Genomic DNA, 55719 nt, shown 5'->3' with positions numbered 1-55719 from the left:
CTAAACCGAAAAACCAAAGCCCGACTCCGCCAGGAATCGGGCTTTTTTTATGCCACATTATGCCCAGGACCATGATCCAGCAAGAGTATGACCGGTACACCACCCAGGACCAGCTGGTTTGGAAAGTATTGTTCGACCGGCAAACGGCGCTGCTGCACAAGCGGGCGGCTTCGGCGTTTGGCCGGGGCCTGACCGCCGCCGGCTTTACCCGCCAGGGCATTCCTCACTTCGACCAGACCAGTGAGCGGCTGTTCCGGGCCACGGGCTGGCAGCTGGTGCCGGTGGCAGGCTTGCTGGATGCGCCCACGTTCTTTGGCCTGCTGGCTGCCCGCCGGTTTCCGGCTACCACCTGGATCCGGTCCATGGCCCAGTTCGACTTTATCGAGCAGCCTGACCTGTTCCACGGCGTGTTTGGCCACGTACCCTTGCTCATGGACCAGGCCTTTGCCGATTTCCTGCATTTCCTGGGGCACGTAGCCGGCCTGCACCTGCACGATGCGGCGGCGCTTGAGCAGCTCGTACGCCTCTACGGATTCACGGTGCAGTTCGGACTGGTGCAGGAGCAAGGCCAGACCCGCCTGTACGGGGCCGGTCTGCTGTCCTCATCGGGGGAGATTCACCACTGCGTGGCCGACGAAACCACCCGTCGCCCGTTCGACCTGGCCTCGGCCCTGCACACGCCCTACAGCGAGGAGCATCTGCAGGATCAGTACTTCGTGCTCAGCAGCTGGGAGCAGCTCACCGAGAGCGTAGCCGACCTGGCCGCTTTGCTGGCTTCGGGCTGGCAGCTAAACCCTACGCGGTAAAATCAAGTAAAGCCCAGCAGTTGCTCTTTTTCTCCACGATGATTCATCAGGTTTCCTATTACGCCGGCTACGCTTATTACGCTCTCCCAAGGAGCGGAGCGGCCTGTTCGTGTTAGGGAATCAAAACCAACCCTACCGCAAAACGCCTGCCTCCGCACCCGGGGGCAGGCGTTTTTTATTTAATCTGCTTCACTCACTTACCCTTTTTCAGATGCATTCCTCCCTTTCGCCTGCCCAGCTCAGTCCATCCGAAACCTTGCTGCAGCACTACGACCAGTACACCGCCGCCGACCAGCACGTCTGGCAGCTGCTGTTTGACCGCCAGATGGAGTTGCTGCCCGGCCGCGCGGCCGACATCTTCCTGACCGGCCTGCAGCGCATCGGCTTTACCCGCGACGCGATTCCCGACTTCCGGGAAGTGAATCCCCGCCTGAAGGCCCTCACGGGCTGGGAGCTGGTGGTCGTGCCCGGCATCGTCGACGACGCCGTCTTTTTTGGTTTGCTGGCCGACCGTAAGTTCCCGGCCACGACCTGGCTGCGGACCCTGGCCCAGCTCGACTACCTGGAGGAGCCCGACATGTTCCATGACGTGTTCGGCCACGTGCCCTTCCTGGCCGATCCGCACTTCGCTGATTTCCTGAGCCACCTCGGTACCGTAGCCCTGCAAAACATCCGGACCCGGCCCGAAACCCTGGAGCTGTTTACCCGCCTGTACTGGTTTACCGCCGAGTTTGGCCTGCTCCGCCAGCCCGATGGGCTGCGCATCTACGGGGCTGGCCTGCTTTCCTCCCACGGCGAGGTGCGCTTCAGCCTCAGCGACGAGCCCACCAAAGAGCCATTCAGCCTGGATGCCGTGCTGGCCACCCCGTTTGAAAAAGACAAGTTCCAGACCCACTACTTCGTGCTAGACGACCTGAGCCAGCTCGGCCAAGTGGTGGATGAAGTAGTGCAGCAGCTGGGCTGAGGTGTCTCTGATACCTGGTTTTCCGCCGTTGGCCATATCGCCAGGAAGTGACACGGTTGACCCAAAAAAGGCTCCGTCGCAAGCACGATGGGGCCTTTTTTGGGCTATTGTTGTAAGCGCAATACAACGGACCTTTCTTCAGCTTGAAGCTTTTGCGCAGGTAGGCCAGCGCCCCGGCGTGGGCCGCCCTGGCATATTCCTGGCTGAATTCCGCTTTCGACGGGTTGGCAAAGGCGTGGTCAGCGTCGTAGCTCTTGATGGTGACTTTCTTTTTGGTGGCGGCTATATCCTTCTGGAACTAAGTGATTACCGCCGGACTAAGCCATTTGTCTTGGCTGGCAAAAATATCTGGCACGTCAGTTTTTAGCGCCTTTAGCTTGCTGACGTCCTTTTCCGGCATACCGTAGTAGATCACGCAGCCTGCGGCCCGGCCAGCAGCGCCGTCTGCAGACTCCAGCCCCCGCCGAAGCGCGAGCCAACGGAAGCTACCATGGCGTTTTTGCCGGCGTACTGCAAGGCGCCCCTGATGATGGCCTCGGCCTGCATGTACTTGCCGGCTTTCTCTGGGTGGTAGCTACCTGACTGTCGTAGAGCTAGAGGGCAATGACATTGACGCCTGGCATTTCGGCTGCAAACGTGGCGGTTTCCCGCTTGATGTAGTCGTTCAAACCCCACCACTCGTGAATCACGAACAGGTACTTGTCGCTCTTCGTGGCGCTTCTGATTTCAAAGCCCCGGCCGGTTTTGCCGTCGGTGGTTTTGAACTCAATGGTCTGGCCTTCGCCGGCGTAGGTGAAGGGCAGCGGCGCGTCGTGGCCCCCGGAAAAGTCTTTGTCGGTCGCCAGCATGGCAAAGGCCTCGGTGGCGTTGCCGGGGCGGGAGCAGCTTGGGGTGCTGGTTGTCGCCGTTTAGACGGAAGCAGATCCCACACCCAAGAGCCTGGCAACCAGAGTCAGAAGTTCTTTCATGTACAGCTGTAGACATAAAAGTTACAACCCCAACCTCAGCTCATCTTGTATAGCAACACGGATGGACAGAGGATGGGGAGCCAGAACTGGCAGAGGGCCGAAAGGGTTGCGACCGGCCGCTTATTTACCGGCGGTCCGGACCACGGCTTTGAGCTCCGTCAGCAATGCGTAAAGGCCGACGTAAGTCCGGTTCAGGTAAATAAAATGCTCGGAGCCCCGGGGCTCCCGCTGCTGGCGTAGCTCGGGTTGTTGCAGCAGGTCGTCGCCAAGGGCATACAGGGCCGCCATATAGCCGGGGTCGCCGAAGTCGAAGACCGGCTGGCGGAAAGGGCGGCCCACCAGCTCCAGCGAAGCCTGCATCGTGCTGACGTAGAACTGTTGCCGGGCCGCCGAGTCGTCCGCGCGCAGCACGCCGGCTTTGGTAAGCAGCTCGGTCAGACGGGCCGGGTCAGTCAGCGTTTCCGGAGCCAGCAGGGCGGTGAACAGGTGGTGTACGTCGGCCGGAATTTCCTTGACGCAGCCAAAGTCCAGCACGCCCACGGTGCCGCCCGCTTCGACGCGAAGCAGGAAGTTGCCGGGGTGAGGGTCGGCGTGAACTTTGAGCAGGGTGTTCATCTGAAAGTCGTAGAAGTCCCACAGGGCCTGCCCAACCTGATTGCGGACTTCCTGAGTTGGATTGGTTTGCAGAAACTCCTTGAGGTGCTGTCCGCTCAGCCAGTCCATCGTCAGTACCCGGGCAGAAGACAGCTCGGGGTAGTAGCGGGCAAACTCCAGGTGGGGTAGGTGGGCACACTGTTCCCCGATTTCGGTGCCGCGCCGCAGCTCCAGGGCGTAGTTGGTTTCTTCGAGCAGGCGGGTTTCCACTTCTTCCAGATAGGGCCGAACCTGGGCCTCGTCCAGCCCCATCACGCGCAGGGCAATGGGCTTGACGAGGCGGATGTCGGAGCGGATGCTGTCGGCCACGCCGGGGTACTGAACCTTCACCGCCAAGGGCCGGTCATCCTTGCGGGCGAAATGCACCTGCCCGATGCTGGCCGCCTGCCGGGCCTGCAGATCGAACTCGTCGAACACCTCAAACGGCGAGCGGCCGAATGCGTCGCGCAGCACCTTCACTACCAGCGGCCCCGACAGGGGCGGGGTCTGGTACTGGGCCTGGGCAAACTGGTTGGCATAGGCGGCGGGCAGGATGTTCTTCTCCATCGCCAGCATCTGCGCCACTTTCAGCACCGAGCCCTTCATCTGGCTCAGGGCCCCGTACAGCTCGGCCGCATTGGCCTGGTGCAGGTCCTCGGTGGAGCTTTCGGCCCCCACCGAGCGGCGGGCGTAGTGCTTCACGTAGTTGGCACCCACCTTCAGCCCGGTTTTGGCGAAGCGGGCGGCCCGGGCCACTTTGGAGGTCGGCAAAGAGCTAAGCGAGCCGGCGGTATCGTCGGCCAGGTCCGGGGTCTGGTTTTCGGGTACGTCAGGCATTAGCGGCGGCGCAGCAGAAAGCGGGCAAAGTCGAAGGCCGAGTCCAGGGTGTTGCGGCCCACCAGGTCGAAGCTCAGCGTCACGGCTTTCTCAATGGCGGCGTCGGTGCGCTCGAAGTTGAGGGTGTCGTCTTTGGCGAAGAAGCCTAGCACAAACATGGCCTGCTGCCAGAACGCGCGCGGGTACTGCCCTTCCAGTACGGGGCGGGAAGCCACTTCCTCGGTCCGGCGGCCTTCGCGGAGCAGCTCGGCCACAAACGCCTCGAAGCCCAGGCGGAAGTCGTCGAGCACCCGGGGCGTGAGGCCGGGCAGGGCCGGCAGGTAGGTACGCAGCGACCAGAGCGCGTAGCTGCGGTTTTGCTTCAGGATTTCGAGCAGGGTGAAGTAAAACGCCAGCAGCTTTTCCCGGGCCCCGTAGCTTTCCCAGACCGGCTCCCGGGCCGCGCTCCGGCGGGCGTCCGCCCCAAAGTCAGCCCAGATTTCCCGGTCGATGGCAGCAAAGCCGGCGTAGTGCCGGTAGAACTCAGCCTCAGGGATTCCCAGCTTGCTGGTGAGCTTGAAAACCGAGGCCGGTGCTGCGTTTTTGCGCAGCACGTGGTCGAGGTATGCCTGTTTGATCTGCTCTTTTTCCATCGTGTAAGTATAACCGCCCAGCCGGTATCAGGTTCCGGTAATGGGCTTTATAGTTTGGGCTGAAAGTGAAGCGGTAAAAGGAAGTTTAAAAGAACGTCATGCTGAGCCGGAGGCGAAGCATCTCGCGTGCTGACGTATGATTACTGACTCAATGAAGCACGCGGGATTCCTCGACTTCGCTCGGAATGCCCGTTTTGTCAGCTAACCTTACTCTACCGCCCGATAAGCAGCCCGCAGGGTGGCAGTAGCCCGCTCCCGGGCAAACTTGTGGTCAACGATGGGCTTGGGATACTCGCAGGTGCCGTATTCCGGAATCCACTGCCAGACGTAGGCGAAGCTGGGGTCATACTGCTCCTGCTGGCTTTGGGGGCTGTACACCCGAAACCAGGGCGCGGCGACGGCGCCGGTGCCCGCCATCCACTGCCAGTTGCCCACGTTCTGGGCCATGTCGTAGTCGAGTAGCGTGTCGGCAAAGTACCGGTCGCCCCAGCGCCAGTCGATGAGCAGGTGCTTGACCAGAAAACCTGCCGCCGCAATCCGGGCCCGGTTGGGCAGGTAGCCGGTCTGATTGAGCTCCCGCATGCCGGCATCCACGAGCGGGTAGCCGGTACGGCCCTCGCACCAGGCCCGGAACTCCGCCTCGTTGTTGCGGTAGGACACCCGGCGCAGGCGGGGGTCGTAGCTTTCGGTGGCCGTGAACGGGTAATGCCAGAGCAGGGCCATAAAGTAGTCCCGCCAGATCAGCTCGCCCAGCAGCTTAGAATTCAGCGCCCGGGCCTGGCGCATCAGCTCCCGCACGCTCAGCGTCCCGAACCGCAGATGCACCGAGCGGCGGGTGCTGCTGTTTTCCAGGCCGGGCAGGTTGCGGGTGGTGTGGTAGTTGCGCACCAGCTCATCGGCGGGCAGCTCGGCTGCGGGCACAAACTGCTCAAAGGGCGTAAAGCCCATCTGCTCGAGCGTAGGCCGGGGCGGGGCGGGTTCCAGGCGGGCCAGGTTTTCTGCCCGGAAAAGCTCCCCGGAAGGATAGGGCGCCAGGTGCTCGTCGCGCAGAGCCGCCAGCCAGGCCTTGCTATAGGCCCCGAACACCTTGGGAATCGTGCCCGACTTACTTAGGATTTCACTTTTGGCGAAGATAACCTGGTCTTTGAAGGACCGCAGCTCCGCGCCCCGGGCCTGGAGCAGCCTCGCCACCTGCGAATCCCGCTCGGTGGCATATGGTTCGTAGTCTTCGTTGGTATAAACCGCGGCCACGTCGTAATCCGACAGCAGCTGCTCAAATACCTCCAGGGGCCGCCCGTAGTAGGCCAGAAAAGTGCCGCTGGCCTGCTTAGCGGCCTGGGCCAGCCGTTCCACCTGCTGGTAGATAAACGTTACCCGCGCGTCGCGGCGGGAGGGCAACTGGTCCAGGATTTCCCGGTCGTAGATAAACAAGGGCAGCACCGGAAAGCCGCTTTGCAGGGCCGCCGTCAGCCCGGCGTTGTCGTGTACGCGCAGGTCGCGCCGGTGCCAGAACAAGACGATTTTCATGTTAGGGTCTTGGATGATTGGGGTCTTGTATTTCAGGAGTTGGGAATTGGGGGTTGTGGCATCGATTCAAGTGCCTGTTGTGGGCAATGTCATCCTGAGGCGCCAGCCGAAGGACCTTATAAGGTTTGGACGAGTCGCGTCAGAACGATTGATGGAACAACGCTCGTTCTGGGGTCCTAAAGTCCTTCGGCTGGCGCCTCAGGATGACGATTCAATAACAGCCAAGCTCCTGAGACCCCAAGACCCTAAAACCTCAACCTCCAAGACCCCAACAACTATTTCAGATTCGACAGGCCCCCGTCTACCGGCATTACCTGTCCGGTGATAAAGCTGCTGTGGTCGGAAAGCAGAAACGTAGCCATGTACGCCAGGTCCCGGGGCTGGCCCACGCGCTGCAACGGATGGCGCTTGGCCCCGGCTTCGGCTTTTTCGGGCGTGTTGAGCAAGGGTGCGGCCAGGGGCGTATCGGTCAGGGAAGGGGCAATGGCATTGATGCGGATGCCCGCGCCGGCGTACTCGGCGGCCAGGGCCCGGGTCAGGCCTTCCACGGCGGCTTTGGCGGTGGCAATGCTGGTGTGAAAGCTCATGCCCGTCGTGGCGGCTACCGTGCTGAACAACACCACCGACGCGTCCTCGGCCTTTTTCAGCCGCTTCATGCTCGCCTGCAGCACCTGCACCGCGCCCAGCACGTTCAGCTCGAAGTCGGCGCGGAAGTCGTCCAGCGGAATTCGCTCGAAGGGCCTCAGCTTGATGCTGCCCGGGCAGTACACCACGCCGTGCAGGATTTCCGGGAGAGGATTGAGCGCGTCGGCGGCCAGGGGCTGGGTGGCGTCAAGGAGCAGGTGGGTGGTGTTCAGCGCGGCCAGTTCGGGCGAGAGGTGGCGCGAAGCCGTGAACAGGTTGGCGCCCAGCTTGCTCAGCAGCTCAGCCGTAGCCAGGCCAATGCCGGACGAAGCGCCGACGAGAAATATATTTTTTTGCGCAAAGTCCATCCGGTGGGAATTGTCGAGGTGTGAGAAGACAACTCCCGGGCCGGGGCAAGGTTTATATATTGTAACCTAAATGCGCGTAACGGAGAATAAGGTGGGCGCGAATTATAGCGTTTAGCAAAAATTCGCTGCTGTGGTTCTGCTCGTTTGCCGCCCCTTTTTCCTAGCTTTCCGACCTCAAACTCCCATCCAACGCCTACCCGCTTTCCCTTCGCTATGAACATTCGCAAGTTGCTGGTCGCCAACCGCGGCGAAATTGCCATCCGGGTGCTCCGGGCCGCCACCGAGCTGGGCATTCCCACCGTGGCCATCTACACCTACGAGGACCGCTACTCGCTGCACCGCTACAAAGCCGACGAAGCCTATCAGATCGGCCGCGACGACGACCCGCTCAAGCCCTACCTCGATATCGAGGCCATCCTGCGGGTAGCCCGGGAAAACGGGGCCGACGCCATTCACCCCGGCTACGGCTTTCTGTCGGAAAACGCGACCCTGGCCCGCCGCTGCGCCGAGGAAGGCATTGTGTTCGTAGGGCCCCGGCCCGAGGTAATGGAAGCCCTGGGCGACAAAGTGGCCGCCAAGAAGGTGGCCGTGCAGTGCCAGGTGCCGATCATCGAGAGCAGCATCGAGGACCTGAACGACTTCGAGACGGCCCAACGGGAAGCCAACCGCATCGGCTACCCCGTGATGCTCAAGGCGGCTTCCGGTGGCGGCGGACGGGGCATGCGCGTTATCCGCGACGACGAGCAGCTGGAGCGGGGCTTCTTTGAAGCCCGCAACGAGGCCCTCAAGGCCTTTGGCGACGATACCGTGTTCCTGGAGAAGTTCGTGGAGAACCCCAAGCACATCGAGGTGCAGCTCGTGGCCGACACCTACGGCAACATCGTGCACCTCTACGAGCGGGACTGCTCGGTGCAGCGCCGCTACCAGAAAGTGGTGGAAGTGGCCCCGTCGCTTAACCTGCCCGACCACATGCGCCACCTCTTATATGAGTACGCGCTGCGTCTGGGCCGGGCCGTGAACTACAACAACGTGGGCACGGTGGAATTTCTGGTCAACCCCGAGCTGGACCGGATCTACTTTATCGAGGTGAATCCCCGCATCCAGGTGGAGCACACCGTGACGGAGATGATAACAGGCATTGACCTGATCAAAACCCAAATTCACATTGCCTCCGGCGCCCGCCTCACCGACCCGGAAATTGGGCTGGAAGTGGGCGGCCGACCCATGAAGACCGGCTACGCCATTCAGTGCCGCATTACAACCGAAGACCCCGAAAACGACTTCAAGCCCGACTACGGCACCATCGTGGCCTACCGCTCGGCCGGGGGCTTCGGCATCCGCCTCGACCAGGGCTCGGTCTACCAGGGCGCCAAGATTTCCCCCTTCTTCGACTCGCTGCTCGTGAAAGTGTCGGCCCACGCGCCCACGCTGGAAGGAGCCGCCTCCAAGATGGCCCGCACACTCGACGAGTTCCGGATTCGCGGAGTGCGCACCAACATTCAGTTTCTGCAGAACATCATTGCCCACCCCGAGTTCGTGGGCGGCAAAGCCAACGTCGACTTCATCAAGGACCACGCAGAGCTGTTCAAGTTCAAGGCCCGGCAGGACCGGGGTACTAAGATTCTGGGCTTCGTGGGCGACATTATCGTCAACGGCAACCCCGATGTGAAGGGCCTGCTTGATCCGAAGAAAGAGCTGCGCAAACCCATCCTGCCGGTTCTCGACCCGGCTATGCCCTACCAGCCCGGCACCAAGGACAAGCTCACCGAGCTGGGCCCCGAAGGCTTTGCCAAGTGGCTGCGCGAGGACCCGCTGATTCACTACACCGACACCACGTTCCGCGACGCGCACCAGAGCCTGCTGGCCACCCGCATGCGTACGTTCGATATGCTGAAGGTGGCCGAGCGCTACGCCAAGATGCATCCGCAGACCTTCTCGATGGAAGTGTGGGGCGGCGCCACGTTTGACGTGGCCCTGCGCTTTCTGCACGAAGACCCCTGGGAGCGACTGGCCAAGATCCGGGAGGCCGTGCCCAACATCCTGCTCCAGATGCTGATCCGGGGTGCCAACGGCGTGGGCTACAAAGCCTATCCGGATAACCTCACCGAGCGGTTTGTGCAGCAGGCCTGGGAAACCGGCGTCGACATCTTCCGCATCTTTGACTCCCTGAACTGGATGCCGGGCATGGAGTCCTGCATCAACTTCGTGCGCAAAAAAACCAAGGGCCTGGCCGAAGCTAGCATCTGCTACACCGGCGACATCCTGGACCCGAAGCGCAATCAGAAATACTCGCTCGACTACTACCTGCGCCTGGCCAAGCAGGTTGAGGACGCCGGGGCCCACATCCTCTGCATCAAGGACATGGCCGGTCTGCTCAAGCCCTACGCCGCCACCGAGCTGATTACGGCTTTGCGCGAGACGGTCAAAATCCCGATTCATCTGCACACCCACGACACCTCGTCGCTGCAGCCCGCTACTTATCTCAAGGCTGTGGAAGCCGGCGTCAACGTCATTGACGTGGCCATGGGCTCGTTGTCGGGCCTGACCTCCCAGCCTAACTTCAACTCCACGGTGGAAATGTTCCGTGGCACGCCCCGGCACCGCGAGTTCGACCAGGAAAGCCTCAACGACTTCTCCAACTACTGGGAAACCATCCGGGAGTACTACTACCCGTTCGAGTCAGGCCTCAAGGCCGGCACGTCGGAGGTGTTTCAGCACGAGATTCCCGGCGGGCAGTACTCCAACCTGCGGCCCCAGGCCGCGGCACTGGGCCTCGGGGAGAAGTTCGAGCAGGTCAAGAAGACGTTTGCTGAAGTAAACGAGCTGTTTGGCGACATCGTGAAGGTGACACCCTCTTCCAAGGTAGTCGGCGACATGGCCCTGTTCATGGTGTCGAATAACCTGACCACGGAGGACGTGCTGGAAAAAGGGCAGACCCTGAGCTTTCCGGAATCGGTGCAGAGTTTGTTCCGCGGCGACATCGGTCAGCCCGAGGGCGGGTGGCCGGAAAAGCTGCAGAAGCTGATTCTCAAGGATGAGAAGCCCTTCACCGACCGGCCCAACGAGCACCTCAAGCCCATCGACTTTAAAAAGGAGTGGAAGCAGTTTGAAGCGAAGTTCGGCGCGGGTGTCAAGTTTACCGACCTGCTCAGCTACCTGCTCTACCCCAAGGTGTTTGAGCAGTACTGGGCCCACTTCCAGCAGTACGGCGACGTGTCGCTGGTGCCTACCCGCGTGTTCTTCTACGGCCTCAAGCCGGGCGAGGAAACCATCATCGACATTGCCCGGGGCAAGTCGGTAATCGTCAAGCTCCGCTCGGTGGGCGAGGCTAACGCCGACGGCTGCCGCACGGTATTCTTCTCTTTCAACGGCCAGACCCGCAACCTGGAAGTGCGCGACCGGTCGGTGGAAGTAAAGACCGTGCGCAATCAGAAAGTCGATAAAGCCAACCCCCGCCAGATTGGCGCCCCGCTCCAGGGCATGCTCTCGAAGGTACTGGTCAAGAACGGACAGCCGGTGAAGCGCAACTCCCCGCTGTTCATCATCGAGGCCATGAAGATGGAAACGACCATTACCGCCCCCGACGACACCACAGTGCAGGGCGTACAGCTCACCGAAGGCTCCCTGGTCAACGCCGACGACCTGGTGCTCACGCTGAGTTAGGTTCAGCAACGTAACGAATAGGCTCCGCCAGTGGCGCCCCGCGGGGGTGTCCGCTGGCGGAGTTGCTTTTAGCGGAAGACCGGAAATAAATTTAGGTACAGCCTGTCCACAATTTGCTCTTTACCAGGAATATTTAGTATCATTGAATTGCTGTGCATCCCAATCCGGGTTAAAACTGTCTGCCCGGCTCTGCACTACACTGGTCTACTTACTCCTGTCAGGCCCTGACTGCTTCCGTTATGATACGCTTTGCTCCCTGGTTTTCGACTTTTCTTCTCGCTGCCGTCCTCACAGGCGCGGCCCCCTGCCTGGCTCAGAAGGCTCCGGTAACTTTGCGCGAGGAACAGACGACAGTCGATGCCTTGCGGGCCGCCACTGCCACCAATAACGACACCTACCTTACCTTCAACCATCAGTACAAAGGCGTGAAGGGCAGTCCCTATCTGCTGCCGGGTTGGCAAAAAGCAGATCTGCGCCTGCAAAACAACCAGCTTATTCCGAACGTGCCGGTTAAGTATGATGTGCTGGGCAATAATCTGCTGGCCATCCGCAAGCCCAACGACTCCATTATTGTGGGGTTCGGGCAGGTCAAAGAGTTCACCTTGCGCAACGTAGCCCTTGGGCCCCAGGGCCAGCCGGCAGACCATCTGTTCCGGCGCTGCGCCTTTCTGCACGAAGGGAAAGTGGTGGACAATTACTTTGAAGTGCTGGCTGAGGGCCGCGGTTTGCTGCTGCTGAAGCGCATCCGGAAAGAGGTTCGCCGCTTTAATCGGGACGCCGCCACCGTTGGCTACAGCTCCCAATCGGGCTTCGATGAAATTGACGACAAAACGGAGTACTACCTGTTTGCTGAGTCGGCGGGAAAAGCCGAACTGGTGAAACTGAGTCGGCGCGGCCTGGACAAGTCTTTTCAGGCTATTAGTACGGCTGGGCAACCTACCGCTTTATCTGGCCCGGCCGTCCGCACTGAACAGGAACTGGTTGTTGCGTTCCAGCTGCTGGCCGCTCAGTAAGCCTGTTTATCTGGTTTGCTTGCGCTGCCGCCCAAATGCATCAAATGCAGGATAATCACCGTTATGGGGCTGCTAGTAGCTCCTCTGGGTAAGTGGATATTTCAGCGGCTCTAATAAGAAATGCGGAAGCTTGGCAGTCAGCTACATCTGTAGCTGGCTAAGATTCGTATCTTAGTTCATGAAAAAAATCATTTTCATCTGCCTTTCGGTCTATTTGAGCAGTAGCGCAATAGCCCAGAAAAAGAATGCCAAGCCCGCCGTGCCGCAGGTTTCGGCTGCTACGGTAGAGCGCGTGGCCCGGACGCTGGCAGCCGACGACATGCAGGGCCGGGCTTCCACGCAGGCCGGTGGTCAGAAGGCGGCGCAGTTTCTGGCCGCTGAGTTTCAGCAACTGGGTCTGCAGCCCCTACCGGGGCAGGGCAGCTTCGAGCAGGTATTTCCCCTGTATCAGTCCACGCCGGCCGCGCTGTATGTTACCATCAACGGCCGGACGATACCGAAAGGGGAGGCCCTGCTGGTTTCCAGCCAGCCCCACCTGAACTGGACCAGCGAAGACGACCCCAGGCCGCGGGTTGTTGTCATTGAGGCCGGCGCGAACTACGACCGTGAAATCCGGTCCCTGCTGCGCCCCTCGGAAAACACGATGGTGCTTGTCGACCCGGCCCACGCGGCGGCTTTCAAGCGTACGGCAGCCTACCTGGCAAAAGGTGGTCCCTGGCGGGCCGAGAAAGTGCAGCCTTTCTCAACGGTGCTGGTGCAGATGGCCGGGCCTATGGCCAATGCAAAATTCCGGGTTGCAGCCAATGCCGCGACCAAAGCCACCGAAATTCGCAACGTGGTGGGTGTGCTGCCGGGCAAGGACCCGACCCGCGCGGCCGAGCAGGTTATCTTCTCGGCCCACTACGACCATATCGGAATACTACCGCCCGTAGCCGGTGACTCCATTGCCAACGGGGCCGACGATGATGCCAGTGGAACGGCCGCCGTAGTTGCCCTGGCCGAGTACTTCGGCAAGCGTAAGGACAACCAGCGGACCCTCATTTTCGTGGCCTTTACGGCCGAGGAAATGGGTGGCTTCGGCTCCCGCCACTTCGCCACCCAGATCAACCCGGCCCAGGTAGTAGCCATGTTCAATATTGAGATGATCGGCAAGATGTCGAAGTTCGGACCCAACACGGCGTTTATCACCGGGTACGAAAAGTCGGACTTCGGCAAGATCCTGCAGGCCGGCGTCCAGGGGTCGCCCTTCCGCTTCGAGCCCGACCCGTATCCGGCCCAGAACCTGTTTCTGCGCTCCGACAACGCCACGCTGGCCCGCTACGGGGTACCGGCTCACTCCATCAGCACCGACCAGATTCCCACGGATAAGCTTTATCACTCCGTGAAAGATGAAATCAGCAGCCTGGATTTTCCCAACATGACGGCCGTAGTCGCGGGCGTTGCCCGGGGAGCCGCCGGTATTGTGGCCGGCACCCAAACGCCCAGCCGGCTGGTGCTTGAAGCTGCCGTAACCCCGCGGCCCTAGCACAGCGCTTTGGTAATCCATAATAAAAGAAGGCACCTGAATAGCTTCAGGTGCCTTCTTTTATTGCATACAGGATACTCGGGTTGCGCTACTACGCTTTATTACTTGTTACCCCCTAACCGGAGGCTCAGGCCGGCACCGGCAGTAAAGCCCGTGCCGTTCTTGCCCATTCCCTGTCCGGCAGTCACGTCGAAGCGGATGCCGGGAATCGGGCGCCAGTAAAGGCCGGTCGTTACGCCCGGCCGGGCTCCCTGGTCGCGCTGAAAGGTGGAGTAGGCCTCGGCAAAGAAACCAGTGTTTGCGCTGATGGGGCCGTTCAGAGCTACCGTAGTAAGGTAGGTACCTACTTTGGTGTCGGCTGCCTTAAAGCCCCGCTGCCGGAAGCCCAGGTTTGCTTCCAGACCGTACCGCTCCCCGATCTGCTGAGAAATCAGCACCCGGGCGGCGGGCTCCAGTACTTTGTTTACGAAGGACGAGTCGCCGTTGCGCAGCGTCATCTCGGCCAGCATCACCACCTGCGACTTGGCGTCCTGATTGGTGGAGGCCAGAAACTTGGCACCAACGGTCAGGGGAGCCAGGCCCGAAGGCTGCTGCCGGGTGTTGCCGCCGGTTTCGGGAGCGAGAGCGGGTAGGCGCTGCAGGTAGTTCTGCGTGGCGCGAAGCTCAATGTGGTTGAAAAAGCCAACCCGCAGAGTAGCGGAAGAAAGGGTGCGCCGTGCGCCACCTTCCACCAACGCATCAACGCGGTTGACACCGGCATCGAGCTGGACCTGGCCGGGCCGCAGCATGTTGGTTGTGATGGTCATGCCGGGACGATCGGGCCGGATGTTGCGCACGAAAGGCGCATTTTGATTGTCGGCCGCGTCTTGGGCCAAGGTGCGGGTCGTGGCGCAGGTCAGCGTCGCGAGTGCCAGCAGAATGGTCTTTTGCATATCCCTCAGACAGCAGGGACGCAAATATAGTTCGACCGTTATAAGACAAACCTGTTTTTTACGGGCAAAACTGCGGCAGGTTGCGCTAAGGGGAAAGTTTTTTTAATCCTTGCTGAAAGTCACCAGCATCGGCCGGCGTCGGGTAGGTACAGCCGCCGACTGGCTGGCCACTGTCTTTTCAAGCTGATGCAGGTGGTCGGCCTGCTGGTTGCTGACGGCGACGAGGCGGGAGTAGGCCGCCGTGAGCTGCTGAAGCTGGTCGCGGAGCTGTGCTACTTCCGTAGCGCTAACGGTAGGAGCCGCTGGGGTTTCAGCAGTAGGGGCTACTGCTTCAGCAGCGCTGGCCAGCACCGGGGACTGCGCCTTGACGGTTTGTTGACCAATAACGAGCAGGGCGAAAAGAGCGGAGAAGCGTAGGAAAGAATTCATTGTATCGTAGAAATTTATTGTGATTGAATATGACAAAATTAGGCAAAGCGAACAGACCCGTCAATCACACGATGATGTGACCAAAGATATTTCGTTCGGATTTCGTGTGTAAAAGGCGCTTGACTGGTATTTATATAATTAACAATCATTGGCTTACCTGTTAAAAAATCTTGATAATATCCGCTACGGGATCCGGGCCGATTACCTCTGTCCTTCGCTTAACCAGGCTGACGACCGATCCTTTACTACTTGCAGAAGTCCAGGTAATCCGGCCTAAGCAACAAGCAGTTTCATCTGTATCCTGATCGTGCACCCGTTGGTCCGAATAATTCGATCGGACTTGGTCATTGCCGGTACAGAAGTGGCGGTGAGGCCTAGGCTCAGCCGATAAAATACCGTGCACGAAAACTATTCCCGGAGCAGGACAGTAAAGCAGGCTGAATTGCCTGAGCGCAGTAGAAAAAGGCAGCAACCTGTACTTTTGCCGCACCCGCTCCCGAGTTCCGCTACTACCTATCTGCGTACCGAGTTTTCCTTTGATGCTTGCCACTCCCCAACAACGTCAAGCTGTTACGTTAATTCTGGCCGAACAGGCGGCCGTGCTGGCCAATGCGGCTGCCAAGCTGTACGTGCAGTTTTTGCCCTTCGGGGACGAAGCCCGTCCGGCGAAAGTATATGCCCTGGAGCAGGAGCTGCGCAGCCACGTACAGCCTTTGGCCGACTCGGTTCTTATGGATAGCGTTTCGCTGGTGCAGGCTCACTTTCAGCATGCCCGCTACCTCGCCCCGGGGCCTTCGAACGGTCGCGACGTCGAGCTGCAGGCCCAGCTGTCGGCCCTACGGCAGATTCTGCGGCGTCACCTGCCCATCAGCGACTATTCCCTGACCGACCACTACCTGCGGCAGGTGATGCAGGCCCTGGGTGAGCCCCTGCCCAGGACCTCCGATGCTGAGCCAACCAAGCCTCCTGGCCTTAGTGCGCTGGCTGCCGAGTACCTCAATCTGCTGCTGGCCGGGCAGCGCGCTGCAGCGCTAAAGCTGATGCGTCGCGCTGCCAAAGACGGCACCGCTGTACACGAGCTCTACCTCAGCGTGTTTCAGCCGGTACAGCGCGAAGTAGGCCGGCTCTGGCACCAGGGCAAAATCAGTGTAGCCCAGGAACACTACTGCACCGCGGCCACCGAACTGGCCATGGCCCAGTTGCATCCGTATCTGATGAAGGTGCCCCGCAACGGGCGCCGGCTGGTCGCAACCACGCTGGCGGGCGACCTGCACGGCATGCCCGTGCGTATCGTCAGCGACTTTCTGGAAGCAGAAGGGTGGGAGTCTTACTTCCTGGGGGCCAGCACGCCGGCCGAGAGCGTATGGTCGGCCACGGTAGCGTATAACGCCGACCTTATCATCGTGGGAGCCTCCATGAGCCACCACGTGGCCGCCGTGCGGGAGCTTATTAGTGCCCGCCAGGAAGATCCCGCACGGGCTGACGTGAAGATCGTAGTAGGTGGGGCGCCCTTCAATGCGGACCCCCAGCTCTGGCAGGCCGTGGGCGCCGACGGCTGGGCTCCAGATGCCTGGCAGGCTATTGAGCAGGTGAATAGATTATTTGCCGCACCTCACTCGTCCTCAAAATCAAGGCCCAGCAGTTGATTCAGCGCCTGCTGAACTTCGGCTCCGGCATGGCGCTGCCCGGCCCGGCGGCACACAACTAGTCCGGTACGGTAAACCTTTTCGGCTTCTTCCGGCTTTTGTAGCTGCTCGAGCAGCTTGCCCGCGTGGTAGTAGGTGCCCACGTAGTCGGGGTGCTCGGTAAGCAGCTTTTGGTAAAACTCCAGGGCCCGCTGCGGCTCGGTGGGCCGGTATTCCATCGCCAACGCGTAGATTGTGAACGGGTCATTCGGGTCTTCGGCGTAGAAGCTCAGCAGTTGCTGCAGGCGGCTGGGGGCGGTTTCCATTAGAGGGAGTTTTCTGTATCTTCGCCCGAAATTAGGGGCTTTCCCACACTTTTTGTCCATCCAAGCCGCCATCGATGAAGTTTCTCGTTTGCATCAGCAACGTGCCCGACACGACTACCAAAATCACCTTCACGCCCGATAACAAGGAGTTCAACAAGGCCGGAGTCCAGTTCGTTATCAACCCCTGGGATGAGTACGCCCTCACGCGTGCCATCGAGCTGAAAGAACAGCAGGGCAGCGGCACCGTCACGGTGCTAAACGTGGGCGAGGCTGACACCGAGCCCAACATCCGCAAAGCCCTGGCCATCGGCGCCGACGACGCCATCCGCGTCAACGCCAAGCCTACTGATGCTTACTTCGTGGCCCAGCAGATTGCGGCCGTCGCCAAGGAAGGCGGCTACGAGGTAATCCTGATGGGTAAGGAAAGCATCGACTACAACGGCTTCCAGGTGCACGGCATGGTGGGCGAGCTGCTCGGCATTCCGACCGTGGCCCCGGCCATGAAGCTCGACATGAGCGGTAGCACTGCTACGCTTGAGCGCGAAATCGAAGGCGGTAAGGAAATCGTGGAGGTTTCGGCCCCGTTCGTGGCCTCGTGCCAGCAGCCGATGTGCGAGCCCCGCATCCCGAACATGCGCGGCATCATGACGGCCCGCACCAAGCCGCTGAAGGTGGTGGAGCCCATGGGCGAAGGTGCCCGCACCGAGGTAGCCGAGTACGCGCTGCCCCCCAAGAAGCAAGGCGTGAAGCTGATTCCCGCCGAGTCGGCCGGGGACCTGATCCGCCTGCTCCGCAACGAAGCCAAAGTCATCTAATTATCAATTACTAATTAAAGAAAGCATGTCTGTTCTCGTAGTTGTTGAATGTGATAATGGCGAAGTAAAGAAGTCTTCGCTTGAAGTAGCTTCGTACGGAAGCCAGGTAGCCCAGCTGCTGGGTACCACCGCTACCGCCGTTGCGGTGGGGGAGGCCTCGGAAGCCAGCCTGGCCAGCCTGGGCGAGCAGGGTATCAGCAAAGTGCTCTACGATGCCGAGCCCCGCCTGAAGGACTTCGTCAATAGCGCCTACACCAAGCTTATTGCCGCGGCCGCCGAAAAGGAAGGCGCGCAGCTGCTGGTGCTGGCCAACTCCAACATCGGTGCGGCCGTCGGCTCCCGCCTGTCGGTGCGCCTGAAGGCCAGCCTGGCTACCAACGTGGTGGAGCTGCCCAAAATCAATGGCGGCAGCTTTACGGTAAAGCGCGGCGCCTTCTCGGGCAAGGCCTTTGCCGACGTAGTCCTGACCGGCGACCGGAAAATCATTGCCGTCAAGAAAAACAGCATTGAAGCCCTCCACAACGCCGGGCAGACCGCTCAGGTAGAGAGCTTCTCCGCCGGCTTGTCCGACGCTGACTTCACCGACGCGCCCAAGCAGGTTATCATGCAGGACCAGGCCGGTGGCGTACTGCTGCCCGAGGCTGACCGCGTGGTATCGGGTGGCCGCGGCATGAAAGGCCCCGAGAACTGGAACCTGATCGAGGACCTGGCCAAGGCCCTGGGCGCGGCTACAGCCTGCTCGAAGCCGGTTTCGGACGTCGACTGGCGCCCTCACCACGAGCACGTGGGCCAGACCGGCATCACCGTGTCGCCGAACCTGTACATTGCCTGCGGCATCTCGGGCGCCATCCAGCACCTGGCCGGCGTAAACTCGTCGAAGGTGATTGTGGTCATCAACAAGGATCCGGAGGCCCCATTCTTCAAAGCGGCCGACTACGGCATCGTGGGCGACGTATTTGAGGTCCTGCCCAAGCTCACGCAGGCCGTCAAGGAATTGAGCTAGTTTGCTTTTAATTAGGGACCTGGACCCGTGGCGGTACGCCATTGGCGTCCGGGTCCCTGATTATTTTACCGGATTCGCCTTTCGGCCGGCAGCCTTTGCTTTCTTTGCACGTAGTAGAAGGCCAGTGAGAACGTCCCAAAGACCCCAACCGCAGGAAAGCGGAAGCTAAGTCCCCAAGACCCTTGAAAAAAATACAGCTCGAAATACTAGGGCTTTCGTCCAGCCAGTCGCAGTCCGGCTCCTTTGCCCTCATTCTGGGGGAGAAGTCCGGCAACCGTCGCCTGCCCATCATCATTGGCATGTTTGAGGCCCAGAGCATTGCCATTCAGATCGAGAAGATCAGTCCGAACCGGCCGCTGACCCACGACCTGTTCAAGTCGTTTGCCGAGCACGTGCACGTTGCCATTCTGGAAGTGCTGATTTCCGATCTGAAGGAAGGTGTGTTCTACTCGAAAATTGTCTGCTCCGACGGAGCTACGACCTTCGAGCTTGACGCCCGCCCCTCCGACGCCATTGCCATCGGCCTGCGTTTCGGCGTGCCCATCTTCACGGTGGAAAGCGTGCTGAGCGAAGCCGGTATCATTCTAAGTGACCTCGACGAGAATGCCGACGACTCGGACGAAGACGACGAGGACGACGAGGACGACGACACCAACCCGGACGCTCCGGCCCCGAGCACCCCGGAGCCTAGCGGGCAGGTTTCGCTCGACGAGCTGACCAAGATGCTGGCCCAGGCCCTGGAAAAGGAAGACTACGAGAAGGCTGCCAAAATCCGGGACGAGCTTAACAAGCGCAACGGATAAGCTGACGTTACCACACGAATGAGCCGCTCTCTACCCAGGGAGCGGCTTTTTTGTGGGTTGGGGGCTGCTGCTTGTTGATTGTGGGCAGTTGGTCGTTACTTAGCCGTCGGGTCAGGGCCGCAGCAGACCCTGCCTTCACTTACTAATCGACACTTAGCATTCACCTTTTATGTCCGAAACTTCCCTCAGCTTTCCCATTGGCCGCGCCCAGCTGCCTGCGCAGCCTCTCCCGGCAGCCGAGCGGGCACCCCTCATTCAGCAGGTTGCCGACCTGCCCGCTCAGGTAATGGCCATGGCCCAATCGGTGGGCGGGGTAGGGCTGGAGCGCCCGTACCGGCCCGGGGGCTGGAACGGGCGCCAGGTTATTCACCACCTGGCCGATTCCCACCTGAACTCCTATACCCGCTTTCGACTGGCGCTGACCGAGGAAAACCCCACCATCAAGCCCTACGACGAGGCGGCCTGGGCCAACCTGCCTGATGTAGCTGCTACCCCCATTACGGTGTCGTTGAGTCTGCTGGAGGCGCTGCACGTGCGCTGGACCAACCTGCTCTGGCACCTGACGGAAGAGCAGTGGCAGCGCACCTTCTACCACCCCGACATGCAGCGGTCGGTCCGGCTGGACGAAGCCCTGGTCCTCTACGCCTGGCACGGACGCCACCACCTGGCTCATCTGGCCAGCCTGCGTACGGAAGTGCAGTCGTAGTCGAAAGCAACAAAAAGCCCCGTCTGAGCTCAGACGGGGCTTTTTGTTGCCGGATCAGCAACAGACGGGGTCAGGCGTCTTTCTCCGGAGCTACTTCCACAATAGCAGCCAGGCCGCCCTCGGTTTCTTCGTCCACCTTCTTGGCGGCCCGCACCAGGCTGCTGCTGAAGATAAATTCCTTAAGCTCGGGCACCGTGGTATTCAGGATTTCTTCCTTGGTGCCGTCCCAGAGCTTGAGGCCCTTGTGCAGGTAGATGATGTGGTCCCCTATTTCCACCACCGAGTTCATGTCGTGGGTGATGACGACGGTGGTGATGCCGTACTCGTGGGTGATTTCGTGAATCAGCTCGTCAATCTTGATGGAGGTGGCGGGGTCAAGGCCGGAGTTGGGCTCGTCGCAAAACAGGTAGGTGCAGTTGGGCGCAATGGCCCGCGCAATGCCGACGCGCTTTTTCATACCGCCCGAAATTTCGGAAGGCATCTTGGTGCCCGCGTTTTCCAGGCCTACGCGCTTAAGGCAGAACTCCACCCGGTCGCGCCGCTCCTCGCGGCTCATGTCGGGGGTGAGCATCTTCAGGGGAAACTCGGTGTTTTCGTACACGGTCATCGAGTCGAACAGGGCCCCGCCCTGAAACAGCATCCCGATCTTGCGGCGGATGTCCTGCTTGATGTCGACTTTGTTGTTGGTAAACACCAGGCCATCGAAGGTGATGCTGCCCAGGTCGGGCTTCATCAAGCCGACGATGCATTGCAGCAGCACGCTTTTGCCCGTGCCCGAGCCCCCCAGCAGCAGGTTGCACTTCCCGGTTTCAAACCGGCAGGTGATGCCCTTCAGCACGGGGTTGCCGTTGAACGACTTCTGAACGTTATGAACTTCAATCATGATAGTGAGGAGCTACAAGCCCCAAGCTACAAGCTGCAAGCTTACTGCTACATCTGGTATAGCTTGAGGCTTGCAGCTTACAGCTTGCAGCTGCTAAAGGAGTAGGGCGGCCAGCACGTAGTCGGCCAGCAGGATGGCGATGATGGAATTGGTAACGGCGGCTGTGCTGGCGGCGCCCACCTCCAGGGCCCCACCCTTGGTGAAATAGCCTTTATAAGAGGAAATGGCCGACACCAGAAAGGCAAATACCACCGATTTAATCAACGCAAAGGCAATGTTATAAGGCACAAAATCGGAGCGGATGCCCTCGATGTACTCCTGAGCCGACATGGCCCCGGACAGCGTACCGGCCAGGTAGCCGCCCGTGATGGACAGGACCATGGCCAGAATCACGAGCAGCGGAAACATCATCATGGCCGCCACGATCTTGGGCAGCACCAGGTAGGAAGCCGAGTTGATGCCCATCACCTCCAGCGCATCCACCTGCTCGGTGATGCGCATCGTGCCCAGGCCGCCGGCAATGCTGGAGCCCACCTTGCCGGCCAGCACGATGCTGGTGATGGTGGGCGCCAGCTCCAGAATGGTCATTTCCCGCACCATAAAGCCGATGGTGGACTTTGGAATGAGGGGGTTGACGAGGTTATAGGCAATCTGGACGCAGGTTACGGCCCCGATAAAGGCGCTGACGATGGCGACGATAAAGACCGAATCTATCCCAATCAGGATGGCTTCGTCGAGGGTGCGCTGCCAGAGCACCGTAAAACGCTCTTTGCGAAAGAGCATACCCTGCATGAAAAGCAGGAATTCGCCGAAGGTTTTGACCATAAAAAGCGAAACAGAAAAGAAATGCGGAAACTTGGGGGCTGGTTTGCCGGTCGATGGAGCGGCTCCGCACAGTTGGGCTTACTTACGTAAACTCCGTTTCAACAATCAAAGGAATGAAAAAATATATCGTCGTCACGGGTGGCACCAAAGGCATTGGGCGGGCCATCGTATTTCGCTTCGCCCGGGCCGGGTTCGGGGTCGTCACCTGCGCCCGCTCGGCTGCCGACCTGCAGGCGCTTGCCACCGAGCTGGGGGCCGAAGTTCCCGGCGCCGAAATGTACACCCTGCCTGCCGACCTCAGCCAGCGCCCGGACGCGGTTCGGTTTACGGAGTATGTACGGAATCTGGGCAAGCCCGTCGACGTGCTGGTCAACAACACCGGGGCCTTTGTGCCGGGCCGGCTGCAGGACGAGCCCGCCGACGGCTCCCAGCTGCGACAGATGATTGACGTAAATCTCTACAGTGCCTACGACGTAACCCAGGCGCTGCTGCCGGGGATGATTGAGCGGCGGCAGGGCCATATCTTCATGATGTGCTCCACGGCCAGCCTGATGGCGTATCCCAACGGGGGCTCCTACTGCATTGCCAAGTTTGCGCTCTATGGCATGGCCAAAGTGCTGCGCGAGGAGCTTAAGGAGCACGGCCTGCGCGTTACGTCCGTGCTGCCCGGGGCCACCTATACCGCCAGCTGGGAGGGTGCGGGTTTGCCGGAAGAGCGGTTCGTCAAGGCCTCCGACGTCGCCGACGCCATCTTCAGCGCCTATTCCCTCTCGCCGCTGGCGGTGCTGGAGGAGCTGCTAATCCGGCCCCAGCTCGGGGATATTTAGCGGAAAACAGAACTCAGACTCATTCTGATGTCGGGTACTTCTTGCGTCTAAGCGCTTAATCCCGCTTTACAACTTTGCCCCTCGGGCCCAGCGTGATGCTGGTCTGGGCAGGGCTGCCGGCGTAGTACAGGGTGCCGATGCCATTGTGCCGGCCGGCCAGTACGTTGGTCGCCGTCACGGAAGCGTCGCCGCCGCTGTCTTTGGTGAGGTGGAAGTACAGATCCCGCACGCGCAGGCCGGTTCCGCGCAGGCTGCCGTTGCCACCGACGGTCAGGTTCAGCTCCTGGGCACTGCCCCGCACGGCTATGTCACCGACTTCGTACTGGTCGAGCCAGAGGTAGCGGCTGGTCAGGTCAAGGTCGTAGTCACCGGCGCCCACGAGGTGAAAGAAGATGGTGTCGGCGCGGAAGTTGCCGGCGGTACGCACGTGGCCCTGTCCTTTCAGAAACACGTTGCGCAGGTCGGGCACGTGCAGCGTCACTTCCCGGGGCGTGTTGTAGGTCCGCACCCAGTTGCAGCGGCTGGTATTATGAATGGTCAGCTCGTCGCCCTGGGTGGTCAGCTCGATGCTGGACTGCAGGTTTTTGCCGGCCCGCACCTCGGCGTAGAACAGCTGATCCTGCACCAACGTCACGTCGACGTTGTCGTACGCGTAGATAGTCGTGAAGGCCGGTAGGGCCCGCTGCTCGGTCACGACCGTGCCGGTGCTCATCAGGCAGTCGGTTTCGTGGCCTTCGCCGCAGCCGGGCAGCAGCAGGGACCCCGCCGCGCCCAGCAGCATACCAAAAAGCCGCCGGGGGCAGTTACCTTGCGGCCAAATAGCCATTGTAAAACGAAACTTCAGCATGGACCTGACGGGCAAGATAGTGATTCTGACGGGCGTCAGCAAAGGAATCGGCCTGGCTACGGCCGAGGCGCTGCTGGCGAAGGGCGCCCTGGTTGCCGGCTGGGGGCGCACCAAGCCGGAGCTGACGCATGAGCGGTTTCAGTTTTTTGAGTGCGACGTGCGCAGCGAGGCGGCGGTGCAGGAAGCCCTGGTAAACACCCAGCGGGAACTCGGCGCCGAAATCCACGGGCTGGTCAACAACGCCGGACTGGGAATAGCCGGGGAAGTGGACGGGTTTTCGTCGGACGACTGGCACACGATGTTCGACACCAACGTGCACGGCACCTTTTACTGCACCCGGGCCGTGCTCCCGCAGATGAAGCAGCAGCAGCTGGGCCACATCGTCAACATTGCTTCTATTGCCGGCAAAACCGGAATTGAGAAGATGGCGGGCTACTGCGCTACCAAGTTTGCGGTGCGGGGCTTCTCGGAAGCCATCTTCAAGGAAGTTCGGTCCCACGGCATTAAGGTGACCTGCATCTATCCCGGCTCAGTGCAGACCAACTTCTTCGATGATATTCCCGGCATCGAGGCCAACAGCTCGATGATGCAACCCCACGACATTGCCGGTGCCATTCTCTACGCCATCGAAACGCCGTTCAATTTTCACGTCGTAGACCTGGAGCTGCGCCCGCTCCAGCCTAAAAAGTAGTAGTTATCTGTTGATCATTACTTGCTGATTGCTTTAACCCCACCAACAATCAACAACAAGCAATCAACAATCAACCTCCAACAGTCAAATGGTTGAAATTCAGCATCTGACCAAAACATTCGGCAGCCAGGCGGCGGTGAACGACGTGTCCTTTACCGTGGGAAAGGGTGAAATCCTGGGCTTTCTGGGTCCGAACGGAGCAGGTAAGTCCACGACGATGAAGATTGCCACCGGCTACCTGCCGCCCTCGGCGGGCACAGTAACGGTGGACGGGTTCGACGTACTGGCCGATCCGCTGGAAGTGCGGCGTCGGGTAGGCTACCTGCCCGAACACAACCCGCTCTACCTGGACATGTACGTGCATGAGTACCTGGAATTCATCGGCTCGGTGCACGGGCTGAAAGGGCCCGCCCGCCGGCAGCGGGTGGCCGAGATGGTTGACCGCGTAGGGCTGGGGCGGGAGCAGAACAAGCAGATCGGGGCCCTCTCAAAAGGCTACCGGCAGCGCGTGGGTCTGGCCCAGGCCCTCATCCACGACCCCGGCGTGCTGATTCTCGACGAGCCCACCACCGGCCTCGACCCCAACCAGATCGGCGAAATCCGCAGTCTGATCCGGGAAGTAGGGCAGGACAAAACTGTCATCTTCTCCACCCACATTCTGCCCGAGGTTACGGCCTTGTGCAGCCGGGTGGTCATTATCAACCGCGGCCGGATTGTGGCCGACTCGCCGGTCAGTGAGCTGGGCGCCGGCGCCACAGGGGAGACCCTGATCCGGGCCGAGTTCGAGCAGCCCATCGACGTAGCGCCGCTGCTGGCGTTGCCGGGCATCCTGGGCGTGGAAGCTGAGGCCGGCAACCGGTACCGGATCCGGGCCGCCGGCCCCGACCTGCGCGCTTCCATCTCCCGCCTGGCCGCCCAGCAGGACTGGATTCTGCTGGGTCTGCGCCAGGAGGAACGCTCGTTGGAGCAGGTGTTTCAGGATTTAACCAAATAAGTGAATGCTTGACCTGGCCTGGGGGCCGTAACCGGCCGGTCGGCCCATTTATCACATCAGCACATTCGTATAAATGCTTGCCATTCTTCGCAAAGAATTCAACGCCTTTCTAAGCTCCCCGGTCGCCTACGTGGTTATCGGGGTGTTTCTGGTGGCCACGGGCCTGTTCGTGTGGGTGTTTCCCGACAGCAGCGTGCTCGACTACGGCTACTCCGACCTGCAGACGCTGTTCAACATGGCACCCTGGATTTTCCTGTTTCTGATTCCGGCCATCACCATGCGCACGTTTGCCGAGGAGAAAAAGGCCGGCACCATTGAGCTGCTGCTCACCCGTCCGCTCACCGACGGGCAGATTCTGGGCGGTAAGTACCTGGCCTGCCTGCTGCTGGCCCTGCTGGCGCTGGTGCCCACGCTGCTTTACTACTACTCGGTGTACCAGCTCGGCAACCCGGTCGGCAACATCGACTCGGCCGCCACCGTCGGCTCTTACCTTGGCCTGGCGCTGCTGGCGGCGGTGTTTGCGGCCATTGGCGTGTTTGCCTCGGCCCTCACCCGGGACCAGATCATTGCGTTTCTGGTAGCGGTAGTGGGCTGCTTTGTGGTGTACTCCGGCTTCGATTCACTGTCCTCGGTGTTCGACGGGGGACCAGCCTACTACATCAGTCAGCTGGGTATTGCGGCCCATTACCGCGACATCAGCAAGGGCCTTGTTGACTCCCGCGACCTGGCGTATTTTCTGACTCTGATTGCCGGGCTGCTGCTGGCTACCAGGCTGGTGCTGCAAAGCCGCAACTGGTAGCGCGGCAGCCTGCTTGGCGTCAGTTACAACCCCGCTAAGCTCAGTAAATGCTTTGCTTACATTTAGGCGGGCCTTTGCAGAACAGGGTTTTGGCCGGCCTAGGAAGTGCCTTACACCTGATCATAACTAATATCACCCTTAGCGGCCACCCTATGAGAACTACTCTACGCTTTTCGTCTTGCAGCCTTTTTAGCCTGCTGGTCATGGTGTTGCTGGCCAACGGGGCGTACGCTCAGGCTCCAAACTGGAGTGCCCTGGCCACCACCAGCCAGACGATTGGGAATGGCTCCGTGGTCCAGGCGCTGGCGGCCGATGCCAGCGGCAACGTGTATCTGGCCGGGCAGATCAGCGGAACCGTCCAGTTCGGCAGCACCAGCCTGACGGCCAACGGCAGCGTCAGCTCCGGGATGTACGTGGCGAAGTGGAACACCTCTGCCAGCCGCTTTGAGTGGGCTCAGCTGATTACCGGGGCCTTTATGGGTAAAGTCAATGGCCTGGCGGTGAGCGGGTCTACTATCTATATCTGTGGTCATTTCAGCGGCTTAGCCGGATTTGGCCCCTTCTCGCTGACTTCCCAGGGCAACAAGGATGGATTCGTAGCCAAGCTTACCGACAACGGCGCTACCGGCAGCTTTACCTGGGCCCGGGGCCTGGGCGGCACCAGCGACGACGAGGCTACGGCTTTGGCGGTTCAAGGCACCCGGGTGTACGTAGCCGGCAGCTTCTGGAGCCCTGCCCTGGACCTGGGCGGCAGCGTGGTAACCAATTCAGGACCCGTCAATACAATGGATATGTTTGTGGCCCGCCTTTCCGACTCGGGTGCCGGCAACAGCCTGGACTGGGTGCAGCAGGCCCGGGGGACAAACTATGAAGATGCCACCTCCCTGGCTGTGAGTGGCACGAGCATCTACGTGGCAGGAACGTTTAACTCCGCTCCCAGCAGCTTCGGCTCAGCGGCGGTATCGTCAGCGGGTGGGGTCGACATCTATGTAGCCAAGCTGACCGACACCGGCACCAGCGGGAATTTCAACTGGGTGCAACGGGCCGGCGGGCCGGCGTACGACGAGGTAGGGGGCTTAGCGGTTAATGCGGCCAACGTCTACGTTGCCGGCTCGTTTCAGGGGCCTACAGCTGACTTTGGCTCGACGAACCTGGCTACGGCGGGAATCAACTCCGATATCTTTGTGGCCAAGCTCACCGATGGCGGCAGTAGTGGCAGCTTTACCTGGGCCCAGCGGGCCGGGGGACAAAACCCGGAAAGCGTAACCGGCCTACAGGTACTTGGGCCGTACGTGTACGTAGCCGGTAATTTTACGAGCAGTACCATCGACTTCGGCTCCACTACCCTGCGCCTGCAGGGCGGTGCTGATGTGTTCGTAGCCCGTCTTTTAAATGCCGGCAGCACCGGGCGCTTCGAGTGGGCCAAGCGTGCTGGTGGGGAGTGGAGTGACTTTGCCGGCGACCTGGCCGTGCAGGGAACGAGCGTGCTGGTGGCGGGTAGCGTGCAGCCGATAGCCAGCTTCGATTCGTATAGCGTAACCGGGCCGGTTGGGATGCCGCCGGCCCGGGGCACGGTTGCTTACGTGGCTACCCTGAACGACCTGATGCTGGCGACTACCGCGGCATCCTCCCTGGCCGGCCTGAGCGTGTTCCCCAATCCGGCCCCGGGCCGGGTAACGGTGCAGCTGCCCGCGCTTTCCGGCGTCAGTCAGATAACGGTTACCCTGACCGACGTCCTGAACCGGGTGGTGCGCGCCTATCCGGTGGGGCTGACCGGCGAGGGCCTGCGGCAGGAGCTGGATCTTACCGGCGTCGTGCCGGGTGTCTACCTGCTGCGTGTTCAGGCCGGATCGGCTGAAACGGTGCGCCGCCTGCTGGTAAAGTAACGTATCATTAACTACCCTCGCCGGTAGCTGCGTCTTGCGGCTCGGTTAACGGCGAGGGAAACAGTCGGCATAACCTTCCATTATGCCGCCACAAATTGAAAGGTGCTCTCACCACCACATGACCGATACTGAACAACCTACCATCCCGACTACTTCCCGCAAACAGCGGGACCTGACCCGCTTTGGCCTGCTGCTACTTGGGCTGGTAGTTCTCAACCTTGTGGGCAGCCTGTTCTTTTTCCGGCTGGACCTGACGGAAGAGAAGCGCTACACCATGGCCCCGGCCACCAAGCAGCTGCTGCAGAACCTGCCCGAGCCGGTCACGGTCACGGTGTACCTGGCCGGGGATTTTCCGCCCGCGTTCCGGCGCCTGCAGCAGAGCGTCCGCGAAACCCTAAATGAAATGCAGGTCTACGGCGGGCGTAACCTGCACTATGTGTTCGTCGACCCTTCGGCGGCTTCCACGGAAAAAGAGCGCAACGCCTTTTACGAAACGCTGCTCAAGAAAGGGCTGCGGCCCACCAACCTGGCCGCTTCCGAGAATGGAAAGCGCAGTGAGAAAATTATCTTTCCCTGGGCCACCGTGGCCCTGGGTAATCAGGAAAAGCAGGTGCTGCTGCTGCGCGGCAACCAGGCGGCTCCGGCCGAGGTGCGCCTCAACCAGAGCATCGAGGGACTGGAATACGAGCTGGCCAGCACGATCCGCAAGCTGGTGCCCGGGCAGCGCAAGCTGATCGGCGTGGTGGAAGGCCACAACGAGCTGACCAACGTACAGGCCTACGACCTGATTAACTCCCTCAGCCAGTACTACAGCGTGTACCGGGTAAACCTGAGCCGGACCCGCCCCCAGGACCTGGCCAAGCTCAGCGCCATCATCATTGCCAAGCCCACGGAGGCATACTCGGAGCCCGAGAAGTTTGAGCTCGACCAGTACGTGACCCGTGGGGGCAAGGCGCTGTTTTTTGTGGACCCCATGCGCGTGAGCCTGGACTCGACGGCCCGGGCCGGTGCTTCGCTGGCTTTTCCCTACGAGCTCAACCTCGACGACCTGCTGTTCCGCTACGGCGTTCGCCTGAACGGGGACCTGATTCTGGATTTGAACTCGGGCGTAATTCCGATGGTGACCGGTACGCTCGGCGACAAGCCCAACGTGGAGCCGATGCAGTGGCAGTTCTACCCGCTCATCAACACCTTCAGCCAGCACCCCGTCACCCGCAACCTCGACGCGGTCTACACCAAGTTCATCAGCTCAATTGACACGGTCAAGGCGGCCGGCATCCGCAAGACCCCGCTGATGTTTACCTCGCGCTACGCCCGGGTGCTGCCCGCGCCGGTGCCCATCAACTTCAACGACGCCCGCCTGGCGCCAGACCCAAAGGTTTATAAACAGCGGTTCCTGCCCGTGGGCTACCTGCTCGAAGGGCAGTTCCGCTCCCTGTATGCCAACCGCGCCCGACCCGGCACCACTCAGTTTCAGCCCGCCGCGGCCGCCGATGCCCGGCCCGGCAAGGTGCTGGTGATTTCGGATGGGGACTTTATCCGCAACGAGGTCGACCCCAAAACCGGCAACCCCTACCGCCTGGGCTTCGACCGGATGGCCAACACCGAGTTTGCCAACCGGGAATTGGTGCTCAATGCCGTAGACTACATGCTTGACGAAACCGGCCTGATTGCCGTGCGGGGCAAGCAGATTACCCTACGGCCCCTCGACAAAATCCGGATCCTGGCCGAGCGTACCAAGTGGCAGGCGCTGAACCTGATGCTGCCCCTGGCTTTGCTCGGCGGCTTTGGTCTGGTGCGGGCCTGGCTGCGCCGCCGCCGGTACGCCTCGTTCCGGACGGAGTAGTCGGGTCCGTTCCGATCAAAGCGCTACTTCGATTATACGGGAGCTCTCCCCGGTGACTTTTACTGCAGCACTACCGGCGTTGTGTCGGAGCTGTAGGTCTCGCCATTGTCTAGCCGCACCTTGACTCGGACTCTGAACTCGGGATTTAACGCGGGCTTCTTCTTCAGCCTCAGCGTGTAGCTGCTGCCGATATTGCGGGTGCGCGACGTGTCATTTTTCAGATGCGTCGTCAGATCGCGGATATCGGTAGGCGACAACTGAATCTGCAGCAGATCGTTGAGGGTGTCGTTGGCCAGGTGCTGGGCGTCAAAGTCGTTGATGGTCGTGACGGTGAACTCCTGCACCCGCTCCTTCGAGCCCATATAGCCATTATCAATACAGTCACAAGCTAGGGCCGAATTCATGAGCGACCAGGAAGCCCGGCGCGCCGGTGCCGGCACGGCTGAATAGTACGTGACTGCGAAGCGCACGCCCAGATGGTGGTCGGCCAGGGCGACCCGGTCACCGGCCGCGGCTACCTCGGCGCAGCACTCACCCCGCTTCTTATAGTTGAAGGCGCTCATGGCCTGAAGGTCCATGTATTCCCCCTCAAGCTTGGGACAGTTGCAGAAGTCGCAGTTCTGAAAGCTGAAGCCAACAGATAGGAGAAGCGTTAAGCCGAGGGTTTTCTTTATCAGCATGACGGATAGGATAGAGAAGGATAACGGCGCACCTCGCTGCGGAGCCGCTTTGAGTACGAGTAAAACAAAGCACCGGGCCTAATATACACTCGTTCAGCGCAAGTTTTCATCCCTGATTCTGCCCAGGGCAGGCGCTAGAAAACCCCGTTGCCGTTTCCTATCTTTGTCCTCTTCTCAAAAACGCCCGACAACCCCATTCTCTATGAAGTTCATCGTCTCGTCTTCCGCCTTGCTCAAGCAGCTCCAGAGCATCAACGGCGTGGTTACGAATAACCCCGTAGTGCCGATTCTGGAGAACTTTCTCTTTGAAATCGAGGACGGCAAGCTGACGATTACGGCCTCCGACCTGGAGACCAGCATGATTACCGAGCTGCCCGTGGAAGCCCGCGAAGCCGGCCGCATTGCTGCCCCGGCCCGCATCCTGCTCGACACGCTCAAAAACCTGCCCGACCAGCCCGTAACCTTCACCCTGGACGAGGAAACCTACACCATCGAAATCAGCTCCTCGAACGGCCGCTACAAGCTGGCCGGCGAGAATGCCACCGACTTTCCCCGCGTGCCGGTCGTGAAAGGCTCGGCTCCGATTGAGCTGCCGTCGTCGTCCTTGTCCCGGGCTATCAACAAAACCATCTTCGCCGTCAGCACCGACGAGCTGCGCCCGGCCATGACCGGCATCCTGGTGCAGCTGGCCGACAACCAGATTACGTTCGTAGCCACCGACGGCCACCGCCTGCTGCGCTACCGCCGCTCCGACGTGGGCGCCGGGCAGTCGGCCAACCTGATTATTCCCCGCAAGGCCTTTAATCTGCTCAAGAGCGCCCTGCCGTCCGAGGCCACGCCCGTGCGCGTCGAGTTCAACGGCTCCAATGCCTTTTTCAGCTTCAACCAGATGCGCCTCGTGTGCCGCCTGATCGACGAGCGGTACCCCGACTACGAGAACGTGATTCCGGTCAGCAACCCGAACCGTCTCATCATCAGCCGCGCCGACTTCCTGAACTCGGTGAAGCGCATCAGCATCTACTCCAACAAGACCACCCATCAGGTGCGCCTGCGGCTGGCCGGCTCCGAGCTGACTATCTCGGCCGAGGACCTCGACTTCTCGAACGAAGCCAACGAGCGGCTGGCCTGCCAGTACGACGGCGAGGACATGGAAATCGGCTTTAATGCCCGCTTCCTGGCCGAGATGCTGTCCAACATCGACTCTGAGGAAATCACCCTGGAGCTGAGCACGCCCAACCGCGCGGGTCTGCTGATGCCCACCACCCCGGACGACAACGAAAGCATCCTGATGCTGGTGATGCCGGTGATGCTGAACAACTACGTTTAATTTTTTACTGAGTCAATAAGCGGATGAGTGAATGAGGGCGCCGGTACACCGACCCTTGTTCACTCATTTGCTCATTCACTTCCTACCTCTCCGACAATGAAAAAGTCTGAAATCCGCATCAGCATTGCCCTCGACGACCAGAAGGTGCCCGAGGCCATCAGCTGGCAGGCTACCGATGCGGGCCCCGATATCCACTTCGCCAAGGCCATCAACCTCGCCCTCTGGGACCGGGAGCAGGCCGGTACCATGAAGATTGACCTGTGGACCAAGGACATGCCGGTGGACGAGATGAAGCGCTTCTGCGTGGATACCATCGGCTCGATGGCCGAAAGCCTCGTTACGGCCACCAACGACGTGAAGATGGCAACGCTGATGCGCAACCTCTGCCGCGACCTGATGAACCACATCGAGGAGGAAGAACGCCAGCAACAGTAAGCCTACCTATTGGAAAACACAAAAAAGCCCCGTCAACTGCTGGCGAGGCTTTTTTGTGTTTACAGGCTCAGGAAACTAGCGGCTGCTGCGGGTAGCCGGCGTTTCTTTGGGAGTAGCGGGCGAGATGGTGGCACCGCGGCTGCTGGCCGGGGCCGGGTTCTGCACCGAGTTCACGAACATATAGCTGGCCGAGCGGGCAGCAAAGTCCTTGTCGAACTTGTAGAAGTCGGAGCGGGCGTCGTAGTAGGCGCTGTACTGGTTGTTCGACAGCACCGACTGCAGCTCCCGGTCACGCTCTTTGCATACACCCAGGCACTGCTCTTCGACCAGCTTGGGGTTGCTGGCATACTTCTGCTCAATGGCCGCCATCTTGGCAACCTTATCGTCGTTGATGGCGCGGAGCTTGGTTGCCTGGTAGTTGTTCAGGCGCAGGTCGCGCACCATCTGATCGGAGAGGCGCTTGGCCCGCTCCTGCACCGGGGTGAGGCGGGGCGAGGCCTGGGTTTTGTCCTGGGGCTGAACGAGGGAAGGCTTCTGTTGAGCCTGGGCACCAAGAGCTGCAGTCAGGGCAAGAAGGGCGGAAGCAACTATCTTTTTCATGGTCGTAGTATCGTTAGCCAGTGGGAATTTTCGGTGACGCATTCTATCTGCCCGTGGGCAGTAAGGCGCGTCGGTACAGATTAGTAACGAAAAACTGTGCCAGGGAGTTTACTTTCAGCCCTATTTCGCGACTTCCTACCGCTTGTAAACTAAGTAAATGCGCCGGCCGGTCGGCTACGGTCCGCCAGCAAAAAGCCCCGACGCCAACACAGCATCGGGGCTTTATTATTCATGCTGCAACCGGCCGCACGGCCGGCAGCGAGTGGAGCTGGGTAGCTGTTTCTACCAGTTGTTTTTCCACATCATGGATTCTACCGGCTGGTTTGTGCGCTCATTGTACTTGGCGTTGGCCTTGCGGTTATAGAAGGTCTGCACATCACCCTGCACGGCAAAGTAGATTAGCTGGCCGATGGGCATGCCGGGGTACACGCGCACGGGCTGGGTTACGGAGATTTCCAGGGTCCAGGTGTTGCAGAAGCCCACGTCGCCCTTGCCGGCCGTGGCGTGAATGTCGATGCCGAGACGGCCGACGCTGGACTTGCCTTCCAGGAAGGGGACCTGGGCGTGGCTTTCGGTGTACTCTTCGGTTACGCCCAGGTACAGCACGCCCGGCTGCAGCACGAAGCCTTCCTCGGCCGGCATCTCGAACACGTCAATCTCGTTGTGGCGGCGCGCGTCCAGCACGGCGTCGCGGTAAGTGGCCAGGTAGCGGCCCAGATGCACGTCGTAGGAGTTAGTGCCCAGGCAGGCCGGGTCGTAGGGCTCGATTACGATGTTGCCACGCTCAATCTCGGCGCGGATCTGCTGGTCGGTCAGGATCATTCTTGTTTCAATTGAGAATTAAGAATTAGGAATTAAGAATTGAATCAAGAGCCGCTGGGTGTTCGGCAGGTAAGCCGGTTCATCCAAATACTTCTTAATTACTAATTCTTAATTGCTAATCATCAGTTGGTTTCGTCGTCATCGTACCGGTCCTCGTCGAGCTGGCTGAACGAGCGGCGGGCTTTGGGTTCAGCGGTATCCGCCTCGTTATCCGGCCCGGAGAGGTCGTCGAGGCGGGCGCGCATCTCCGGAAGGGTAATCAGAGTCAGGCGCAGTAGCAAGCCAAACGAGCCCAGGGCCAGCAGGAACGTCAGGTAATCAAGCCAGCCGTAACGGGAAACCGTAGCCTCCGGGCGTGGGGCGCTGGTCAGGCTGCCACTCGTGGTGGTTGAGGCCGTGCTGGCATCCGCCTGGGGCGCCGGGTCTTCGAGCGGAGCGGTTACCGGGCCTTCCGCATCCACGTCGGCCGGTGGCACGGCGGCACCGTCGGCCGCCACGTCTTCGGGCAAGGGGTCTTCCGACGCGTTGAACTGAGCCGTAGCCTGCTTGATAATGCGTTCCAGGGACCGAATCAGGGCTACCCGCTCGTCGCGGGGCAGGACCCGGATAAAGAACTCGAAGTTCTTGTCGAGCAGGATCGAGCGCAGCTGCTTTTCAAACTCCGCTAGGTCGGTGCGCCCTTTGCCGAAGCGGCCTTTATACCGTTCCGCGACGTCGTTATAGTTGAGAAACAGCTTCTTCAGGTCGGTGTTGCTGCCGAACCCGTCGAACTGCCGGCGGGCCTGGTGGGAGCGGAGGCTCACGGGAAACTTGTTACGGGTAAACGACTTATCGTACACCGTTTCCATGGTCCGGAAGTTGAGTTCGTCCACAGTCGTGTCGAAGAGCGCCTTGTTGGCTGCAGCCGGCTGGGCTATTCCCGAACCGGCCATCAGGGTCAGCAGCAGAAACAGCGGAAAAAAGAGGCAAAGTCGGGACATACAGGCAGGGGAGTTTGCCGGCAAAGGTAACCGCAGTTTGCCGCGGAATGAATGGTTGTCCCGTATTTCCCGCAAATGGGTTGCCGGCCGGCGCAGCTACCCGGTTACAAAAAAGCCCCGCGGGGCGGGGCTTTTCGGTTGGCTAAAGGTTGTGAGCCTCCCGCATCGATTCGCGGCAGGCCTGCAGGTACTGGTCGACCAGCTCGTCGGTAATGGCAGTAGATACGAACAGGGCCTCGTACTGGGCCGGGGCCAGGTAAATTCCCCGGTGCAGCATGGCCCGGAAATAGCGGCCGAAGGCATCGGTGTCGGAGTGCTTGGCGTCGTCGAGGTTATGCACGGGCCGGTCGGTGAAGAACACGCTGAACATCGAGCCCACCTGGTTTACGGTGTAGTTCAGGCCCAGCTCGGCGGCAATCTGCCGGGTGCCGTCCGCCAGCCGCGTGGTGATGCGGTTCAGCTCGGTGTACAGCTCAGGATGGTCCTGAAGGTAAGTGAGCTGGGCAATACCGGCCGCCGTGGCAATCGGGTTGCCGGAAAGCGTGCCGGCCTGGTACACCTTGCCGGCCGGGGCCACGCAGTCCATGATGTCGCGCCGCCCGCCGTAGGCCCCTACGGGCAGACCGCCACCGATGATTTTGCCAAGGGTCGTCATGTCGGGGGTGATGCCGTACAGCTCCTGGGCGCCGCCCCGGGCCAGGCGGAAGCCGGTCATCACCTCGTCAAAAATCAGCACGATGCCGTGTCGGGTGCAGAGCTCCCGCAAACCGGCGAGGTAGCCCTCTACCGGCTCTACCAGGCCCATGTTGCCGACTACCGGCTCCAGAATCAGCGCGGCTACCTGGCCGTCGTTGGCCTGAATGGCCGCTTCCACGGCCGCCAGGTCGTTGTAAGCCACCGTGATAGTGTCGCGGGCCACGCCTTCGGTTACGCCGGGCGAGTCAGGGGTGCCCAGGGTGAGGGCGCCGCTGCCGGCCGAAATCAGAAAGGAGTCGCCGTGGCCGTGGTAGCAGCCTTCAAACTTGATGATCTTGTCGCGTCCGGTATAGCCCCGGGCCACCCGGATGGCGGACATGCAGGCCTCGGTACCGGAGTTTACCAGCCGCACCTTTTCAATGCTGGGCACCATCTTTTTGATCAGCTCCGCCATTTCCACCTCCCGGCGGGTCGGGGCCCCAAACGAAAGTGAATTCCCCAGGGCAGCCTGCACCGCGTCGAGCACCACGGCCGGGGCGTGACCCATAATCATCGGCCCCCAGGAGTTGATGAAGTCGATATAGCGGTTGCCGTCCACGTCGGTCAGCCAGGCGCCCTGGGCCGACTGCATAAACACGGGGTGGCCGCCGACGGCCCGGAAGGCGCGAACGGGGGAGTTTACCCCGCCGGGAATGTGCTGTTGGGCATTGCGGAACAGCTCGGCGCTGGTCGTCTGGTTGAGGTCAGAAGTGGTCGTGCTCATAAAAAAGAATCCGCCAAAGCGGTGGGGAAAAGAAAAGTAAGTTTCAGGTGCTAGCGGGTGCCGACGGGGTTCTGCACTTCCACTTCCAGGCGCTCGAGCTTGGTGAGCGGCACGTACTGGTTGTCGCGGGCCCCACCGGGGTAGCCGATGCCCTGGAACACCATCCCTGAAACCGGCCCGGAGGCGGACAGGTTTGTTTGGAAGGCCGGGCCGTACTGGTGCAGCTGCGTGCCAAAGTAATACAGCAGCTCGAAACCGGTAAAGGCAAACACCGAGGGCGGCAGGTTCTGGCGCTGGGTGTACAGCTGGCGGAAGCGCCGCACGCCGGGAGCCGTCTTGTCGATGTGGTGAGGAAATACGAAGTACACGTCGCGGTGGTCGAGCTGGCTTAAGCTGATGCGCGGGTTTTCAAGCCAGGATGCGTAGGTGATGAGGGGAACCCGCACGCCCTGGGCCTGCAGCTGGCCCAGCGTGTAGGTCCCGGCTTTGCGGTGGTCGGACGCAACGACGAGGTGGCCGACCGTTTTCAGGTCTAGCCCAGCGAAGCCCGCGGCCATGGACTCCTCCAGGTCGGGGTTGACGCGGCGCAGGGCCAGCACTTTGCCGCCCAGGGCTTCGTAGGCGGTCTTATAGGCCAGCCCGAAAGCCGTTTCGTCTTTGGTATCTTCGTAGAGCACCACGGCCGTGCGGCTGGTGAACGTGTTGAACGCCATCTGCGCGGCCTGCCGGGCCTGGGTGGCCGTGCTGGGCTCGAACAGGTAGTGCCAGGGGTTGTCCTGCACCAGCTCCCCGTCCTGGGAGAGCGGGTTGATGCACACAATTTGGTGCTGCTGGGCGTAGCGGGCCAGAATCTTGCTGCCGGATTTATAGATGGGCCCGATCAGCATATCCATAGAGGCCAGCTCCGGTAAAGCCAGCACCTGTTTGAGCTGCAGGGTGTCGGCACCGGTGTCGTAGGCAAACAGCTGCAACGACCGGCCTTCCCGCTGCAGCGAGTCCTGGGCCAGGCGCAGACCGGCGTAGAGGTCGGTTACAAACTGGTTTTTGCGCTGCTTTTCCCAGCTGGGGTCGTCAAACTCGAAGGGCAGCAGCACCCCCACGTTATAGGAGCTTTTCTTCACGGCCCGCGGGCGGGGGGTATACCGGGTCTTATCCAGGGCATACTGAGCCACGAGCTGGTCGAGCACCGGCTTGTCGGCTTCCGTGTACCAGCCACTCAGCACCAGCTTATCGGCGTAGGCCCGGGCCAGGGCAGCATCCTCCGGATAGGTTTTCAGCAAGGTCTGGAAAGCGGCTTTGTCGCGGATGCGCGGCAGGTACACTGCCTTCATGTTTTCCCGCTCGGTTTCCAGCTTGCCGGCCGGTAGCTGGCTCAGCATTCTCAGGGCATTATCGGGCTCGCTCTGCTCAAACGAAACCTGGGCCTGCAGAAAGAAAGCGTCGGCTACGGCGGGCCAGGTGGGGTACTCGGTCCGCAGCAGGTTCAGCATCTGCTCGGCCTCGGCCCATTTCTTGGCCCGGCTGGCCGCCACGGCGTACAGGTAAGCTGCTTCCGGCTTGCGGGCAAAAGTGCTGGCCGGTGCCGTAATCGGCTCCAGCTCCTGCATAGCCAGCTCGTAGCGGGTCTGGTCGATGAGGGTTTTGCCGTTGCGGTAGCGCGTTTCAGGGTCTGCGGAACCCATGTTGGCCGGCAGGGCGGGCTGGGGCTTGGCGGCCGGGGCCGGCCTCGGCGGAGCTGGGGTCGGCGCAGCAGGAGCGGACGAGCTTGTCGTGGTAGGCTTCGCAACAGCAGCTTTGGCCGGAGCTGCACCGGCCGTACCGGCTTTCGGTGGAACGGTGGTCCTGGCCGGGGTGGCTGCTGGTTTCGGGCCAGCGGTAGTCGGCTTGACTGCGGTTGAGGTGGGCCTGGCCGGCGTGGGAGCCGCTTTGACCGGAGCGGGCTTGGTGCCGGCAGGGGCGGCAGGCCGTACGGCCGGGCGGGTGGGAGAGGCCGTGGGAAGCTTGGGGGCCGGCTGCTGGGCCAGCGTAGGCGTCAGCGCTGCCAGGCTAGTACACAATGCAACAAGCCGCAGGGCACAGATATACCTCATACCAGAGGAACCGAAGGTGAAAAGTGAGTGGGCCGGATCAGCCGGAAAACCGGCAGCGGGCGCGTGGGCAAAGGTACGCAGGAACGGGGAGGAAGATTTTTCGGCTGAGTTAATATTAACGCTATTTAATGTGATATTAAAACTATTTAATTTGATAGTAATGCTATTATTTCAAAATAGCTATCCCATCTTTGCAGCCGAATTCAACTTAACTGTGCCGCCTATGGCAACATCCCTGCGAATTGACCTGAACGAGAAGCTTTACCTGCGCGACCCCCAGGACACCGAGCTGGGCCGGCGGCTGGTCGCGGAAAGTGTGATGCTCATCGACGAGATTGGCTTTGAGCAGTTCACCTTCAAAAAGCTCGCTCAGCGGATCGAGAGCACCGAAGCCTCGCTGTACCGCTACTTTGAAAACAAGCACCGGCTGTTGGTGTATCTGGTTTCGTGGCATTGGGCTACGCTGCGGTTTCAGATTCGCTTTCACACCCACAACGTGGCCGACCCCCGGCAGCGCCTGCAGCTGATTCTGGAAATCCTGACCCGCGCCCACTACGACGACCCTTCGACGGTGCCGCTGGACGAGGCGGCCCTCTACCGGGTAGTCGTAAACGAAGCCTCCAAATCGTACCTGACCCGGGATGTGGACGAGGATAACCGGGCCGGGCTGTTCCGCGAATACAAGCGCCTGGTGGCCGAGGTGGCCGCCGTTATCAGCCAGATCCGGCCCGAGTACCCGTACCCGCACGCCCTGGTAAGCACATTGCTCGAAGCTGCCCGCAAGCAGCTGTTTTACGCCCAGCACCTGCCTTCTCTCACCGACACCAAGAACCGCACCGCCGCCGAGACCGATATTCTGGGCTTTCTGCAGGGGGTGGCATTTGGCGTTTTGTCTTAACCTATGGCCGAACACGAGTCTTCCGCCCTTACGCCGGGCCAGCGCCTGCTCCGCCTGCTGGCCTCCGAACGACGTGACATCACCTACCTCTACGTCTACGCCAGTCTGGCCGGACTAATCAGCCTGACGTTGCCGCTGGGAGTGCAGTCCGTGATTGGATTTGTCAGCAGCGGCGCCATCAGCACTTCGCTGATTGTGCTCATCGGCTTTATTGTTCTGGGTACGCTGCTTGTGGGCGGGCTGCAGGTAATGCAGATCTACCTGGTTGAGTTTATTCAGCAGCGCCTGTTTGCCCGCATGGCCCTCGACTTTGCCGTGCGCCTGCCCCGGGTGCGTACCGAGGCGCTGGGCGGACAGTACCTGCCCGAGCTCATGAACCGCCTGCTCGACGTGCCCACGCTGCAGAAAGGACTGGCGACGCTGCTGGTCGAGTTTTCGGCGGCCGCCCTGCAGATTTTGTTCGGGCTGATCCTGCTTTCCTTTTATCACCCGATCTTCATTGCCTTTGGCGGGCTGCTGGTGGGGCTGCTGTTTCTGCTGCTGCGCCTGAGCGGCCCCCAGGGCCTGAACACCAGCCTTGCCGAATCGAAATACAAGTACCGGGTGGTGGCGTGGCTTGAAGATGTGGCTCGCACCGTGCACACCTTTCGTCACTCGCCCCGGCAGGAGATGGCCCATTCCCGGACCGACGATTTGGTGGAAGGCTACATCGGGGCGCGGCAAAGCCATTTTCGGGTGCTGCTGACCCAGTACCTGGGCTTCGTGGCCTTTAAAACCCTGATTACGGCCACCCTGCTCGTTATCGGCTGCTGGCTGCTGATCGAGAAGCAGATCAACATCGGCCAGTTTGTGGCCGCTGAAATCATCATTATCATGACGATTTCGGCCGTGGAGAAAGTGCTGCTCAAGCTCGACGTGGTGTACGACGCGCTGACGTCCATCGACAAGCTGGGTCATGTGCTCGACCTGCCTACGATTACCCCGCCAGCCGGGGCCATTCATAGCCTGCCCGAGTCGCGGCTGGGGCTGGGTGTCGAGCTGCGGCAGCTGGCCTACGAGTACCCCGGGGGGCAGCGGCAGCCCCTGCGCGGCGTGTCGCTGACCCTGGCGCCCGGAGAGCACCTCGGGCTGGCCGGCTTCGACGGTTCGGGCAAGACCACCCTGCTCCGCGTGATGGCCGGTTTGCTGGAAGGCTACACCGGGGTAGTGGCCTACGATGGGCTGGCGCTGCAGGACATCCGCCCCGACATTCTGGGCCGGTCGGTCGGCGACAATATCTCTCATCAGAACCTGTTTGAGGGCACCCTGCTGGAAAACCTGACCCTCAGGCAGCCCAATATCGATAGCGCCGACGTGACCTGGGCCCTGGAGCTGGTGGGGCTGCGCGACTACGTGTTTGCGCGGCCCCTGGGCCTGAGCACGCCCCTGGGCATTGGCACGCCGCTGGCCGACAGCACCCGGCAGAAGCTGCTGCTGGCCCGGGCCCTGGTGCGCCGCCCCCGCCTGCTGTTGCTCGACCATTTTCTGCCCGGCGTAGAGCCCGCCGAAAGCCTGCGGATCCTGAACCGACTGCTGGCCGCCGCCGAGCCCTGGACCGTGGTGCTGGCCTCCAACGACCTGCGGCTGCTGGCTTTGTGCCCCCGGCTGGCGCTGCTGCGCGATGGGGAGCTGGTAGCCGATGGCCCTTACCAGGAAGTTATCAGCCAGCGGGAAGTACAGGAGCTGCTGGCCTGAGGCTAGCTGAATGCCGGCATGGAGTAGCCGGCTGTCCGGACGTGCCCGTTCTCACCTTACAAATCAACTGAAGAATGCCTTTTGCTGAGAAGCCACTCGATGAAACCAGTCCCTTTACGGGCCGCTTCCGCTCGTACGAGCGGGTGCAGACGCCCCGGACGGGCCGCACCCTGGCCCGCTGGGCCTCCGGACTGGGCTTACTGGTGCTGCTGGCAGGCTTTCTGCCCTGGACCCAGAACATCCGCTCAAACGGTACGCTCACCACGCTGCGCCCCCAGGACCGCCCACAGACCGTGCCCAGCACCATTGCCGGGCGCATCGAGCAGTGGCACGTGCGCGAAGGACAATTGGTGAAGAAAGGTGACACTCTCGTTGAAATTGCCGAAATCAAGGAAAAGTACTTCGACCCCGAGCTGCTGCAGCGGACCCGGGAGCAGCTGGAGGCCAAAATAGCCTTGCTCCGCGAAAACCGGGCAAAAGGAGAGGCCCTGGAGGGGCAGCAGACAGCCCTGCGCAGCGGCCTGCAGGTAAGCCTCGAGAAAGCCCGCAACAAAGTCAGCCAGACCCGTCTGAAGGTAAACTCCGACGAGGCGGAGCTGCGCGCCGCCACCACCGACTTTGATATTGCCCGCCAGCAGCTGGCTCGCCAGGAAGTGCTTTTTCAGCAGGGCCTGAAGTCGCTGACGGAGGTGGAGCAGCGCCGCCTGAAGCTGCAGGAAAGCACGGCCAAGCGCCAGGCCGTCGAAAACAAGCTCGGAGCCAGCCGGCAGGAGCTGCTCAACGCCCAGCTCGAGTTGTCGTCCCTGCAGGCCGAGTACCAGGACAAGCTGGCCAAGTCCGAGTCGGACCGGCGTTCCACGACGGGCTACCAGTTCGACACCGAGGGGCAGATTGCCAAGATGCGCAATGAGCTGGCCAACCTGAGCATCCGGGCCGGCTACTACCATATCACGGCGCCCCAGGATGGCTACGTGGTACGCGCCCTCAAGGAAGGTCTTGGTGAAATCGTGAAGGAAGGGGAGGCTGTCGTGACGGTGATGCCGGACGCCCCGGCCCTGGCCGCCGAGCTGTACGTACAGCCCATGGACATTCCGCTGCTGAGCGTGGGTCGCAAGGTGCGCCTGCAGTTCGACGGCTGGCCGGCCCTGGTGTTCAGCGGCTGGCCCGGCACCAGCTTCGGCACGTTTGGCGGCGTAGTGGCCGTTATCGACAACATCGACTCTCAGGGAAAGTACCGCGTACTGGTTACCCCCGACCCGGAACTGGAGGCCTGGCCCCGGCCCCTGCGCGTGGGGTCCGGCGTGTATGGCTGGGCGCTGCTCGACGACGTGCCCATCTGGTACGAGCTGTGGCGGCAGCTCAACGGCTTCCCGCCCAATTTCGTGGGTACGCCCAAGACGACCGGGAAAGGGGACAAGGCCGCGAAGGAAGCCAAGGCCGGAACCGACGAAGACGAAGGCAAATGAGAACCCGACTCCTCTTTTTCATCAGCCTGATGCTGGCTCTGGGCACGCCTACTACCTGGCTGGCCGCCGCCCCGGCAGCTCAGCGGTCTGCCGCCGACTCAGTGAAGGTGTTTTCCCTGGCTGACCTGCTGGCGTATGTAACGCTCCGCCATCCCGTGGCCCGGCAGGCGGCCCTGCTGCCCGAGCAGGCCCTGCAGGAAGTACGCTTTGCCCGGGGCATGTTCGACCCCACCGCCACAAGCAAATACTACGGCAAAACCTTCGGGGGCAAGGAGTACTTCCACGACTGGGACACCCAGCTGCGGGTACCGCTTTGGTTTGGGGCCGATATCAAGGCCGGGTTCGAGCGCGGGACCGGCCCCTACGTGAATCCCGAAAACTACACCGCGCCGGGGGGGCTGAGCTACATCGGCATATCGGTGCCGCTTACGCAGGGGCTGCTGATGGACGAGCGGCGGGCGGCCGTGCGGCAGGCCCAGGCCCTGCGCGGACTGGCCGAAGCTGAGCGCCGGGGTGCCCTCAACAAGCTGGTGCTGCAGGCGGCCAAAGACTACTGGGAATGGAGCCTGAACTACCAGCGCCTGGAGCTGCTGCGCCAGAATACCGACCTGGCAGCCGTGCGGCTCCGGGCCGTGCGGGAGCGGGTGCGGCAGGGCGACCTGGCGGCCATCGACTCGGTGGAGGCCCTGACGGAGCTTCTGAACCGGCGGGCCGCGCAGGTGCAAAGCGAAGTGCAGTGGCGCAACGCTACCCTGCTGCTGAGCAACTACCTTTGGGACGAGCAGAGCCGGCCCGTGGAATTGCCCGCCACGGCGCGGCCCCAGGCGCTGCCCACTACCTGGCCGGAGCTACCCGTCGACTCGGTTGCGGCCCTCGCCGCCTTGGCCCGGCAGGTGCATCCGGATGTGTTGAAAAGCCAGGCCAAGCTAACCCAGCTGGGCGTGGAGCGGCGCCTGCTCAGCAACAAGCTGTTGCCCAAGCTTTCCGTCGACTACAACCTACTCCAGGCCGGCTCCCCGTTTAACCCCGAAACCCCGGTCAGTCTGGGAGGGCGCTACCTGCCTAACAACTACAAGCTGGGCGTCAGCTTCGCCTATCCGCTGCTGCTGCGGCAGGAGCGCAGCAAGCTCCAGCTCAACCGCCTGAAGCTGCTCGACACCGAGCTGGGCCTCCAGCAAACTACCCGCGTAGTCGAAACAACGGTCCGTACCGTCGCCAACGACTGGGCCGCCCTGCGCGAGCAGCTGGCCCTGCAGGAGCAGGTGGTGGAAAATGCTGACCGCCTTCGCCGGGGAGAGCAGATTCGCTTTGAAAGCGGCGAAAGCTCGGTGTTCCTGCTCAACTCCCGCGAAGCCTCGCTCGTGAGTGCCCGCACCAAGCTGGCCGAGCTGCAGGCCAAGTACGCCCAGACCCAGGCCACCCTGCGCTGGGCTGCCGGCGGGGAATAAAGCGGATGCCGGACAGTAATTTAGCCCTGGCTATACCGTTGCGGGGGCTGGGCTCGTTTCAATCTCCGGATTTTCTACCTTGAGCCTATGGCAACCACACTTTCGGCCTTCACCTTGCCCCAGCTGCGGCAGCGCTACAGCCTGCTGCTCGTAATCGGCGCCTCGCTTACGCTGAGCGTAGTGCTTATCGTGTGCCGCGTATTCCTGACCCACCAGATCTACTTCGTGTTCCTGCTGTGGAACCTGTTTCTGGCGTTGATTCCTTTCGGCCTGAGCACGATGCTGGGACTGACGGCGGGCCGGCTCAAGGCCCGGGTACTGCTGCCGGTAGGGGCGGTGTGGCTGCTGTTCTTTCCGAACGCGCCGTATATCCTGACCGACCTGTTCCACCTCGAGCCCCGGGCCGGCGTGCCGTACTGGTTTGACCTGGCATTGATCCTGAGCTGCGCCTGGAACGGGCTGATGCTGGCCTACGCTTCATTGTGCGACATGCAGGCGCTGGTCGCGCACCGGCTCGGCTGGGGTGCCGGCTGGACCTTTGCCACCGTGGCACTGCTGCTCAGCTCGTTTGGCATCTACCTCGGGCGCTTTCTGCGGTTCAACAGCTGGGACATCGTCACCAACCCGCTCACGCTGTTCTATGACATTCTGAACCGGGTACTGCACCCGTTCGATCATCCCACCACCTGGGGCGTGACGCTGCTTTACGGGGCTTTTCTGGTGCTGGGCTACGCCACGGTGCGGCTAATGGGCCAACGCGAGGTTACGCGGAGTTAGCACAGGTTTCGCAATGACCAGACGGGACTCTCCCCACTTTTTGGCCGTTGCGAAACATGTGTTAACTCCGCGTAACCTCGCGCTTTACTCCCACTCAATCGTGGCCGGGGGCTTGGAGCTGATGTCGTACACGACCCGGTTGATGCCCCGCACCTGGTTGATGATCTTGTTGGAAACTTCCGCCAGAAACTCGTAGGGCAGGTGGGCCCAGTCGGCCGTCATGCCGTCCACGCTGGTGACGGCGCGGAGGGCTACTACCTGCTCGTAGGTCCGCTCGTCGCCCATTACGCCCACGCTCTGGATGGGCAGCAGCATCACGCCGGCCTGCCATACCTTTTCGTAGAGGCCGTGCTCTTTCAGCCCATTGATGAAGATGGCATCGGCCCGCTGCAGCAGGTCTACCTTTAAGGGAGTGATGTCGCCCAAAATGCGGATGCCCAGGCCGGGGCCGGGGAACGGGTGGCGGTGCAGGATGGGGTGGGGAAGACCCAGCGCCTCGCCGACTTCGCGTACTTCATCCTTGAACAACGCCCGCAAGGGCTCCACCACTTTGAGGTTCATCTTATCGGGCAGCCCGCCCACGTTGTGGTGGCTCTTGATGGTTACGGCCGGGCCTTTCACCGATACCGACTCAATTACGTCGGGGTAGATAGTGCCCTGGGCCAGCCACCGGGCGCCGTCCACCTTCTGGGCTTCGCGGTCAAACACCTCAATGAACGTGCGCCCGATGGCCTTGCGCTTCAGCTCGGGGTCGGAGATGCCGGCCAGGGCGGCGTAGAACTCCGAGGAGGCATCCACGCCGCGCACGTTCAGGCCGAGGTCTTTGTAGGAGTGCAGCACGTCGTCGTACTCGAACTGGCGCAGCAGGCCATTGTTCACGAAGATGCCGTGCAGACGGGGGCCGATGGCACGGTGCAGCAGCAGGGCCGCCACGCTCGAGTCGACCCCGCCGGAGAGGCCCAGAATCACCTGATCCTGCTCGCCAATCGTGCGCTGAAGGGCCAGCACCATAGAATCCACGAAGTGCTCCGGGGTCCAGCTCTGGTCGCAGCCGCAGATGCCCACCACGAAGTTGCGCAGCAGGATTTTGCCTTCTGTGGTGTGCGTTACTTCGGGGTGGAACTGAATTCCGTAGGTCAGCTGGCCCTCGATACGGTAGGCGGCCACGTCGACTTCCGGGGTACTGGCAATGCTTTCAAACCCCGCCGGCAACGTCTTTATCGTGTCGCCGTGTGACATCCACACCTGCGAGCCGCTGATCAGGCCGCGCATCAGCGGGTTGTCCTCGTCGAGGCGGCTGAGGCGGGCGCGGCCGTACTCGCGGATGGTGGCGGGCAGCACCTCGCCGCCGCCCTGGTGGGCCAGCAGCTGCGCCCCATAGCACACCCCCAACACCGGCACCCGGCCCAGGTAGGCCGTCAGGTCGGGGTGGGGGGCTTCGGGGTCGCGCACCGAGCACGGAGAGCCGGAAAGCACAACGCCCCGGATATCCTCAGTGAGGTCCGGGGCGCTGCTAAACGGGTGAATTTCGCAGTAGACGTTCAGTTCCCGAATTCGTCGGGCAATGAGCTGGGTGTACTGGGAGCCGAAATCGAGAATCAGAATCTGTTGAGGCATGGGCAAAAGTAAAGCGCATAATCGTCTGCATAACAGTTTAGCTCCTGATTTCTGGAAATAACCCGCTTCCCCGATGTGGAGCCGCATCCTCGTGCCCTGACCGGGCTGGGCGGGAAGCCTGCGGGGTGGGCTTTGCGCACTGTCCAGCTCAGCCGGTTCCATCAGACACCCGCCCGGGTGGGCCGGTCGAAAAAAGACGAGCTAGTAATCAGGTGAGTAGGGCGCTGAACCGGCCGAATGACGTCCATTCGCAGAAAAATTGCTGCCGGGCGTATTAACTGTGAAATCTCTGCGTACCTTTGCAACGGCGAGTCAGAACGACCAGCTCCTGCTGAACTCCCCCAGGACCGGAAGGTAGCAAGGGTAGGTGGTTGAGCGGTGCGATTCTGGCTCGCTATTTTTTTGCCCTGTCCCCAACGCTTCCCCTGCCCATCTGCTGGCAAACGGTTAGCTTTGGGGCATTCTTTTTTAGTAGCTGTTAGCTGGCAGCCTTTAGCTGTTAGCGTTTGTTCTGAAAGCCTCCCGGTAAAAGGCTACCAGCTAACAGCCATCAGCTAACCGCTTAAAACATGAAGTTCTTCATCGATACCGCCAACCTAAAGGACATCCAGGAAGCCGTTGACCTCGGCGTGCTGGATGGCGTGACCACCAACCCCTCGCTCATGGCCAAGGAAGGCATCAAGGGCATGGACAACGTGATGGCGCACTACCGCCAGATCTGCGAGCTGGTGGATGGCGACGTATCGGCCGAAGTGATTGCCACCGAGTTCAGTGAGATGGTCCGGGAAGGGGAGATGCTGGCGGACCTGCACCCCAACATCGTGGTAAAGGTGCCCATGACCCGCGACGGCGTGAAAGCCATCCGCTACTTTTCCGAGAAGGGCATTAAAACCAACTGCACGCTGATTTTCTCGGCCGGGCAGGCCCTGCTGGCCGCCAAGGCCGGGGCAACGTACGTGTCGCCCTTCGTAGGGCGCCTCGACGACATCGGGCACGATGGACTGCAGCTGGTGGAGCAGCTGGTGCAGATTTTCAGCAACTATGGCTACCCCACCCAGGTGCTGGCCGCCTCGGTGCGCCACGTGCCCCACCTGATTCAGTGCGCCGAAATCGGCGCCGACGTGGTGACCTGCCCACTCAGCGTTATCACCGGCCTGCTCAAGCACCCGCTCACCGACAACGGCCTGGCCACGTTCCTGGCCGATCATAAGAAGGTCAATAGCTAATTGTTGTTTGCTGATTGTAATTGCTATCAACAATCAGCAAGTAACAACCAGCAATCAGCAACCGATTATGTACATCATCAAAGTAAAGGGCAAGGCCAAGATTCCGGACTACATCCAGCTGCGGGACGAGGAGTTTGTGCTCATTGCCTACTTCCGCGCCGACCGTCCCCTGAAAGACCTGCACCGCTATGGCCTCGAAGGCAAGGAGGAGCCGCTGGCCGCCCTTATCTCGGAGCTGGAGTTTGGCAAGCTGCAGAAGCTGGAAATTTAGGTTGTGGGGTCTTTGGGACTCGGGGTCTTGGATTACGTTCCGATGCCCCGGCTCTAGCTCTATTGCGCAATGCCGGATACGTATCACGAAGTTTATCATCCAAGACCCCCATACCCTTAGCCCCAAGCCCCCACATGGCTGTTATTGAGCTGAACGACGCCTTTGTGATGCAGGACGTGAATACGGTGCTGCGCAACGTTACCTTCTCCCTCGAAAAAGGCGAGTTCGCCTACCTCGTGGGCCGGACCGGCGCCGGCAAAAGCTCCCTGCTCAAAACGCTCTATGCCGACCTGCCCCTGGGTGGGGGAACCGGCACAGTGGCGGGGTTTGCGCTGCCCAAGCTAAGCGACTCGAAAGTGCCGTATCTGCGGCGCAAGCTCGGCATCATCTTTCAGGACTTTCAGCTGCTCGTGGACCGCTCGGTGGCCGAGAACCTGCGGTTTGTGCTGAAAGCCACGGGCTGGAGCGGCAAGGCCAAGATGCAGCAGCGCATCAGTGAGGTGCTGATGCGGGTGGGGCTCAGCAACGCCGCGGCCAAGATGCCCCACCAGCTCTCGGGCGGAGAGCAGCAGCGCGTCGTCATTGCCCGGGCTTTGCTCAATGAGCCCATGCTGCTACTGGCCGACGAGCCCACCGGCAACCTCGACCCCGACGTGGCCGACAGCATCATGCGCCTGTTCATGGAAATCAACAATTCCGGTACCGCCGTGCTAATGGCCACGCACAACTACCAGCTGATCCGGCAGTACCCGAAGCGGGTGTTCAAGTGTGAGCAGGGCCAGCTGCTCGATTCGGCCCGCACGTCGATCAACCTGCCGGAATAGTCGTGGTCGCCCTCGGCTTGTCAGTGCTGATTCCGGTGTACAACCGCGACGTATCGGCGCTGGTGCAGGATCTGCTGAGCCAGGCACCGTCCTGGCCCGGACCGGTGGAGGTGCTGCTGTTTGATGACAAGTCGGAGGAAGGCTTTCAGGCACTGAACCGGCCCCTGGCTGCGCTGCCCGGCGTACGCTACAAAGAGATGCCCGCCAATCAGGGACGGGCCGCCATCCGCAACCACCTGGCCGCTGCTGCCGGGTATCCCTGGCTGCTGCTGCTCGACAACGACAGCCAACTGCCCGACGCGCAGTTTCTCTCCCGCTATGCTGCCGTGCTGGGCCGGACCCCGGCAGCGGTGGGCGGCACCTGCTACGAAGCCCAGCCGCCAGCTGACCCGGCTCTGCACCTGCGCTGGCTTTACGGCCGGGAGCGGGAGGCCCGGCCGGCGGCGGTGCGAAACCAGGACCCCCACGCCCAGCTGACGCTCAACAACCTGTTGATCGACGCGGCTCTGTTCCGGCAGTTTGGTCTCGACGAAAGCCTAACCCGCTACGGGCACGAAGACACCAAGTTTGGCTGGCGGCTCCGTCAGGCCGCCGTGCCGGTACTGCACCTCGACAATCCCGTTCTGCACGACGGGCTGGAGCCAGCCGGCGTGTTTCTGGCCAAAACCCACGATGCGGTGCGGAACCTGGCCCGGCTTTACCAGACGGAGGGCCTGGGAGGGGAAACCCGGCTGGTACAGACGGCGCGCCGCCTGCAAAAGCTCCGGCTGGCCGCCGCTGCCCGGTACGCACTCAGCCAAGCCGAAGCTCGTCTCCGACGGAACCTGCTTTCCCGAAGCCCTAGCTTGCGTCAGCTGGATCTGCTGAAGCTGCTGTGGTTTCTGCAGGAGCTGCGGATAATGGCACCAATAACACCAGGGATAGAAGATGAAAACAATGTGCTAATCCTGTCACTTGGTCAAGTCTATGATATCGACAAGCTTTCAGAAGTGGTGGCACTTCTGAATTCAGAAACCATAAAAAGAGTAGCGCATGTCCTAATCGATGCTCATGAGCTAACATCCATTAATGTAATGGGTCTGGAACTCCTCGAACTAAAAAATAAGATGACGAAACTAGGTCGCTACAGTCTGATCTTTTGCGGGTTGAAACCGGAGACCAAGTTTGTCCTAGAACTATTAGACTCAGAGAAAGAGTTTGGCGAGTTAATCAACTTTAACTCTGTTGAAGACGCGAAAGAGTTTTTAAGTAAACTTCCCAAAGAGAGTTGAAGCTATAAGTCGGGCCTGAAACTTTAAGCGTACACTTCGCTGATGCAGTTGACTGAATTTTCATAAAAAAAGCCCCCGCGCAGGCGGGGGCTTTTTTACTTGGCAGCATCGCGGAGGTTAGTCGTTGTCGGTGTTCTTCACTTCCGACTTCACTTCCTTGTAGCCTTCTTTGGTCTTTTCGCCTACTTTCTGGGCGGCGTTGCCGATTTTCTGGCCAACCGTCTTACCGGCTTCCTTCACGTCGGAAGCGGTGTTGGAGGCGGCAGTTTTCACTTCCTGGCGCTCGTCGCGGGTTCCGGCTTCCGCACTGCTGGCCGCCCCGCTTACTGCCGCGGCTCCCTGGGAGGCCCGGGCCTCGGCTTTGTCGTACGACTTAAACGCGGCGTACTTCAGCTTTTCCTTGGCAATTTCGGCCTTGTCGGCGGTGCTTACCTGGTCCTTGATCTGGTCATACTTCTCGTCGAGGGCGCGCCACTCGGCGTTGATGTTGCGCCAGTCGTCAATGTCGTAGCGGTTCTCGTTCTGCTTTACCATGGCCGTGAAGCTCTCGTAGGTCGCGCGGGCATTAGCGGCCGTCAGCGCGGCGGCGGGCTGGCTGGGCTTGTAATACTGGCCCAGCTTGGCGGGCGCACTGCCAGCCCCGCTCGAGGAGGCCGAAGCGCCGGCGCGGCTGTCCCAAGCAGCCTGACGAGCGGCGTAGGCGGTATTGTAGCGGGTTTTAAGCTGCTCGTACTCGGCTTTGCGGGCCTCGTCCCAGTTGGCGGCATCGGCTTCTGCCGCCGTCATCTTGGCTTCGTAGTCGCTTTTCAGCTGGGCCGTTTCGTCGTTCCACTCGGTTTCGGTCTGGTTGGCGACGGTGCCGGCGCTGGCTTCGGTATTGGTGACGAAGGTCTGGAAGTCGGTATAGGCCTGATCGGTGTTCTGGGCGGCTTCTTTGTTATCGGCCTGCGAGCAGCTCACCTGGGTGAAGCTCATGCCGCCGAGCAGCAGCATGGCCGCCAGGGCGGGTATCGAGAGAAGGTTCTTTTTCATGACTTGGAAAGATTAAGTGAAACAACGGTGGGCCTTGAAGCCCGCTGTCGAGCCCCTGTAACGCAGAGTATTCTGGTTGGGTTATATAATCGAGCATACCCGGCATGTGGCCGCCACGTCTATCTTTGAGGCTCACCCTTGCTGCCGCCCCACTTGCCGACCTTCCCCAAGCCGCCTTCCCCCATTCAGATGCTGGACCTGGCCGTGCAGCACGCCTATATTCAGCCCGAGCTGGACGAGGCCCTGCGCCGGGTGTTCGACGAAAGCGCCTTTATTCAGGGACCCGACGTGGCGGACTTTGCCGGGGAGCTGGGCCAGTACCTGGGAGGCGCGCAGGTGGTGCCCTGCGCCAACGGCACCGATGCCCTGCAACTGGCGCTGATGAGCCTGCACCTGCAGCCCGGCGACGAAGTCATCGTGCCGGCCTTTACGTACGTGGCTACCGCCGAAGCCGCCGCCGTTCTGGGCTTGCGCCCCGTGCTGGCCGAAGTGCTGCCACATACCTTTACGCTCGACCCGGCCGCGGCCGAGGCTGCCATCACGCCCCGCACCCGGGCCATCATGGCCGTGCATCTCTACGGGCAGTGTGCTGATCTGACGGCCCTGCGGCAGCTGTGCCAGCGCCGTAAGCTGGCGCTTATCGAAGACAATGCCCAGGCCCTGGGCGCCGTGTGGACGTTTCCGGACGGAACGGCTCAGGCGGCGGGGACGGTAGGAGAGGTGGGCACCACGTCGTTTTTCCCTTCTAAAAACCTCGGTGCCCTCGGCGACGGCGGCGCCCTGCTTACCCGCGACCCGGCCCGGGCGGAGCTGCTGTACGAGCTGGCCAACCACGGTCAGGCCCGGGGCCGCAAGTACGTGCACCAGCGCCTCGGCCTCAACTCCCGCCTCGACACGCTGCAGGCGGCGCTGCTGCGCGTAAAGCTACGCCACCTCGACGCCTGGACCGACCGTCGCCAGGCCGTGGCTGCTTACTACGATGAAGCGCTGCGGAGTCTGCCCGGTATACGCGTGCCGGTCCGGCAGCCAGGCAGCACCCACGTCTTTCACCAGTACACCATCACCCTCGACCAGCAAGCACGGCGCGACGACCTGCAGAACTACCTGAAAGCCTGCGGCGTGCCTACCATGATCTATTACCCTCGGCCCCTGCACCAACAGCCGGCTTATGAATACCTGGGTTACCGCGAAGGGCAGTTTTCGGTGGCCGAGACGCTGTGCCGCACCGTTTTGTCATTGCCCGTTCATCCCGAGCTGAGCGAAGCGCAAGTAGCCTATGTGACGAAGTGCGTGCGCGAATGGACGGAAAACGCAGCCGGGTAAAATTCCAGCTCCGATCTGGCGTTGCACAGCGGTCCTGTTTCCGCCAACTGCAAGTTGCCGTTACCTTCGCTTCGTGACTACTCCTGAATCTCCTGCCGCTGTCCGCTTTGCCATTTGCGGGGTAGGCCATATCGGCCGCCGACACGCCGCCCTGGTTGCCCGCCACCCCGGTGCCCGGCTGGTTGCCCTGATTGACGTGCGCGCCGGGCTACAGCCGGAGCTGGCCGCCGAGTTTCCGGGGGTGCCGTTCTTTGCTTCCCTCGACGAGTTTCTGACCAGCGGGTCTCCGGCCGACGTGCTGACGGTAGCCACGCCCAACCATCAGCACGCGCCCCAGGCCATTGCCGGACTCCGTCATGGCCTGCATGTGGTCATCGAAAAGCCCATTGCCCTGCGCAAGCGCGACGCGGAGGATATCATCCACGTGGCTTTGCAGACCGGCCGGCTGGTGTTCGGGGTTATGCAGAACCGCTATTCCCCGCCTTCGCAGTGGCTGAAGGATTTGGTGGACTCTGGTCGGCTGGGGCAGATTTACCTGGTGCAGATCAACTGCTTCTGGAACCGCGACGCCCGCTATTACAAGGGCGGCACAAGCTGGAAAGGCCGCCGCGACCAGGACGGGGGTACGCTGTTTACCCAGTTCAGCCATTTCGTGGACTTGCTCTACTGGGTGTTCGGCGACGTGCAGAACCTGCAGGCCCGTTTTTACGACTTCAACCATGCCGGCATTACCGATTTCGAGGACTCCGGCCTGGTGAGCTTTGAGCTGGTCCGGGGTGGGGCCGGCACGCTGCAATACAGCACCAGCGTGTGGGACCGGAACCTGGAAAGCTCCCTGACGGTGGTGGCCGAGCACGGCAGCCTGCGCATCGGCGGGCAGTACATGGACCGGGTAGAGTACTGTCACGTGCAGGGCTACGAGTTGCCTGAGCTGGCTCCAACAAACCCCGCCAACGACTACGGCCCTTATCAGGGCAGCGCCGCCAACCACGTGCAGGTCATCGAGAACGTGGTGGACACCGTGCAGAAGCGCGGCTTCGCCACCACCAACGCGCTGGAAGGCATGAAGGTGGTCGAGATTATCGAGCGGATTTACAGTTTAAAGTGAAATCAGGTATATGGCTGATTCTGTTAGGCTTACTCTTGCAGATGAAGCAGTGCTTTGTAAAGCAGGAGGGCAGCAGCTATGGTCAGTTTACATCACCGACCTGAGGCTAATCGGAGAATTTACCACTGCCGCCGGGCCGCGGTCTGACGATTGGTTCCTGGTTTGTTTTTGCTGATACAGTTACCGAGTGGTGGGAGGTGCCATTAGAGGCAGCTACAAATGAATTCTGGTTGCAGGTAGGAAAAGCGCTTAGCCAGGAGTTGATTCCTGGGCTGGCAAGTTCTGCCGGATGGGCATCGAGGGTGATTTATCCGCTTCGCTTAGAAGGGAAAGAGCTTTTCCGACTTAGTCATTCGCATAAAGTCCCTAGCGCGTTATGGCCTCGTTTCCTGACCTGGAAGGAGTTTACCGAGACGGTAGATTTTACGGAAGAGGTAAAAAGCCTTTTTATTAACTAGCCGAAACACCTCCGAACATGCTCACCCCCGAACAACAAGCCCTCATCGAGCTGCGCGAGTGGCAGCAAAAGATGCAGCAGACGCCTACGCTGCTCAACCGCTTTACCCGACGGTTACAGATCCGGCTCAATGCCCTGCTGCCCGAAAAAGTCCACCAGGCCCTGACCTCGGCCATCAAGCAGATGGTGCGCGGCGTACTGTTCGGCTCGACGCATACCACCCGCAAGCCGCTGCTCGACGCCAGCCTGACCGAGCGCGAAGCGGCCGTGAGGGACCACGTGCGCTACTACCGCACCACCGCTGCGGCCGAGGGCGCCGTTACCGGCGCGGGCGGCTTCCTGCTCGGCCTGGCCGACTTCCCCTTGTTACTCGGCATTAAGCTCAAGCTGCTGTTCGATGTGGCCGCCCTCTACGGCTACGACGTGCGCGACTACTCCGAGCGGCTGTTTCTGCTCCACATCTTCCAGCTCGCCTTTTCCAGCCAGCATACCCGCAACGACATCTACCGGCGCGTCGCCGACTGGGACGCCTACCGCCACACCCTACCCCCGGACGTGCACGACTTCGACTGGCGCACTTTTCAGCAGGAGTACCGCGACTATATCGACCTGGCCAAGCTGGCTCAGCTGGTGCCCGTGATTGGCGCGGCGGTGGGGGCGGTGGCCAACTACCGCCTGATCGAGCAGCTCGCCGATACGGCCATGAACTGCTACCGTCTGCGCGGAAGGGCGGCGCTGGAAAAGGCCCTGCCAGCGTCAGGTAACTAAAAAAGCCCCGGCCAGTACGGTCGGGGCTTTCTTCAGCGGTAGTATGAGCAGGATTAGCTCTTCTGGGTTTTGGCTTTACGGCTGGCCTTTTGCTTTTCCATCTTCTCGGCTTTCAGCTGCGCGTACTTCGCGAACTGGTCGGCGCTGAGGATCTGCTTCAGCTGGGCTTCGTACTGCTCCCGGCCGGCCTTCATTTCCTGGCGGCTGGCGCGGGTTTTGGCAGCCGTGCCCTGGTGGGCGCGCTTGGCCTGGCGCTCCTGGAAGCGGGCCAGGTTCAGCTGACGCACTTTCTCGGTTTGCTCGGCACTCAGGCCCAGGCTTTTGGCCATTTTCTGGGCAGAGCGCTCGGCTTTCTGCTCGGGCGTCTTGTCAGCTTTGGCACCGTGCTCGGTTTTTACCTTGTGCTTGATCTTGGTCTGAGCCGGAGTCTGGGCCGAGGCAACGCCGGCGGAAAAGGTAAAGGCAGCGAGGAGAACGAGGATCTTTTTCATGGGTAAGGTATCTGAATTGTTTTATTTTGGAAGGATAGCGAAACTCCGTCCGGATCAGAGTTTTTTGCTTCTGCTAAGGCAATAGGCAACTCAGGTGCCAGTTTTGGCCTTAAATCCTTTCATCAGGCAAATAAAAAAAGTCAATCGGCCCGTTAAACGCTCGGGCTTTTTTCACGTCGGCTACCTGGCAGGCGGATTCGTGCGCTGATTATCAGGTGTTTCGTCTTGGGGTACTGCTGGTAAGGCCATACGGCGCGCCCTCCAAACAGATGAAAAAAGTTTGGCGCTGCTCACACCGCGGGTACCGGCGGGCCGGGGCGGCGGTACTGGTAGAAGATGCCCCAGTCCATGGCCGTCCAGAGGCAGGCCCGCTGCCCGCTGGCCTTGAGGGCGCTGTTCGCCCAGGTGTTGCAGGTGTAAAGGAAGCTGTAGGTCCGCTTGGCTTCGTAGAAAGCGTCGTGCTGCCCGTAGCTGTGGTTTCCGATGTGCAGCGGCCGGCCCTGAGCATCGCACTCGAAACTGGCTTTAATGAAGTCAATCAGTCGGCGGTACTCGTCCCGGCTGATTTTGATTTTCACGCAGCTGGCCGACTCCTGCATCGTCTGGTAGAAGGTGGTGTGCATGGCCGAGGAACTCAGGTAGAACATGGCTTTGAACGCGGTGCTGGCTTTAAGCTCGGCCCAGGTGGGCGTATCCAGGTAAAAGCCCTTGTCGCCCCAGCCGAAGCCGATAAACTGCGCCGCCGCGTCTTTGGCCGGGGTATCCTCGATGGGCACCAGTGTGGTCCAGTCGATCAGCTCGTGCCGGATGGGCGTCAC

At 61.1% G+C, this 55719-nt stretch carries 52 protein-coding genes and 1 other RNA gene (1 of these 53 cut by a window edge); 31 read left to right on the top strand and 22 right to left on the bottom strand.

All coding sequences use genetic code 11. The annotated features are described in order from the left end of the window. Positions 1-71 precede the first annotated feature (71 nt). A complete protein-coding gene (locus LJY25_RS02455; RefSeq protein WP_262908597.1) occupies positions 72-806 on the top strand; it encodes a phenylalanine-4-hydroxylase in 735 nt (244 codons plus the stop codon). Positions 807-1017: 211 nt separating this feature from the next. Next, positions 1018-1770: a phenylalanine 4-monooxygenase gene (gene phhA, locus LJY25_RS02450; RefSeq protein WP_227606633.1), complete on the top strand. Its 753-nt coding sequence runs from the start codon at positions 1018-1020 to the stop codon at positions 1768-1770. Between the two features lie 411 nt (positions 1771-2181). On the opposite strand, the gene LJY25_RS21185 is transcribed toward phhA, so the two are convergent. From LJY25_RS21185 to LJY25_RS02425, 6 genes are all read right to left on the bottom strand, one after another. Beyond that, entirely contained in the window at positions 2182-2316 is a 135-nt protein-coding gene (locus tag LJY25_RS21185; RefSeq protein ID WP_262908596.1) for a hypothetical protein, read from the bottom strand. A gap of 47 nt (positions 2317-2363) precedes the next feature. After that, a complete protein-coding gene (locus LJY25_RS02445) occupies positions 2364-2618 on the bottom strand; it encodes a dienelactone hydrolase family protein (RefSeq protein ID WP_227606632.1) in 255 nt (84 codons plus the stop codon). A gap of 240 nt (positions 2619-2858) precedes the next feature. After that, complete coding sequence (locus LJY25_RS02440) at positions 2859-4208, bottom strand: ABC1 kinase family protein (protein ID WP_227606631.1); 1350 nt, start codon at positions 4206-4208, stop codon at positions 2859-2861. Continuing rightward, positions 4208-4840, bottom strand: coding sequence for a TetR family transcriptional regulator C-terminal domain-containing protein (locus LJY25_RS02435; protein WP_227606630.1), 633 nt, complete (start codon positions 4838-4840; stop codon positions 4208-4210). The genes LJY25_RS02440 and LJY25_RS02435 overlap by 1 nt, the downstream gene beginning before the upstream one ends. Before the next feature lie 207 nt (positions 4841-5047). Then, a complete protein-coding gene (locus tag LJY25_RS02430; protein WP_227606629.1) occupies positions 5048-6367 on the bottom strand; it encodes a cryptochrome/photolyase family protein in 1320 nt (439 codons plus the stop codon). Between the two features lie 275 nt (positions 6368-6642). Continuing rightward, positions 6643-7359 (bottom strand): SDR family NAD(P)-dependent oxidoreductase, encoded by a 717-nt coding sequence (locus LJY25_RS02425; RefSeq protein WP_227606628.1) that lies wholly within the window; start codon positions 7357-7359, stop codon positions 6643-6645. A 213-nt stretch (positions 7360-7572) separates the two neighbouring features. Between LJY25_RS02425 and LJY25_RS02420 the strand changes: the two genes are divergently transcribed. The 3 genes from LJY25_RS02420 to LJY25_RS02410 all read left to right on the top strand — a co-directional run bounded on the left by LJY25_RS02420 (position 7573) and on the right by LJY25_RS02410 (position 13560). Then, positions 7573-11022 carry a pyruvate carboxylase gene (locus tag LJY25_RS02420; protein WP_227606627.1) on the top strand — a complete coding sequence of 1150 codons (3450 nt, stop codon included), beginning with the start codon at positions 7573-7575 and terminating at the stop codon, positions 11020-11022. Positions 11023-11261: 239 nt separating this feature from the next. Beyond that, the gene (locus LJY25_RS02415) at positions 11262-12035 is read left to right on the top strand and encodes a hypothetical protein (protein WP_227606626.1); all 774 of its coding nucleotides are present in this window, start codon (positions 11262-11264) and stop codon (positions 12033-12035) included. Positions 12036-12213: 178 nt separating this feature from the next. Next, positions 12214-13560: a M20/M25/M40 family metallo-hydrolase gene (locus tag LJY25_RS02410; RefSeq protein ID WP_227606625.1), complete on the top strand. Its 1347-nt coding sequence runs from the start codon at positions 12214-12216 to the stop codon at positions 13558-13560. A gap of 101 nt (positions 13561-13661) precedes the next feature. Here the strand turns inward: LJY25_RS02410 and LJY25_RS02405 are convergent, their stop codons facing one another. Together LJY25_RS02405 and LJY25_RS02400 are read right to left on the bottom strand one after the other, a co-directional pair. Next, the gene (locus tag LJY25_RS02405) at positions 13662-14492 is read right to left on the bottom strand and encodes a transporter (protein WP_227606624.1); all 831 of its coding nucleotides are present in this window, start codon (positions 14490-14492) and stop codon (positions 13662-13664) included. A gap of 102 nt (positions 14493-14594) precedes the next feature. Continuing rightward, positions 14595-14921 carry a hypothetical protein gene (locus LJY25_RS02400; RefSeq protein ID WP_227606623.1) on the bottom strand — a complete coding sequence of 109 codons (327 nt, stop codon included), beginning with the start codon at positions 14919-14921 and terminating at the stop codon, positions 14595-14597. A 539-nt stretch (positions 14922-15460) separates the two neighbouring features. On the opposite strand from LJY25_RS02400, the gene LJY25_RS02395 reads away from it, so the two are divergent. Then, on the top strand, positions 15461-16567 hold the full coding sequence (locus LJY25_RS02395; RefSeq protein ID WP_227606622.1) for a cobalamin B12-binding domain-containing protein: 1107 nt from the start codon (positions 15461-15463) through the stop codon (positions 16565-16567). Here LJY25_RS02395 and LJY25_RS02390 read toward each other — a convergent pair. Beyond that, positions 16534-16872 carry a tetratricopeptide repeat protein gene (locus tag LJY25_RS02390; RefSeq protein WP_227606621.1) on the bottom strand — a complete coding sequence of 113 codons (339 nt, stop codon included), beginning with the start codon at positions 16870-16872 and terminating at the stop codon, positions 16534-16536. The two genes, LJY25_RS02395 and LJY25_RS02390, sit on opposite strands and share 34 nt — an antisense overlap. 74 nt (positions 16873-16946) lie before the next feature. Here LJY25_RS02390 and LJY25_RS02385 point away from each other — a divergent pair, with 74 nt between their 5' ends. The 4 genes from LJY25_RS02385 (at position 16947) to LJY25_RS02370 (ending at position 20199) form a co-directional block, all read left to right on the top strand. Beyond that, a complete protein-coding gene (locus LJY25_RS02385; RefSeq protein WP_227606620.1) occupies positions 16947-17687 on the top strand; it encodes an electron transfer flavoprotein subunit beta/FixA family protein in 741 nt (246 codons plus the stop codon). A gap of 25 nt (positions 17688-17712) precedes the next feature. After that, entirely contained in the window at positions 17713-18690 is a 978-nt protein-coding gene (locus LJY25_RS02380; RefSeq protein ID WP_227606619.1) for an electron transfer flavoprotein subunit alpha/FixB family protein, read from the top strand. A 182-nt stretch (positions 18691-18872) separates the two neighbouring features. Further along, on the top strand, positions 18873-19493 hold the full coding sequence (locus LJY25_RS02375; RefSeq protein ID WP_227606618.1) for a bifunctional nuclease family protein: 621 nt from the start codon (positions 18873-18875) through the stop codon (positions 19491-19493). A gap of 169 nt (positions 19494-19662) precedes the next feature. Beyond that, the gene (locus LJY25_RS02370) at positions 19663-20199 is read left to right on the top strand and encodes a YfiT family bacillithiol transferase (RefSeq protein WP_227606617.1); all 537 of its coding nucleotides are present in this window, start codon (positions 19663-19665) and stop codon (positions 20197-20199) included. Between the two features lie 70 nt (positions 20200-20269). Here the strand turns inward: LJY25_RS02370 and LJY25_RS02365 are convergent, their stop codons facing one another. Beyond that, positions 20270-21082: an ABC transporter ATP-binding protein gene (locus LJY25_RS02365; RefSeq protein WP_227606616.1), complete on the bottom strand. Its 813-nt coding sequence runs from the start codon at positions 21080-21082 to the stop codon at positions 20270-20272. A 93-nt stretch (positions 21083-21175) separates the two neighbouring features. Continuing rightward, a complete protein-coding gene (locus LJY25_RS02360) occupies positions 21176-21907 on the bottom strand; it encodes an MlaE family ABC transporter permease (RefSeq protein ID WP_227606615.1) in 732 nt (243 codons plus the stop codon). 113 nt (positions 21908-22020) lie between these two features. On the opposite strand from LJY25_RS02360, the gene LJY25_RS02355 reads away from it, so the two are divergent. Beyond that, entirely contained in the window at positions 22021-22734 is a 714-nt protein-coding gene (locus LJY25_RS02355) for an SDR family oxidoreductase (protein ID WP_227606614.1), read from the top strand. 55 nt (positions 22735-22789) lie between these two features. Here LJY25_RS02355 and LJY25_RS02350 read toward each other — a convergent pair whose 3' ends face one another. Then, positions 22790-23515, bottom strand: a complete 726-nt coding sequence (locus LJY25_RS02350; protein ID WP_227606613.1) for a GIN domain-containing protein — start codon at positions 23513-23515, stop codon at positions 22790-22792. A 64-nt stretch (positions 23516-23579) separates the two neighbouring features. Between LJY25_RS02350 and LJY25_RS02345 the strand changes: the two genes are divergently transcribed. From LJY25_RS02345 to gldG, 5 genes are all read left to right on the top strand, one after another. Continuing rightward, positions 23580-24272: an SDR family oxidoreductase gene (locus LJY25_RS02345; protein WP_227606612.1), complete on the top strand. Its 693-nt coding sequence runs from the start codon at positions 23580-23582 to the stop codon at positions 24270-24272. Positions 24273-24360: 88 nt separating this feature from the next. Further along, positions 24361-25266, top strand: a complete 906-nt coding sequence (gene gldA, locus LJY25_RS02340) for a gliding motility-associated ABC transporter ATP-binding subunit GldA (RefSeq protein WP_227606611.1) — start codon at positions 24361-24363, stop codon at positions 25264-25266. Positions 25267-25339: 73 nt separating this feature from the next. Next, the gene (gene gldF, locus LJY25_RS02335; protein WP_227606610.1) at positions 25340-26065 is read left to right on the top strand and encodes a gliding motility-associated ABC transporter permease subunit GldF; all 726 of its coding nucleotides are present in this window, start codon (positions 25340-25342) and stop codon (positions 26063-26065) included. 152 nt (positions 26066-26217) lie between these two features. Further along, a complete protein-coding gene (locus tag LJY25_RS02330; RefSeq protein WP_227606609.1) occupies positions 26218-27951 on the top strand; it encodes a T9SS type A sorting domain-containing protein in 1734 nt (577 codons plus the stop codon). Positions 27952-28069: 118 nt separating this feature from the next. Next, the gene (gldG, locus tag LJY25_RS02325; protein ID WP_227606608.1) at positions 28070-29797 is read left to right on the top strand and encodes a gliding motility-associated ABC transporter substrate-binding protein GldG; all 1728 of its coding nucleotides are present in this window, start codon (positions 28070-28072) and stop codon (positions 29795-29797) included. A gap of 59 nt (positions 29798-29856) precedes the next feature. Here gldG and LJY25_RS02320 read toward each other — a convergent pair whose 3' ends face one another. Then, complete coding sequence (locus LJY25_RS02320; protein WP_227606607.1) at positions 29857-30375, bottom strand: hypothetical protein; 519 nt, start codon at positions 30373-30375, stop codon at positions 29857-29859. A gap of 304 nt (positions 30376-30679) precedes the next feature. Between LJY25_RS02320 and dnaN the strand changes: the two genes are divergently transcribed. Next, a complete protein-coding gene (gene dnaN, locus LJY25_RS02315) occupies positions 30680-31804 on the top strand; it encodes a DNA polymerase III subunit beta (protein ID WP_227606606.1) in 1125 nt (374 codons plus the stop codon). A 96-nt stretch (positions 31805-31900) separates the two neighbouring features. After that, entirely contained in the window at positions 31901-32239 is a 339-nt protein-coding gene (gene gldC / locus LJY25_RS02310; RefSeq protein ID WP_227606605.1) for a gliding motility protein GldC, read from the top strand. 75 nt (positions 32240-32314) lie between these two features. On the opposite strand, the gene LJY25_RS02305 is transcribed toward gldC, so the two are convergent. The 5 genes from LJY25_RS02305 to LJY25_RS02285 all read right to left on the bottom strand — a co-directional run bounded on the left by LJY25_RS02305 (position 32315) and on the right by LJY25_RS02285 (position 38190). After that, complete coding sequence (locus tag LJY25_RS02305) at positions 32315-32839, bottom strand: hypothetical protein (RefSeq protein WP_227606604.1); 525 nt, start codon at positions 32837-32839, stop codon at positions 32315-32317. Between the two features lie 282 nt (positions 32840-33121). Next, entirely contained in the window at positions 33122-33661 is a 540-nt protein-coding gene (gene dcd / locus LJY25_RS02300) for a dCTP deaminase (protein ID WP_227606603.1), read from the bottom strand. Between the two features lie 122 nt (positions 33662-33783). Continuing rightward, the gene (locus LJY25_RS02295; protein WP_227606602.1) at positions 33784-34641 is read right to left on the bottom strand and encodes a hypothetical protein; all 858 of its coding nucleotides are present in this window, start codon (positions 34639-34641) and stop codon (positions 33784-33786) included. A gap of 142 nt (positions 34642-34783) precedes the next feature. After that, complete coding sequence (gene hemL / locus LJY25_RS02290; protein ID WP_227606601.1) at positions 34784-36100, bottom strand: glutamate-1-semialdehyde 2,1-aminomutase; 1317 nt, start codon at positions 36098-36100, stop codon at positions 34784-34786. 50 nt (positions 36101-36150) lie between these two features. Continuing rightward, positions 36151-38190, bottom strand: coding sequence for an ABC transporter substrate-binding protein (locus LJY25_RS02285; protein WP_227606600.1), 2040 nt, complete (start codon positions 38188-38190; stop codon positions 36151-36153). A 223-nt stretch (positions 38191-38413) separates the two neighbouring features. Between LJY25_RS02285 and LJY25_RS02280 the strand changes: the two genes are divergently transcribed. From LJY25_RS02280 to LJY25_RS02260, 5 genes are all read left to right on the top strand, one after another. Next, entirely contained in the window at positions 38414-39088 is a 675-nt protein-coding gene (locus LJY25_RS02280) for a TetR/AcrR family transcriptional regulator (RefSeq protein WP_227606599.1), read from the top strand. Between the two features lie 3 nt (positions 39089-39091). Then, positions 39092-40822, top strand: a complete 1731-nt coding sequence (locus LJY25_RS02275) for a peptidase domain-containing ABC transporter (protein ID WP_227606598.1) — start codon at positions 39092-39094, stop codon at positions 40820-40822. A 74-nt stretch (positions 40823-40896) separates the two neighbouring features. Beyond that, positions 40897-42288, top strand: a complete 1392-nt coding sequence (locus LJY25_RS02270) for an HlyD family secretion protein (protein ID WP_227606597.1) — start codon at positions 40897-40899, stop codon at positions 42286-42288. Further along, positions 42285-43736 (top strand): TolC family protein, encoded by a 1452-nt coding sequence (locus LJY25_RS02265; protein ID WP_227606596.1) that lies wholly within the window; start codon positions 42285-42287, stop codon positions 43734-43736. The genes LJY25_RS02270 and LJY25_RS02265 overlap by 4 nt, the downstream gene beginning before the upstream one ends. Positions 43737-43823: 87 nt before the next feature. Continuing rightward, positions 43824-44513, top strand: coding sequence for a DUF1361 domain-containing protein (locus LJY25_RS02260; protein WP_227606595.1), 690 nt, complete (start codon positions 43824-43826; stop codon positions 44511-44513). An 84-nt stretch (positions 44514-44597) separates the two neighbouring features. On the opposite strand, the gene guaA is transcribed toward LJY25_RS02260, so the two are convergent. Further along, the gene (gene guaA, locus LJY25_RS02255) at positions 44598-46130 is read right to left on the bottom strand and encodes a glutamine-hydrolyzing GMP synthase (protein WP_227606594.1); all 1533 of its coding nucleotides are present in this window, start codon (positions 46128-46130) and stop codon (positions 44598-44600) included. Positions 46131-46434: 304 nt separating this feature from the next. Here guaA and ffs point away from each other — a divergent pair. The 5 genes from ffs to LJY25_RS02230 all read left to right on the top strand — a co-directional run bounded on the left by ffs (position 46435) and on the right by LJY25_RS02230 (position 49722). Beyond that, positions 46435-46531, top strand: an RNA gene (ffs, locus tag LJY25_RS02250) — signal recognition particle sRNA small type. A 168-nt stretch (positions 46532-46699) separates the two neighbouring features. Then, the gene (gene fsa, locus LJY25_RS02245) at positions 46700-47356 is read left to right on the top strand and encodes a fructose-6-phosphate aldolase (RefSeq protein ID WP_227606593.1); all 657 of its coding nucleotides are present in this window, start codon (positions 46700-46702) and stop codon (positions 47354-47356) included. A 67-nt stretch (positions 47357-47423) separates the two neighbouring features. After that, positions 47424-47627: a fructose-6-phosphate aldolase gene (locus tag LJY25_RS02240; RefSeq protein ID WP_227606893.1), complete on the top strand. Its 204-nt coding sequence runs from the start codon at positions 47424-47426 to the stop codon at positions 47625-47627. Positions 47628-47761: 134 nt separating this feature from the next. Further along, positions 47762-48451, top strand: coding sequence for a cell division ATP-binding protein FtsE (locus tag LJY25_RS02235; protein WP_227606592.1), 690 nt, complete (start codon positions 47762-47764; stop codon positions 48449-48451). A 2-nt stretch (positions 48452-48453) separates the two neighbouring features. Then, positions 48454-49722 carry a glycosyltransferase gene (locus LJY25_RS02230; protein ID WP_227606591.1) on the top strand — a complete coding sequence of 423 codons (1269 nt, stop codon included), beginning with the start codon at positions 48454-48456 and terminating at the stop codon, positions 49720-49722. 117 nt (positions 49723-49839) lie between these two features. Here the strand turns inward: LJY25_RS02230 and LJY25_RS02225 are convergent, their stop codons facing one another. Next, on the bottom strand, positions 49840-50754 hold the full coding sequence (locus tag LJY25_RS02225; RefSeq protein ID WP_227606590.1) for a DUF6565 domain-containing protein: 915 nt from the start codon (positions 50752-50754) through the stop codon (positions 49840-49842). A gap of 153 nt (positions 50755-50907) precedes the next feature. Between LJY25_RS02225 and LJY25_RS02220 the strand changes: the two genes are divergently transcribed. From LJY25_RS02220 to LJY25_RS02210, 3 genes are all read left to right on the top strand, one after another. After that, complete coding sequence (locus tag LJY25_RS02220; RefSeq protein ID WP_227606589.1) at positions 50908-52077, top strand: DegT/DnrJ/EryC1/StrS family aminotransferase; 1170 nt, start codon at positions 50908-50910, stop codon at positions 52075-52077. 73 nt (positions 52078-52150) lie between these two features. Further along, positions 52151-53185 (top strand): Gfo/Idh/MocA family protein, encoded by a 1035-nt coding sequence (locus tag LJY25_RS02215; RefSeq protein ID WP_227606588.1) that lies wholly within the window; start codon positions 52151-52153, stop codon positions 53183-53185. 475 nt (positions 53186-53660) lie between these two features. Then, positions 53661-54410, top strand: a complete 750-nt coding sequence (locus LJY25_RS02210) for an EcsC family protein (RefSeq protein WP_227606587.1) — start codon at positions 53661-53663, stop codon at positions 54408-54410. Positions 54411-54463: 53 nt separating this feature from the next. Here the strand turns inward: LJY25_RS02210 and LJY25_RS02205 are convergent, their stop codons facing one another. Then, positions 54464-54901, bottom strand: a complete 438-nt coding sequence (locus LJY25_RS02205; RefSeq protein WP_227606586.1) for a DUF4890 domain-containing protein — start codon at positions 54899-54901, stop codon at positions 54464-54466. Between the two features lie 290 nt (positions 54902-55191). Next, a protein-coding gene (locus tag LJY25_RS02200) for a TIGR02117 family protein (RefSeq protein WP_227606585.1) crosses the window boundary here: on the bottom strand, positions 55192-55719 show its 3' portion. It continues 186 nt past the right edge of the window; only the last 528 of its 714 coding nucleotides appear in the window; its start codon lies off the right edge, out of view; its stop codon occupies positions 55192-55194.

The organism is Hymenobacter translucens (assembly GCF_020685205.1).
Lineage (GTDB): Bacteria > Bacteroidota > Bacteroidia > Cytophagales > Hymenobacteraceae > Hymenobacter > Hymenobacter translucens.
The sequence above is the reverse complement of the archived record's forward strand: the minus strand, read 5'-3'. Positions and strand labels throughout refer to the sequence as shown.

What these genes read in the sequence shown, in the direction of transcription:
- LJY25_RS02455 (WP_262908597.1), top strand. Translation starts at nt 72, where the DNA reads ATGATCCAGCAAGAGTATGACCGGTACACCACCCAGGACCAGCTGGTT.
- phhA (WP_227606633.1), top strand. Translation starts at nt 1,018, where the DNA reads ATGCATTCCTCCCTTTCGCCTGCCCAGCTCAGTCCATCCGAAACCTTG.
- LJY25_RS21185 (WP_262908596.1), bottom strand. Translation starts at nt 2,316, where the DNA reads ATGCAGGCCGAGGCCATCATCAGGGGCGCCTTGCAGTACGCCGGCAAA.
- LJY25_RS02445 (WP_227606632.1), bottom strand. Translation starts at nt 2,618, where the DNA reads ATGCTGGCGACCGACAAAGACTTTTCCGGGGGCCACGACGCGCCGCTG.
- LJY25_RS02440 (WP_227606631.1), bottom strand. Translation starts at nt 4,208, where the DNA reads ATGCCTGACGTACCCGAAAACCAGACCCCGGACCTGGCCGACGATACC.
- LJY25_RS02435 (WP_227606630.1), bottom strand. Translation starts at nt 4,840, where the DNA reads ATGGAAAAAGAGCAGATCAAACAGGCATACCTCGACCACGTGCTGCGC.
- LJY25_RS02430 (WP_227606629.1), bottom strand. Translation starts at nt 6,367, where the DNA reads ATGAAAATCGTCTTGTTCTGGCACCGGCGCGACCTGCGCGTACACGAC.
- LJY25_RS02425 (WP_227606628.1), bottom strand. Translation starts at nt 7,359, where the DNA reads ATGGACTTTGCGCAAAAAAATATATTTCTCGTCGGCGCTTCGTCCGGC.
- LJY25_RS02420 (WP_227606627.1), top strand. Translation starts at nt 7,573, where the DNA reads ATGAACATTCGCAAGTTGCTGGTCGCCAACCGCGGCGAAATTGCCATC.
- LJY25_RS02415 (WP_227606626.1), top strand. Translation starts at nt 11,262, where the DNA reads ATGATACGCTTTGCTCCCTGGTTTTCGACTTTTCTTCTCGCTGCCGTC.
- LJY25_RS02410 (WP_227606625.1), top strand. Translation starts at nt 12,214, where the DNA reads ATGAAAAAAATCATTTTCATCTGCCTTTCGGTCTATTTGAGCAGTAGC.
- LJY25_RS02405 (WP_227606624.1), bottom strand. Translation starts at nt 14,492, where the DNA reads ATGCAAAAGACCATTCTGCTGGCACTCGCGACGCTGACCTGCGCCACG.
- LJY25_RS02400 (WP_227606623.1), bottom strand. Translation starts at nt 14,921, where the DNA reads ATGAATTCTTTCCTACGCTTCTCCGCTCTTTTCGCCCTGCTCGTTATT.
- LJY25_RS02395 (WP_227606622.1), top strand. Translation starts at nt 15,461, where the DNA reads ATGCTTGCCACTCCCCAACAACGTCAAGCTGTTACGTTAATTCTGGCC.
- LJY25_RS02390 (WP_227606621.1), bottom strand. Translation starts at nt 16,872, where the DNA reads ATGGAAACCGCCCCCAGCCGCCTGCAGCAACTGCTGAGCTTCTACGCC.
- LJY25_RS02385 (WP_227606620.1), top strand. Translation starts at nt 16,947, where the DNA reads ATGAAGTTTCTCGTTTGCATCAGCAACGTGCCCGACACGACTACCAAA.
- LJY25_RS02380 (WP_227606619.1), top strand. Translation starts at nt 17,713, where the DNA reads ATGTCTGTTCTCGTAGTTGTTGAATGTGATAATGGCGAAGTAAAGAAG.
- LJY25_RS02370 (WP_227606617.1), top strand. Translation starts at nt 19,663, where the DNA reads ATGTCCGAAACTTCCCTCAGCTTTCCCATTGGCCGCGCCCAGCTGCCT.
- LJY25_RS02365 (WP_227606616.1), bottom strand. Translation starts at nt 21,082, where the DNA reads ATGATTGAAGTTCATAACGTTCAGAAGTCGTTCAACGGCAACCCCGTG.
- LJY25_RS02360 (WP_227606615.1), bottom strand. Translation starts at nt 21,907, where the DNA reads ATGGTCAAAACCTTCGGCGAATTCCTGCTTTTCATGCAGGGTATGCTC.
- LJY25_RS02355 (WP_227606614.1), top strand. Translation starts at nt 22,021, where the DNA reads ATGAAAAAATATATCGTCGTCACGGGTGGCACCAAAGGCATTGGGCGG.
- LJY25_RS02350 (WP_227606613.1), bottom strand. Translation starts at nt 23,515, where the DNA reads ATGCTGCTGGGCGCGGCGGGGTCCCTGCTGCTGCCCGGCTGCGGCGAA.
- LJY25_RS02345 (WP_227606612.1), top strand. Translation starts at nt 23,580, where the DNA reads ATGGACCTGACGGGCAAGATAGTGATTCTGACGGGCGTCAGCAAAGGA.
- gldA (WP_227606611.1), top strand. Translation starts at nt 24,361, where the DNA reads ATGGTTGAAATTCAGCATCTGACCAAAACATTCGGCAGCCAGGCGGCG.
- gldF (WP_227606610.1), top strand. Translation starts at nt 25,340, where the DNA reads ATGCTTGCCATTCTTCGCAAAGAATTCAACGCCTTTCTAAGCTCCCCG.
- LJY25_RS02330 (WP_227606609.1), top strand. Translation starts at nt 26,218, where the DNA reads ATGAGAACTACTCTACGCTTTTCGTCTTGCAGCCTTTTTAGCCTGCTG.
- gldG (WP_227606608.1), top strand. Translation starts at nt 28,070, where the DNA reads ATGACCGATACTGAACAACCTACCATCCCGACTACTTCCCGCAAACAG.
- LJY25_RS02320 (WP_227606607.1), bottom strand. Translation starts at nt 30,375, where the DNA reads ATGGACCTTCAGGCCATGAGCGCCTTCAACTATAAGAAGCGGGGTGAG.
- dnaN (WP_227606606.1), top strand. Translation starts at nt 30,680, where the DNA reads ATGAAGTTCATCGTCTCGTCTTCCGCCTTGCTCAAGCAGCTCCAGAGC.
- gldC (WP_227606605.1), top strand. Translation starts at nt 31,901, where the DNA reads ATGAAAAAGTCTGAAATCCGCATCAGCATTGCCCTCGACGACCAGAAG.
- LJY25_RS02305 (WP_227606604.1), bottom strand. Translation starts at nt 32,839, where the DNA reads ATGAAAAAGATAGTTGCTTCCGCCCTTCTTGCCCTGACTGCAGCTCTT.
- dcd (WP_227606603.1), bottom strand. Translation starts at nt 33,661, where the DNA reads ATGATCCTGACCGACCAGCAGATCCGCGCCGAGATTGAGCGTGGCAAC.
- LJY25_RS02295 (WP_227606602.1), bottom strand. Translation starts at nt 34,641, where the DNA reads ATGTCCCGACTTTGCCTCTTTTTTCCGCTGTTTCTGCTGCTGACCCTG.
- hemL (WP_227606601.1), bottom strand. Translation starts at nt 36,100, where the DNA reads ATGAGCACGACCACTTCTGACCTCAACCAGACGACCAGCGCCGAGCTG.
- LJY25_RS02285 (WP_227606600.1), bottom strand. Translation starts at nt 38,190, where the DNA reads ATGAGGTATATCTGTGCCCTGCGGCTTGTTGCATTGTGTACTAGCCTG.
- LJY25_RS02280 (WP_227606599.1), top strand. Translation starts at nt 38,414, where the DNA reads ATGGCAACATCCCTGCGAATTGACCTGAACGAGAAGCTTTACCTGCGC.
- LJY25_RS02275 (WP_227606598.1), top strand. Translation starts at nt 39,092, where the DNA reads ATGGCCGAACACGAGTCTTCCGCCCTTACGCCGGGCCAGCGCCTGCTC.
- LJY25_RS02270 (WP_227606597.1), top strand. Translation starts at nt 40,897, where the DNA reads ATGCCTTTTGCTGAGAAGCCACTCGATGAAACCAGTCCCTTTACGGGC.
- LJY25_RS02265 (WP_227606596.1), top strand. Translation starts at nt 42,285, where the DNA reads ATGAGAACCCGACTCCTCTTTTTCATCAGCCTGATGCTGGCTCTGGGC.
- LJY25_RS02260 (WP_227606595.1), top strand. Translation starts at nt 43,824, where the DNA reads ATGGCAACCACACTTTCGGCCTTCACCTTGCCCCAGCTGCGGCAGCGC.
- guaA (WP_227606594.1), bottom strand. Translation starts at nt 46,130, where the DNA reads ATGCCTCAACAGATTCTGATTCTCGATTTCGGCTCCCAGTACACCCAG.
- fsa (WP_227606593.1), top strand. Translation starts at nt 46,700, where the DNA reads ATGAAGTTCTTCATCGATACCGCCAACCTAAAGGACATCCAGGAAGCC.
- LJY25_RS02240 (WP_227606893.1), top strand. Translation starts at nt 47,424, where the DNA reads ATGTACATCATCAAAGTAAAGGGCAAGGCCAAGATTCCGGACTACATC.
- LJY25_RS02235 (WP_227606592.1), top strand. Translation starts at nt 47,762, where the DNA reads ATGGCTGTTATTGAGCTGAACGACGCCTTTGTGATGCAGGACGTGAAT.
- LJY25_RS02225 (WP_227606590.1), bottom strand. Translation starts at nt 50,754, where the DNA reads ATGAAAAAGAACCTTCTCTCGATACCCGCCCTGGCGGCCATGCTGCTG.
- LJY25_RS02210 (WP_227606587.1), top strand. Translation starts at nt 53,661, where the DNA reads ATGCTCACCCCCGAACAACAAGCCCTCATCGAGCTGCGCGAGTGGCAG.
- LJY25_RS02205 (WP_227606586.1), bottom strand. Translation starts at nt 54,901, where the DNA reads ATGAAAAAGATCCTCGTTCTCCTCGCTGCCTTTACCTTTTCCGCCGGC.